At 52.6% G+C, this 56774-nt stretch carries 56 protein-coding genes, 10 tRNA genes, 1 riboswitch and 1 other annotated feature (1 of these 68 running past the window's edge); of the genes, 19 read left to right on the forward strand and 47 right to left on the reverse strand.

Going from position 1 to position 56774, the window contains the following annotated elements; genetic code table 11:
- Positions 1-126: 126 nt before the first annotated feature.
- From KNP86_RS13805 to acpS, 18 genes are all read right to left on the reverse strand, one after another.
- Positions 127-203 (reverse strand) — tRNA-Ile (locus KNP86_RS13805).
- A gap of 10 nt (positions 204-213) precedes the next feature.
- Positions 214-290: transfer RNA gene (locus tag KNP86_RS13810), tRNA-Arg, on the reverse strand.
- A 4-nt stretch (positions 291-294) separates the two neighbouring features.
- Positions 295-382 (reverse strand) — tRNA-Leu (locus tag KNP86_RS13815).
- Positions 383-413: 31 nt separating this feature from the next.
- Positions 414-489, reverse strand: a tRNA-Lys gene (locus tag KNP86_RS13820).
- 9 nt (positions 490-498) lie between these two features.
- A tRNA-Gln gene (locus KNP86_RS13825) sits at positions 499-570 on the reverse strand.
- Between the two features lie 7 nt (positions 571-577).
- Positions 578-653 (reverse strand) — tRNA-Asp (locus tag KNP86_RS13830).
- Positions 654-676: 23 nt separating this feature from the next.
- Positions 677-752: transfer RNA gene (locus KNP86_RS13835), tRNA-Val, on the reverse strand.
- Positions 753-758: 6 nt separating this feature from the next.
- Positions 759-833 (reverse strand) — tRNA-Glu (locus tag KNP86_RS13840).
- 26 nt (positions 834-859) lie between these two features.
- Positions 860-951 (reverse strand) — tRNA-Ser (locus KNP86_RS13845).
- Positions 952-960: 9 nt separating this feature from the next.
- Positions 961-1035 (reverse strand) — tRNA-Asn (locus KNP86_RS13850).
- A 209-nt stretch (positions 1036-1244) separates the two neighbouring features.
- Positions 1245-3371 (reverse strand): Tex family protein, encoded by a 2127-nt coding sequence (locus KNP86_RS13855; protein WP_214755009.1) that lies wholly within the window; start codon positions 3369-3371, stop codon positions 1245-1247.
- Positions 3372-3446: 75 nt separating this feature from the next.
- On the reverse strand, positions 3447-4247 hold the full coding sequence (sigB, locus tag KNP86_RS13860; RefSeq protein ID WP_021068185.1) for an RNA polymerase sigma factor SigB: 801 nt from the start codon (positions 4245-4247) through the stop codon (positions 3447-3449).
- A complete protein-coding gene (gene rsbW / locus KNP86_RS13865) occupies positions 4213-4689 on the reverse strand; it encodes an anti-sigma B factor RsbW (RefSeq protein WP_021068184.1) in 477 nt (158 codons plus the stop codon). The genes sigB and rsbW overlap by 35 nt, the downstream gene beginning before the upstream one ends.
- Positions 4686-5012 carry an STAS domain-containing protein gene (locus KNP86_RS13870; RefSeq protein ID WP_128123185.1) on the reverse strand — a complete coding sequence of 109 codons (327 nt, stop codon included), beginning with the start codon at positions 5010-5012 and terminating at the stop codon, positions 4686-4688. The genes rsbW and KNP86_RS13870 overlap by 4 nt, the downstream gene beginning before the upstream one ends.
- Before the next feature lie 140 nt (positions 5013-5152).
- The gene (locus KNP86_RS13875) at positions 5153-5503 is read right to left on the reverse strand and encodes a type II toxin-antitoxin system PemK/MazF family toxin (RefSeq protein ID WP_029596222.1); all 351 of its coding nucleotides are present in this window, start codon (positions 5501-5503) and stop codon (positions 5153-5155) included.
- A gap of 5 nt (positions 5504-5508) precedes the next feature.
- Complete coding sequence (locus KNP86_RS13880; protein WP_021068181.1) at positions 5509-5787, reverse strand: hypothetical protein; 279 nt, start codon at positions 5785-5787, stop codon at positions 5509-5511.
- Positions 5788-5916: 129 nt separating this feature from the next.
- The gene (gene alr, locus KNP86_RS13885; protein ID WP_214754983.1) at positions 5917-6993 is read right to left on the reverse strand and encodes an alanine racemase; all 1077 of its coding nucleotides are present in this window, start codon (positions 6991-6993) and stop codon (positions 5917-5919) included.
- Positions 6971-7348, reverse strand: coding sequence for a holo-ACP synthase (acpS, locus tag KNP86_RS13890; RefSeq protein WP_034780870.1), 378 nt, complete (start codon positions 7346-7348; stop codon positions 6971-6973). The genes alr and acpS overlap by 23 nt, the downstream gene beginning before the upstream one ends.
- Before the next feature lie 63 nt (positions 7349-7411).
- On the opposite strand from acpS, the gene KNP86_RS13895 reads away from it, so the two are divergent.
- Positions 7412-8137 (forward strand): rhomboid family intramembrane serine protease, encoded by a 726-nt coding sequence (locus KNP86_RS13895; protein ID WP_034780868.1) that lies wholly within the window; start codon positions 7412-7414, stop codon positions 8135-8137.
- 47 nt (positions 8138-8184) lie between these two features.
- On the opposite strand, the gene argF is transcribed toward KNP86_RS13895, so the two are convergent.
- The 10 genes from argF to KNP86_RS13945 form a co-directional block, all read right to left on the reverse strand.
- Positions 8185-9111 carry an ornithine carbamoyltransferase gene (gene argF / locus KNP86_RS13900; protein ID WP_214754985.1) on the reverse strand — a complete coding sequence of 309 codons (927 nt, stop codon included), beginning with the start codon at positions 9109-9111 and terminating at the stop codon, positions 8185-8187.
- Entirely contained in the window at positions 9108-12128 is a 3021-nt protein-coding gene (gene carB, locus KNP86_RS13905) for a carbamoyl-phosphate synthase (glutamine-hydrolyzing) large subunit (protein ID WP_214754987.1), read from the reverse strand. Before carB ends, argF begins: the two co-directional genes overlap by 4 nt.
- The gene (locus KNP86_RS13910) at positions 12121-13170 is read right to left on the reverse strand and encodes a carbamoyl phosphate synthase small subunit (RefSeq protein WP_214754989.1); all 1050 of its coding nucleotides are present in this window, start codon (positions 13168-13170) and stop codon (positions 12121-12123) included. The genes carB and KNP86_RS13910 overlap by 8 nt, the downstream gene beginning before the upstream one ends.
- Positions 13167-14312: an aspartate aminotransferase family protein gene (locus tag KNP86_RS13915; protein WP_034780865.1), complete on the reverse strand. Its 1146-nt coding sequence runs from the start codon at positions 14310-14312 to the stop codon at positions 13167-13169. The genes KNP86_RS13910 and KNP86_RS13915 overlap by 4 nt, the downstream gene beginning before the upstream one ends.
- Entirely contained in the window at positions 14272-15051 is a 780-nt protein-coding gene (gene argB, locus KNP86_RS13920) for an acetylglutamate kinase (protein WP_214754991.1), read from the reverse strand. Before argB ends, KNP86_RS13915 begins: the two co-directional genes overlap by 41 nt.
- Positions 15048-16265, reverse strand: a complete 1218-nt coding sequence (argJ, locus tag KNP86_RS13925) for a bifunctional glutamate N-acetyltransferase/amino-acid acetyltransferase ArgJ (protein ID WP_214754993.1) — start codon at positions 16263-16265, stop codon at positions 15048-15050. The genes argB and argJ overlap by 4 nt, the downstream gene beginning before the upstream one ends.
- A 14-nt stretch (positions 16266-16279) precedes the next feature.
- Positions 16280-17305 carry an N-acetyl-gamma-glutamyl-phosphate reductase gene (gene argC, locus KNP86_RS13930; protein ID WP_214754995.1) on the reverse strand — a complete coding sequence of 342 codons (1026 nt, stop codon included), beginning with the start codon at positions 17303-17305 and terminating at the stop codon, positions 16280-16282.
- A 147-nt stretch (positions 17306-17452) separates the two neighbouring features.
- A complete protein-coding gene (locus KNP86_RS13935; RefSeq protein ID WP_034780861.1) occupies positions 17453-17770 on the reverse strand; it encodes a hypothetical protein in 318 nt (105 codons plus the stop codon).
- A gap of 33 nt (positions 17771-17803) precedes the next feature.
- Complete coding sequence (locus tag KNP86_RS13940) at positions 17804-18286, reverse strand: hypothetical protein (RefSeq protein WP_251128479.1); 483 nt, start codon at positions 18284-18286, stop codon at positions 17804-17806.
- The gene (locus tag KNP86_RS13945; RefSeq protein ID WP_034780860.1) at positions 18279-18554 is read right to left on the reverse strand and encodes a 4a-hydroxytetrahydrobiopterin dehydratase; all 276 of its coding nucleotides are present in this window, start codon (positions 18552-18554) and stop codon (positions 18279-18281) included. Before KNP86_RS13945 ends, KNP86_RS13940 begins: the two co-directional genes overlap by 8 nt.
- A gap of 142 nt (positions 18555-18696) precedes the next feature.
- Between KNP86_RS13945 and KNP86_RS13950 the strand changes: the two genes are divergently transcribed.
- Both KNP86_RS13950 and KNP86_RS13955 read left to right on the forward strand, forming a co-directional pair.
- The gene (locus tag KNP86_RS13950) at positions 18697-19230 is read left to right on the forward strand and encodes a cysteine hydrolase family protein (protein ID WP_034780859.1); all 534 of its coding nucleotides are present in this window, start codon (positions 18697-18699) and stop codon (positions 19228-19230) included.
- A gap of 22 nt (positions 19231-19252) precedes the next feature.
- Positions 19253-20698, forward strand: coding sequence for a nicotinate phosphoribosyltransferase (locus KNP86_RS13955; protein WP_034780858.1), 1446 nt, complete (start codon positions 19253-19255; stop codon positions 20696-20698).
- Between the two features lie 41 nt (positions 20699-20739).
- On the opposite strand, the gene KNP86_RS13960 is transcribed toward KNP86_RS13955, so the two are convergent.
- Entirely contained in the window at positions 20740-21042 is a 303-nt protein-coding gene (locus tag KNP86_RS13960) for a hypothetical protein (RefSeq protein ID WP_034780857.1), read from the reverse strand.
- Positions 21043-21157: 115 nt separating this feature from the next.
- On the opposite strand from KNP86_RS13960, the gene KNP86_RS13965 reads away from it, so the two are divergent.
- Positions 21158-21631: a YwpF family protein gene (locus tag KNP86_RS13965; protein ID WP_034780942.1), complete on the forward strand. Its 474-nt coding sequence runs from the start codon at positions 21158-21160 to the stop codon at positions 21629-21631.
- Between the two features lie 74 nt (positions 21632-21705).
- Here KNP86_RS13965 and KNP86_RS13970 read toward each other — a convergent pair whose 3' ends face one another.
- The 3 genes from KNP86_RS13970 to KNP86_RS13980 all read right to left on the reverse strand — a co-directional run bounded on the left by KNP86_RS13970 (position 21706) and on the right by KNP86_RS13980 (position 23794).
- Positions 21706-22182 carry a DUF456 domain-containing protein gene (locus KNP86_RS13970; RefSeq protein WP_034780856.1) on the reverse strand — a complete coding sequence of 159 codons (477 nt, stop codon included), beginning with the start codon at positions 22180-22182 and terminating at the stop codon, positions 21706-21708.
- Between the two features lie 10 nt (positions 22183-22192).
- Positions 22193-22792, reverse strand: coding sequence for a histidine phosphatase family protein (locus KNP86_RS13975; protein ID WP_034780855.1), 600 nt, complete (start codon positions 22790-22792; stop codon positions 22193-22195).
- Between the two features lie 66 nt (positions 22793-22858).
- Positions 22859-23794 (reverse strand): alpha/beta hydrolase, encoded by a 936-nt coding sequence (locus KNP86_RS13980; protein ID WP_034780854.1) that lies wholly within the window; start codon positions 23792-23794, stop codon positions 22859-22861.
- 173 nt (positions 23795-23967) lie between these two features.
- On the opposite strand from KNP86_RS13980, the gene KNP86_RS13985 reads away from it, so the two are divergent.
- On the forward strand, positions 23968-24978 hold the full coding sequence (locus KNP86_RS13985) for a metal ABC transporter solute-binding protein, Zn/Mn family (RefSeq protein WP_034780853.1): 1011 nt from the start codon (positions 23968-23970) through the stop codon (positions 24976-24978).
- A gap of 433 nt (positions 24979-25411) precedes the next feature.
- Here the strand turns inward: KNP86_RS13985 and KNP86_RS13990 are convergent, their stop codons facing one another.
- The 4 genes from KNP86_RS13990 to KNP86_RS14005 all read right to left on the reverse strand — a co-directional run bounded on the left by KNP86_RS13990 (position 25412) and on the right by KNP86_RS14005 (position 30354).
- A complete protein-coding gene (locus tag KNP86_RS13990) occupies positions 25412-25867 on the reverse strand; it encodes a DUF1877 family protein (protein ID WP_034780851.1) in 456 nt (151 codons plus the stop codon).
- 84 nt (positions 25868-25951) lie between these two features.
- On the reverse strand, positions 25952-27400 hold the full coding sequence (locus KNP86_RS13995) for an alanine/glycine:cation symporter family protein (RefSeq protein ID WP_034780850.1): 1449 nt from the start codon (positions 27398-27400) through the stop codon (positions 25952-25954).
- 183 nt (positions 27401-27583) lie between these two features.
- Complete coding sequence (locus KNP86_RS14000) at positions 27584-30052, reverse strand: CoA-disulfide reductase (protein WP_214754997.1); 2469 nt, start codon at positions 30050-30052, stop codon at positions 27584-27586.
- Positions 30049-30354, reverse strand: coding sequence for a rhodanese-like domain-containing protein (locus tag KNP86_RS14005; RefSeq protein ID WP_034780848.1), 306 nt, complete (start codon positions 30352-30354; stop codon positions 30049-30051). The genes KNP86_RS14000 and KNP86_RS14005 overlap by 4 nt, the downstream gene beginning before the upstream one ends.
- Positions 30355-30639: 285 nt before the next feature.
- Here KNP86_RS14005 and KNP86_RS14010 point away from each other — a divergent pair, with 285 nt between their 5' ends.
- The 3 genes from KNP86_RS14010 to KNP86_RS14020 all read left to right on the forward strand — a co-directional run bounded on the left by KNP86_RS14010 (position 30640) and on the right by KNP86_RS14020 (position 32439).
- Positions 30640-30906 carry a metal-sensitive transcriptional regulator gene (locus KNP86_RS14010; protein ID WP_021068154.1) on the forward strand — a complete coding sequence of 89 codons (267 nt, stop codon included), beginning with the start codon at positions 30640-30642 and terminating at the stop codon, positions 30904-30906.
- Between the two features lie 66 nt (positions 30907-30972).
- The gene (locus KNP86_RS14015) at positions 30973-31404 is read left to right on the forward strand and encodes a type III secretion system chaperone family protein (RefSeq protein ID WP_214754998.1); all 432 of its coding nucleotides are present in this window, start codon (positions 30973-30975) and stop codon (positions 31402-31404) included.
- A 90-nt stretch (positions 31405-31494) separates the two neighbouring features.
- Positions 31495-32439 (forward strand): DUF4003 family protein, encoded by a 945-nt coding sequence (locus KNP86_RS14020; protein ID WP_235420247.1) that lies wholly within the window; start codon positions 31495-31497, stop codon positions 32437-32439.
- 21 nt (positions 32440-32460) lie between these two features.
- Here the strand turns inward: KNP86_RS14020 and KNP86_RS14025 are convergent, their stop codons facing one another.
- The 4 genes from KNP86_RS14025 to KNP86_RS14040 form a co-directional block, all read right to left on the reverse strand.
- Positions 32461-33183 carry a YwiC-like family protein gene (locus KNP86_RS14025; RefSeq protein ID WP_034780846.1) on the reverse strand — a complete coding sequence of 241 codons (723 nt, stop codon included), beginning with the start codon at positions 33181-33183 and terminating at the stop codon, positions 32461-32463.
- An 80-nt stretch (positions 33184-33263) separates the two neighbouring features.
- Positions 33264-33899 (reverse strand): YitT family protein, encoded by a 636-nt coding sequence (locus KNP86_RS14030; protein WP_034780845.1) that lies wholly within the window; start codon positions 33897-33899, stop codon positions 33264-33266.
- 253 nt (positions 33900-34152) lie between these two features.
- Positions 34153-36276: an MMPL family transporter gene (locus tag KNP86_RS14035; protein ID WP_034780843.1), complete on the reverse strand. Its 2124-nt coding sequence runs from the start codon at positions 36274-36276 to the stop codon at positions 34153-34155.
- A 101-nt stretch (positions 36277-36377) separates the two neighbouring features.
- On the reverse strand, positions 36378-37169 hold the full coding sequence (locus tag KNP86_RS14040; RefSeq protein WP_034780841.1) for a hypothetical protein: 792 nt from the start codon (positions 37167-37169) through the stop codon (positions 36378-36380).
- 140 nt (positions 37170-37309) lie between these two features.
- Here KNP86_RS14040 and KNP86_RS14045 point away from each other — a divergent pair, with 140 nt between their 5' ends.
- Positions 37310-37474, forward strand: coding sequence for a YycC family protein (locus tag KNP86_RS14045; protein ID WP_021068148.1), 165 nt, complete (start codon positions 37310-37312; stop codon positions 37472-37474).
- Positions 37475-37491: 17 nt separating this feature from the next.
- On the opposite strand, the gene pulA is transcribed toward KNP86_RS14045, so the two are convergent.
- Positions 37492-39486, reverse strand: coding sequence for a type I pullulanase (gene pulA, locus KNP86_RS14050; RefSeq protein WP_034780839.1), 1995 nt, complete (start codon positions 39484-39486; stop codon positions 37492-37494).
- Positions 39487-39556: 70 nt separating this feature from the next.
- Here pulA and KNP86_RS14055 point away from each other — a divergent pair, with 70 nt between their 5' ends.
- Both KNP86_RS14055 and KNP86_RS14060 read left to right on the forward strand, forming a co-directional pair.
- Entirely contained in the window at positions 39557-40048 is a 492-nt protein-coding gene (locus tag KNP86_RS14055; protein WP_034780837.1) for a YajQ family cyclic di-GMP-binding protein, read from the forward strand.
- Positions 40045-40623 carry a metallophosphoesterase family protein gene (locus tag KNP86_RS14060; protein ID WP_034780835.1) on the forward strand — a complete coding sequence of 193 codons (579 nt, stop codon included), beginning with the start codon at positions 40045-40047 and terminating at the stop codon, positions 40621-40623. Before KNP86_RS14055 ends, KNP86_RS14060 begins: the two co-directional genes overlap by 4 nt.
- Positions 40624-40660: 37 nt before the next feature.
- Here KNP86_RS14060 and argS read toward each other — a convergent pair whose 3' ends face one another.
- Positions 40661-42343: an arginine--tRNA ligase gene (argS, locus tag KNP86_RS14065; protein WP_034780833.1), complete on the reverse strand. Its 1683-nt coding sequence runs from the start codon at positions 42341-42343 to the stop codon at positions 40661-40663.
- 52 nt (positions 42344-42395) lie between these two features.
- Positions 42396-42608 (reverse strand) — a binding site (T-box leader).
- 152 nt (positions 42609-42760) lie between these two features.
- On the opposite strand from argS, the gene KNP86_RS14070 reads away from it, so the two are divergent.
- A complete protein-coding gene (locus KNP86_RS14070) occupies positions 42761-44440 on the forward strand; it encodes a GGDEF domain-containing protein (RefSeq protein WP_034780831.1) in 1680 nt (559 codons plus the stop codon).
- A 95-nt stretch (positions 44441-44535) separates the two neighbouring features.
- Positions 44536-44631, forward strand: a riboswitch (SAM riboswitch).
- 52 nt (positions 44632-44683) lie between these two features.
- Positions 44684-45985, forward strand: coding sequence for a Na+/H+ antiporter NhaC family protein (locus KNP86_RS14075; RefSeq protein WP_034780829.1), 1302 nt, complete (start codon positions 44684-44686; stop codon positions 45983-45985).
- A gap of 21 nt (positions 45986-46006) precedes the next feature.
- Here KNP86_RS14075 and KNP86_RS14080 read toward each other — a convergent pair whose 3' ends face one another.
- The gene (locus KNP86_RS14080; protein WP_034780827.1) at positions 46007-46657 is read right to left on the reverse strand and encodes a TVP38/TMEM64 family protein; all 651 of its coding nucleotides are present in this window, start codon (positions 46655-46657) and stop codon (positions 46007-46009) included.
- Positions 46658-46879: 222 nt separating this feature from the next.
- On the opposite strand from KNP86_RS14080, the gene trhO reads away from it, so the two are divergent.
- The 4 genes from trhO to ald all read left to right on the forward strand — a co-directional run bounded on the left by trhO (position 46880) and on the right by ald (position 50952).
- Positions 46880-47821 (forward strand): oxygen-dependent tRNA uridine(34) hydroxylase TrhO, encoded by a 942-nt coding sequence (gene trhO, locus KNP86_RS14085; RefSeq protein ID WP_034780826.1) that lies wholly within the window; start codon positions 46880-46882, stop codon positions 47819-47821.
- Positions 47822-47939: 118 nt separating this feature from the next.
- A complete protein-coding gene (locus KNP86_RS14090; protein ID WP_131434844.1) occupies positions 47940-48365 on the forward strand; it encodes a divergent PAP2 family protein in 426 nt (141 codons plus the stop codon).
- A 101-nt stretch (positions 48366-48466) separates the two neighbouring features.
- On the forward strand, positions 48467-49690 hold the full coding sequence (locus tag KNP86_RS14095) for a PucR family transcriptional regulator (RefSeq protein ID WP_214755000.1): 1224 nt from the start codon (positions 48467-48469) through the stop codon (positions 49688-49690).
- A gap of 131 nt (positions 49691-49821) precedes the next feature.
- Positions 49822-50952 (forward strand): alanine dehydrogenase, encoded by a 1131-nt coding sequence (gene ald, locus KNP86_RS14100; protein ID WP_034780820.1) that lies wholly within the window; start codon positions 49822-49824, stop codon positions 50950-50952.
- 89 nt (positions 50953-51041) lie between these two features.
- Here the strand turns inward: ald and murB are convergent, their stop codons facing one another.
- Together murB and KNP86_RS14110 are read right to left on the reverse strand one after the other, a co-directional pair.
- Positions 51042-51962 (reverse strand): UDP-N-acetylmuramate dehydrogenase, encoded by a 921-nt coding sequence (gene murB, locus KNP86_RS14105; RefSeq protein WP_034780819.1) that lies wholly within the window; start codon positions 51960-51962, stop codon positions 51042-51044.
- Between the two features lie 154 nt (positions 51963-52116).
- Positions 52117-52767, reverse strand: a complete 651-nt coding sequence (locus tag KNP86_RS14110; protein WP_214755002.1) for a diacylglycerol/polyprenol kinase family protein — start codon at positions 52765-52767, stop codon at positions 52117-52119.
- Positions 52768-52916: 149 nt separating this feature from the next.
- Between KNP86_RS14110 and KNP86_RS14115 the strand changes: the two genes are divergently transcribed.
- Complete coding sequence (locus tag KNP86_RS14115) at positions 52917-53540, forward strand: DUF1836 domain-containing protein (protein WP_214755004.1); 624 nt, start codon at positions 52917-52919, stop codon at positions 53538-53540.
- A 69-nt stretch (positions 53541-53609) separates the two neighbouring features.
- On the opposite strand, the gene KNP86_RS14120 is transcribed toward KNP86_RS14115, so the two are convergent.
- Together KNP86_RS14120 and KNP86_RS14125 are read right to left on the reverse strand one after the other, a co-directional pair.
- Positions 53610-54089: an LURP-one-related family protein gene (locus KNP86_RS14120; RefSeq protein ID WP_034780813.1), complete on the reverse strand. Its 480-nt coding sequence runs from the start codon at positions 54087-54089 to the stop codon at positions 53610-53612.
- 217 nt (positions 54090-54306) lie between these two features.
- The gene (locus KNP86_RS14125; RefSeq protein WP_233005248.1) at positions 54307-54807 is read right to left on the reverse strand and encodes a restriction endonuclease; all 501 of its coding nucleotides are present in this window, start codon (positions 54805-54807) and stop codon (positions 54307-54309) included.
- A gap of 119 nt (positions 54808-54926) precedes the next feature.
- Here KNP86_RS14125 and KNP86_RS14130 point away from each other — a divergent pair, with 119 nt between their 5' ends.
- Positions 54927-56774: the 5' portion of a PAS domain-containing sensor histidine kinase gene (locus KNP86_RS14130; protein WP_034780811.1), read on the forward strand. The gene runs 327 nt beyond the window's last position; 1848 of the gene's 2175 nt are visible here — the first part of the coding sequence; its start codon is at positions 54927-54929; the stop codon falls past the right edge of the window.

Below are 56774 nucleotides of genomic sequence, written 5' to 3' on the forward strand. Positions count from 1 at the left end.
GAGCCAGGATCAAACTCTCCAAAGAATTTGATATAGCTCTTTAAAAATGACGAAGCTTGCGCTTCATTCAAAAATTGTAAAACTTTTTTGCCTCATCGTTCAGTTTTCAAAGTTCGTCAGTTAAAATGGTGGGCCTAAGTGGACTCGAACCACCGACCTCACGCTTATCAGGCGTGCGCTCTAACCGGCTGAGCTATAGGCCCATAATAAAAATGGTGCACCCTGAGAGATTCGAACTCCCGGCCTTTAGATTCGTAGTCTAACGCTCTATCCAGCTGAGCTAAGGGTGCATATTGGTGCGGTCGAGAGGACTTGAACCTCCACGGTGTTAACCACCACTAGGCCCTCAACCTAGCGCGTCTACCGATTCCGCCACGACCGCAGCGTATTAAGGTGTTACGAGGGATAAAAAATGGTGAGTCATGCAGGGCTCGAACCTGCGACCCTCTGATTAAAAGTCAGATGCTCTACCAACTGAGCTAATGACTCAAATATAAGCTGGGCCGGAAGGGATCGAACCTTCGCATGTCGGAATCAAAATCCGATGCCTTACCACTTGGCTACGGCCCAACGTAAATGGCGGTCTTGACGGGATTTGAACCCGCGATCTCCTGCGTGACAGGCAGGCATGTTAACCCCTACACCACAAGACCGTTATACGTGCTTAAATTTGAAATGGTGGAGGATGACGGGATCGAACCGCCGACCCCCTGCTTGTAAGGCAGGTGCTCTCCCAGCTGAGCTAATCCTCCGTATGATGGTGACCCGTACGGGATTCGAACCCGTGTTACCGCCGTGAAAGGGCGGTGTCTTAACCGCTTGACCAACGGGCCAGATGTATGTGTTTTCTAAAAATAAGTGGCGGAGACGGAGGGATTCGAACCCTCGCACCGGTTTCCCAGCCTACTCCCTTAGCAGGGGAGCCCCTTATAGCCTCTTGGGTACGTCTCCAAAATAAAATGGCTCCGCAAGTAGGATTTGAACCTACGACCTACCGGTTAACAGCCGGTTGCTCTACCACTGAGCTATTGCGGAACGTTGCTTGAATTTATCGAAGTAACGATTTAAATTGTAACCGCAAACCAGAAACCTGTCAATCACTTTTTTAGAAAAGCTTTAATATTCCATGTCGTCTCTCGGCGACTTCTATAAGATAGCACGGGCAGAAAAGACCGTCAACACTTTTTTATAAAAAAACCCGAGCAAAATGAAAAACATTTTGCCCGGTACTAGTTCCTTCTTATTTAACGCTTCGGCTCCAACATCGTGAGACTGATTCGCCCACGATTGGCGTCCACTTGTTCGATCCATACGGTGACGATATCACCGACTGCGACGACATCAAGCGGATGCTTGACGTAGCGATTCGACAATTTCGAAATATGGACGAGTCCATCTTGCTTCACCCCGATATCAACGAACGCCCCAAAGTCGATGACGTTTCGCACCGTTCCTTGGAACTCCATACCGACCTGGAGATCTTCCAAGTTCATAACGTCTGTCCGAAGTAACGGCTTCTGAATGTCTTCGCGTGGATCACGTCCTGGTTTCGCGAGCGACTTCAAGATATCTTCAACCGTCGGCAATCCGGCATCTAGCTTCTCACTCAGCACTTTGGCGTCAACCGTCTTCAATCGATCTCGCAGTTCAGCCGTACCGACCGCTTGCTTCGAAACACCGAGTTCCTTCAATAGAGAGAGCGTCAACTTATAGCTCTCCGGATGAATCTCCGTTTGATCGAGCACATCGCTTCCGTTCGTGATCCGTAAAAAACCGGCTGCTTGTTCATACGCCTTCGCTCCAAGACGAGGCACTTTCTTGATTTCTTTCCGCGTATCAAAGCGCCCGAACTCATCCCGATACGCGACAATATTTTTAGCCGTCGTCTTGTTCAATCCAGATACATATGTGAGCAGCGATTCCGAGGCTCGGTTCACATCCACACCGACCATGTTGACGACACTCTCGACGACAAACTCGAGCGACCCCTTCAGCTTGTTTTGACTGACGTCGTGTTGATACTGTCCAACCCCCACCGATTGCGGGTCGACTTTAACGAGTTCGGCCATCGCGTCTTGGATACGTCGGGCGATCGAGACAGCCGAGCGTTCTTCTACTTTCAATTCCGGGAACTCAGACCGTGCAATCTCTGACGCCGAATAGACACTCGCCCCCGCCTCATTGACGATGGCGTAAGCAATCTCGCGTTCAGCTTTCTTCAGCCAGCTCGATACGAATTGCTCCGTTTCACGGGATGCGGTCCCATTCCCGATGACGATGACCGAAATCGGATAACGTTTCACGAGCGACGATAGCACTTTTTCCGATCCCGCGACATCGTGTTTCGGTGCCGTCGGATAGAAGACACCGACTTCTTCGACTTTCCCGATCTCATTGACGACGGCCCATTTACAACCTGTGCGATAGGCCGGGTCAATCCCTAGGACGATGACCTCACGAAGCGGCGGTTGCATGTAGAGTTGCTTCAAGTTTTTCGAGAACACGTCGATCGCCTGTTCTTCGGCCGTCTCGGTCAATTCGCTACGAATCTCACGTTCGATGGCCGGAAATACCGACTTCTTGAACGCGTCCTTCACGGCGAGCGTGACGAGTTCGCGTTTCTCTGTCGGCAAACGGTCAAACTTGCCGAGCGCTTGTCGCATGAAGCCGGCTTCGTCGAAGACAACCTTCACTTGCAACACGTCCGTGCGCTCTCCCCGGTTCAAAGCGAGAATCCGGTGCGGGACGATTCCTGCGATTTTTTCTTCATATTCATAATACTGGGCGAACACTTCTTTCTCGTCTTCCGCTTGTTTTTTCTTCTGCGAACGAAGGAGCGCCTCTTTCCGGACTCGTGTTCGAAGTGATTGTCGAAGCGTCGCCACTTCGCCCCACTCCTCCCCAATGATTGATTGGACGAACGGAAGTGCTTCTTCAAGCGAAAGATCACCCGCTAACGACTGCGCTTCTTTCAGCGAATAGGGTGTCGGTTGACGATACCAGTCAGCGAGGGCTTGTAGTCCTTTCTCCCGCCCTTGTTCGGCTTTCGTCCGTCGCTTCGGACGATAAGGGAGATAAATGTCATCGACTTGTTGCAGGCTCGTCGCCGCTTCAAGCGCCCGTGTCAATTCCGGCGTCGCCTTCTCGAGTTCTTCAAGTTTGGCGAGGACGTCCGTCTTACGCTTGTGCAAACTCTCTTCATATTGTAAGGCGTCGAGAATCGCTTTGATTTCGACTTCATCGAGATTACCGGTCATTTCTTTACGGTACCGGGCCATGAACGGAATCGTCGCTCCGTCCGCGGCAAGTTGTTGCACCGTCTCGACTTGACTCGTCTTCAACTTCAACTCTTTTGCGACTTTCGTAATCAATCGAATCACTTCCTTTTCTCTTCTCTCTAGAAGTGTAGCAAACTCACGCCTAGACGACAAAAAAACGATGACCATTTAGTCATCGTTTGAGAATACTTCGTTGAGCGGGACTTTGATGGCCTCACGTAACTTCTCAAGCGCGCGTCGCTGCAAGCGCGATACGTGCATCTGCGAAATCCCGAGGAGTTCACCCGTCTCTTTTTGGCTCATGTTTTTATAATAAGCACATTCTAAAATCGCCTGTTCCCGTTCGTTCAGCACACTGAACGCTTTTTCAAGGATGAGGCGCTGGTCGACCGATTCGTAGCCACGTTCTTGGCTTCCGACAAGGTCGAGGAGCGTGACGGTCGAACCTTCGTTGTCCGCTTCGATTGAGCTGTCGACGGAAAGGGCTTGGTAGCTCTTGCCCATCTCGAGCGTCTCGAGAATCTCTTCATCGGAAACGCCGAGGTGATCGGCAATCTCATCGATGCGCGGTGAACGTTGCAACTCGGTCGTCAATTCCTCGACCGTCTTCTTGATTTTCGGTCCAAGCTCTTTAATCCGGCGCGGAACGTGGACGCTCCACGTCTTGTCACGGATGAAACGCTTGATTTCACCGATAATCGTCGGAACGGCAAACGATTCGAAACTGCGTCCGAACTCAGGGTCGAAACGACGAAGGGCAGCGAGAAGTCCGATCATCCCGACTTGAACGAGGTCATCGTGGATAGCCCGGCCGCGTGAAAACTTTCGTGCAAGTGCCTCAACGAGGTCCGAGTATCGGTTAATGAGGAGCATCTGGACTTCTTCATTTTGATCGTCCTGTTGATAACGCTCAATCCACTCTAATACTTCATCATCACTGTGATGGCGTTGTTGAGATTTTGCTGGCACTCTGATCCACCTCGTCCCTGTTAAGGAGTTTCGTCATCGTCACCTTGACACCATTGTCCTTGTTGATCGAGACGTCATCCATTAAGGCTTCAATGAGGAAAAGACCGAGTCCTCCTTCGTGAAGCGATTCAATTTCAGCCGTCTCTTCGACTGGCGCCGCTTGGCGTTTCACGTCGTCGGCAAACGTTTTGCCCGAGTCCTCGATCGTCATCTCGAGACGATCTTGATGGACGCCACACGTGAGTTTCACTTCACCCTCTTGATCTTCATAGGCATGTTGAACGGCATTGCCACAGGCTTCCGAGACCGCGATTTTAATATCTTCGATCTCGTCGTACGTATATCCCATACGGTTAGCGATTCCTGAGACGACTAAACGGACCACACCGACATACTCCGGTTTGGCCGGGAACGTCATCACCGTCTGTTCGATGTTACTCATTGCGTGCCACCTCTTACGTTTGTATTGATCGAAAGCAACTTGTGCAGTCCTGTCAATTCAAAGAGACGATTGACGCGGTCAGTGACGCCGACGAGCGACAACTCTTTCTCATTACGTTTGGCTATTTTAAGGGCACCGACAAATACGCCGAGACCAGTTGAATCCATATAGTCCACTTCATCCAAATGAACGGTGACGTCTTGGTCCGTGATTGCCGGGTGCAAGACTTCCTTCAATTTTGGTGCGGTATATGTATCCACTTCTCCGGATACGTAAAGGTGTAATTGTTCTCCAATGACTTGCTCGCGAATCGCTAAATCCATCGTATATTCCCTCCTAATGTGCGTACAGAAAAATTGAGTACGATTAAACTAAATTCCCGTTTTACAGAATTCTAAACTATTTTTCAAAGGTTTTTTTGAAAAAAAACCGATACCCATGTATCGGTTTCTTTATATGTAAGCTAGAGAGGGATTAATCCCAGACTAATCTCTAGCGCTCGGTCAACTTTGTGCATCGTCTCATCATCAAGATGAGTGACTTTATCCGTCAGACGACGCTTATCAATCGTTCGAATCTGTTCAAGTAAAATCACGGAATCTCGTTCGAGACCATGTTTGACTTGATATACCTCTACATGAGTCGGCAGTTTTGCTTTCTGGATCTGAGCCGTAATCGCAGCGACAATGACGGTCGGGCTAAAGCGATTGCCGATATCGTTTTGAATGACGAGAACCGGACGAACTCCACCTTGCTCTGAACCGACTACGGGCGACAGATTCGCATAAAACACGTCACCACGCTTTACGATCACTCCGCTCACACCCCGCTTACTTGACGTAAGAGAGCATGTTCGGCTTCCGTCTCAATCATCAGCATCTCTTCTGCCATATTCAAATTAAACGCGGCCATCTCTTGATAGCCTCTCGCCAATTCTTCGCGCAGTGTTTGTTGTCGATCAGCAATTTCTTTGGACAAGTACGTCACTACATCGTTCAATGACAATGATTCACGGTCTTTCATCGAAATCGGACCCACATGTTGCGAGAACCGATCTGGAACGGACGCTAAAGCACCCGCAGTTCGCTGTTTCAACATCTTACACCTCCAGAATCGTTTCAATGACTGGCGGAAATATTCCCGCGTTCTTTACCAATATAACACGCGAGTTTGGGAAAATATAGAGAATTCCCGAAAGAATTCAGATAATTTCACACGTTTTCCGCTTTACACATAACGTCGCGGGAGGCGATTCGTTAATTGACAGACGACCTCATAGTTGATTGTCTCGAGATGCGTGGCCAGTTCGTCAATCGCGACTGGTCCGCCGATGAGCGTGACCACAGTTCCGACCGGCAGCTCTTTAGGAAGCCTCACCATGAAGCGATCCATGCAGACACGACCGATAATGGGACAGCGCTCTCCATTGACGTCTACTTCGAAGCCGCTCGCTTTACGAATCCAGCCGTCGGCATATCCTACCGGCACGGTACCGATCCACTCGTCCCCTGCCGTCGTGTATGTCGCCCCGTAGCTGATCGTCTGTCCAGCTTCGAGTTGCTTCACTTGCATGAGCTTGCTCTTCAACGTGAAGGCCGGTCGTAAAAATGAATAGAAGGAAGCCATCTCAGCTGACGGGTAGAGCCCATAAATCGCAATTCCGACCCGCACCACGTTGTACGGCACGTCTTGTCCAGCCATGCGGATCGCCCCGGCCGAGTTTGACGTATGAATGTAGCGGAATCGCGAGTGGAGTCCATCTATCAACTGACCAAATCGCTCCTGCTGCTCATAGTAAAGCTCACTGTCCGGCTCATCCGCTGTCGCAAAGTGCGTATAAATCCCTTCGACGATAAAACGGTCATCTGCCGCATCTAAAAGGGCATCAAGTTCGGCGCGGGTCCGCAAACCGAGGCGCCCCATCCCGGTGTCGACTTTCACATGAACGGTGAGTGGACGGTCAGATAGACGTGTGCGCGCCTCACGCAACCAGTCGGCCGAAAAGACGGACAACGTCACACCGTGTTCGGCTGCGACGCCCGCATATTCTGGGAACTGGGCCTCCATGACGAGAATCGGCGCTTTAATCCCGGCCTCTCGGAGCTCGATGGCTTCCTCGAGCAAAGCCACACCGAGCATCGTCGCTCCGTTATCAAGCGCAATCTTTGCCACTTCGACGGCACCATGCCCGTAAGCGTTCGCTTTGACGACGGCCATGAGCGCTTGCGGGATCCGTTTTTTAATTTCGATTACGTTATGTTTGATCGCCGCCCGATCGATTTCAATCCAACTTGGACGAAACATCGTGATCCCCCTCTTCAATGATGACTTGTGCCACGGCATATTGCTCGCTGTGGCTGATACTCATATGAATCCGGCCTGAGTACGGCGCCGTCATATGCGGCCGTCCGGTCTCATCCGGTAAAATTTCGATTTGTTGCCACGACAGGCCCCGGGCAATGCCGGTCCCGACCGCTTTGGCATACGCTTCTTTCGCCGCAAATCGTCCAGCGACGAATTCGATGCGCCGTTGTTCTGGATAGGCGTCCGCAAGCGCCCGCTCGGCTGTGGTCAACAGACGTGCGACGAAACGGTCATTTTTGAGCGAGCGAGCAATCCGCTCGAGCTCGACGATATCGATTCCGATCCCCACAATCACAGGACACTCGCTCCTTTCCTTTTTCACTCGTTTCCTTATACAATTAAGGAAAGAGGTGATGCTATGTTTAGTCGTACTGAGAATGTTCAAACGTTCGTCCGGGCGTATCCGCTCGTAACGCTGTTCATTGTAATCCAACTGCTCGTGTTTGTCATCGATTCTTTGGTCCCCGACCTCCGGATTGTCGCACTCGGCGGGTCATTCCATCTCGCACTCGCCCAAGGGGAATGGTACCGTCTCTTGACGGCCAACTTCATCCATTTAGGGCTCGGTCATTTGCTGTTCAACTCGTTCGCTTTGATTATCTTCGGACCTGCCATGGAACGCATGGTCGGTCACATCAAGTTCGCCGTGTTCTATATCGTGGCCGGTGTGCTTGCCAACTTGCTCACGTTCTTCACGGTGAGTGAACTGTTCTACCTGCAAGCCGGTGCTTCAGGTGCGATTTTAGCGATTCTCGGCTTTTATGTGTACATCGGTCGGTTCCGCCGGACGCTCATCTACAGCCAGGACGCTCGACTCGTCTATATCTTCGTCGCCATCAGCGCCGTGTTCACGCTCATCGGCGCGAACGTATCACTTTGGGGACATGTGTATGGTTTCCTGGCCGGGTTCTTGCTCGCGATCCCGCTCTCCCGGTTCGCGGTGCCGTATTCGCGCCCGCTCCGTTACGGGAAGTACAAGCCACGCAAGTATTCCCCGCCCATCATTCATACGGGTGAAGGCAAATGGATTTTCTACGTGATCGTCGGATTGGCCGTGTTCGGCCTGTTCGCCCGCTTTTTATGACAGTAAAAAGAGAGGATTCGCCCGAGCGGCGAATCCTCTCTTTTCGTTTAGCCGAGCAAGGTGAGCATGAGCGCCTTTTGCGCGTGCAATCGATTCTCGGCTTGATCGAACACGACCGATTGCGGACCGTCGATGACGTCGGCCGTCACTTCTTCGCCGCGATGGGCCGGGAGACAGTGCAGGAAAATCGCATCTGACTTCGCTTGCTGCATGAGCGAAGCATCGACTTGGAACGTCGCAAACTGCGTCAACCGTTCCGCCGCTTCCGCTTCTTGCCCCATGCTCGCGAACACATCCGTGTAAATGACGTCCGCACCCGCTGCCGCAGCGACCGGGTCTTGCCACAACGTAACGCTGCCTCCAGTAGTCGCCGCGAGTTCGTTCGCCCGTTCGAAAATCTCGGTCTCGACCGTATATGCTTCCGGCGAGGCGATGCGGATGTGCATCCCGCTGAGCGCGCCCCCGATCATGAGCGAGTGGGCCATATTGTTCCCGTCGCCGATGTACGTCAACGTCTTACCTGTTCTCGTGCCGAACACTTCCTCGACCGTCAACAAGTCGGCGAGTACTTGGCATGGGTGATGGGAATCGGTCAATCCGTTGATGATTGGAATCGAACCTGCCGAAGCGAGCGTCTCGACCGTCGCGTGGGCATACGTCCGAATCATGAGCGCATCGACATAACGGCTCATGACTTGAATCGTATCCGTCAGCGGTTCCCCACGCCCGATTTGTAAATCACTGCTGCTCAAGAACAGCGGATAACCGCCGAGTTCGACGACACCGACCTCGAACGACATCCGGGTCCGAGTCGAGGCCTTCTCGAACAAGAGCGCCACTTTCTTGCCGGCGAGCGCCGTCTGGAACGCTTCCGGCTGTCGTTTCACTTCGGCCGCGAGTCCAAGCAAGTCGTCGAGTGCGGACGGAGTCAGTTCCTCGAGTGTCAGTAGATGATTGATTGTTTTCGTCGTCATAATGGTAGTCCCTCTCCTGTCTGCATCGTTTGAAGTGAACGGACCGGCATCGGTTCCGCTTGCATCGCTTGTTGATAGTACTCGGCAAGATGTGTCTCCGAGATGACGTGGACGCCGTTGCGGACGGCCGTCTCACGTGCCGCTTGTTCTTCTGGTGCGTTTGAGAATAAGACCGACACGTTTTGGAACTCGGTCGTCTCATCGAGCGCTTGATCACTATATGACGACCAGCCTTGGCCGGCTACGGTCTCAGTCCGATTCATGACGCGCGTCGTCGTCGCATCGTAACAGAACCGTTCGGACACGTAAGGGGTCATGCTGAATTGAAGCGTTTCCCCGGTCGAACGCATGACGGGTCCGGTGAGCGGGTCGACGCCCGGCAATTTCAAACTCGAGAACACCGGTGTCTTGATGGCATAGCCGCTCCATACCGGACGTGCCTCTGGGACGACGGTTGCCAACTCATGGCCGAACGCCGCGAGCGTCGCCCATTCGATGAGTGGTTCCCCGGTCACTTTACTGACGATCGGGACCGTCCGAGATGCACGCGGATTGATTTCGAGCACGTAGATGACGTCGCCCTTCAAAACGAATTGGATATTGAGCGCACCCTTATATGCGAGCGCTTGACCAATCGTTTGAACGATGGCTTCAATCTCGGCTTGTTGCGCGCGTGACGTTTTGACCGGCGGCAGAATCATCGTCGAATCGCCCGAATGGACACCGGCTGCCTCAATCTGTTCGAGCAAGGCCGGAATGTAGACGGTCTTCCCGTCAGTGACACAGTCGACTTCGAGTTCACGTCCATCGACATACGCATCGACGAGGAGCGGATAGGTCAAGTGTGATTCGACTTGGTGCAAATCCGCCGCGGTCCGGATGATATACATGCCTTTTCCACCGATGACGTAGGAAGGACGGACGACACATGGATAGCCGAGACGATCGATCGCGGACGTCAAATCGTCAACCGATCCGACCTCTTCGCCAGGGATGTGGGCCACCCCGATCTCGTCGAGGAATTGATAGAACCGATCCCGGTCCTCCATTTGATCGATGACGTCTGCCGTCGCCCCGAGCAAGTGATAGCCTTTGGCTTCTAGTGCATGGGCGAGTGAAATGCCGGTCTGCCCGCCGAACTGGATGAGGACGTCCTGACAGCCTTCTGCCTCCAATACGTGCACAACATCTTCAATCGTCAACGGTTCGACGTACAGTTTGTCAGCGACCGTGAAATCGGTCGACACCGTCTCCGGGTTATTGTTGATCATGATCGTCTCGACCCCGAGTTTTTGAAGCGCCCAGACGGCATGCACCGAACTATAATCGAACTCGATGCCTTGCCCGATGCGAATCGGTCCAGACCCGATGATGGCGACTTTCGGACGCTCGCTCGGTACGACTTCAGACGTCCCGTGCCACGACCCGTAAAAGTACGGTGTGCGGCTCTCGAACTCGGCGGCACACGTATCAATCATCTGATAGACCGGATGGATGTCGTGTTCGAGCCGCATCGCTGCGACTGCGTCCGCCGTGACGTTCATCTGCTGCGCAATCTGGGCGTCGGTGAAACCGAACCGTTTCGCCTGCAACATGTTCGCTTTCGTGGACAGGTCCAGATGGATTGTCGACACGAGTCGATTGAACGTCATCATGAAGTGCGGGGCGATACCCGTCAGCGCTTCAAGCTGTGACGCCGTGGCGATTCCCCGATCGAGTAGTGCGAGGCACGCCAGGAGACGACGATCAGTCGGAGCCGAAATTTCAGCGTATAGCGCGTCAGGATCAGCTGTCGCCATCCAACTCGGATAGAGCGGACTCTGCTCGACACCGGCACCACGCCACGCTTTCTGTAGCGCTTCCTCAAGTGTTTTGCCCATCGCCATGCTCTCCCCGGTCGCTTTCATCTGCGGTCCGAGCGTCCGGTCCGTCCCATTGAACAAATCGAACGGGAACGTCGGCACTTTCGCCGTCACATAATCGAGGGCCGGTTCGAAGCTCGCCATCGTCCCGTTCGTGACGGGATTGATGCAATCGTCGAGTCGTTCCCCGAGGGCAAGACGGGTGGCGATCTTCGCGATCGGATACCCGGTCGCTTTCGAGGCGAGCGCCGAGCTACGCGACACGCGCGGGTTCACTTCAATCACGTAATAGGCGTCTTCCGTCGGATGGACGGCGAACTGGATGTTACACCCGCCGACGACACCGAGGGCCGAGACGATTCGGAACGCGGCGCTCCGTAACGTCTGATGCATGACATCCGATAACGTCTGGGCCGGGGCGAACACAACCGAATCGCCCGTATGGACGCCGACCGGGTCGATGTTTTCCATATTGCAGACGATGATGCACGTCCCGTTGGCGTCACGCATGACTTCGTATTCAAACTCTTTATAGCCGGCAATGCTCTGCTCAATCAAACACTGCGAGATTGGACTCGCCTCAAGACCACGTTTCGCGAGCGTGTAGGCGGCATCAATCGTCTCCGCAATCCCGCCGCCGGTGCCGCCGAGCGTGAACGCCGGACGGACGATGAGCGGGACGCCTGTCTCGGCGATAAAGCGATCAAGTCCATCGATCGATTCAATCGTCGTGCTGACTGGGAGCGGTTCCCCGAGCTCGTTCATCTTCTGTTTGAACCGTTCGCGGTCCTCCCCGTCGCGAATCGTCTCGAGTGACGTCCCAAGGAGGGCGATACCGTATCGTTCGAGCACGCCGGCCTCGTCCAAGGCGAGCGCCAAGTTGAGGGCGGTCTGCCCGCCGACCGTGGCGAGCAAGTGGGTCGGACGTTCTGTCTCGATAATCAATTCGGCCTTCTCTAACGTCATCGCCTCGATGTACGTGTGGTCGGCCAAACCGGGATCGGTCATGATCGTGGCCGGGTTCGAGTTAAAGAGTACGACCTCACAACCTGCTTCCCGGAGCGCTTGGCACGCCTGTGTGCCCGAATAGTCAAACTCGGCCGCCTGTCCGATGATAATCGGACCCGAGCCGATGACGAGTACTTTTTTATGCATAGACGTTCACCCCTTGTTGAATCATTTCGTCGAAGCGATCAAAGATGGCTTGTGCTTCCTTCGGTCCCGGACTGGCCTCTGGATGGAACTGAGCCGTTAGAATCGGGGCCGTCCGGTGCAACGTCCCTTCGACCGACAAATCGTTCACGTTCTCAAATAGCAGTTCGAGCGGCGTCGCTTCCAAACTGTCCCGTGTGACGACGTACCCATGATTTTGCGACGTCATCCACACTTCACCCGTCTGGACGTTCCGGACCGGATGATTGGATCCGCGGTGTCCGTAAGCCTGTTTTTCAATCTCACACCCGAAGGCGAGCGCGAGCAGTTGATGGCCCATACAAATGCCGAGTGTCGGATACGACAGTGCCACGTCACGCACATTGTCGAGGTAGTCGACCAAATCACGTGGGTCTCCCGGACCGTTCGACACGAGAATCCCGGTCGGTGCGAGCGCGTGGACTTGGGCGGCCGTCGTATCGAACGGAACGACCGTTACCGCGTACCCTCGCTCCACCATCGCTTGAACCATCGACGCCTTCACGCCGAAATCAAGACAGACGATGTGTCCGTTCGCCCCGTCGCCGTGACGCACATGACTTGGCGTCGAAACGGTCTCCGTAATCTGATGTAGGTCCCCATCGAACGACACATCTGATTCAGACGTCATCACACCCCACTGATCGCCGTGTTCACGGAGCGCATGGACGAGCGAGCGCGTGTCGACGTCAGACAGTACCGGCACACCGGACTGCTCCAGCCAATCCTTCAAGTCGGTCGCCGCCCCGTTTCCGGCTAACGTCTGGACGAGCACGCCCGCCACTTGAATGTCCGCACTTTCCGATGCTGCGTCGGTCAACCCATATTGCCCGATGAGCGGATATGTGAACGCGACGATTTGACCGGCGTACGACGGATCGGTCAACACTTCTTGATAACCGGTCATCCCTGTGAAGAAGACGACCTCTCCTTTCGCCAAGCACGCACTCGTCTCCCACGTCCCGTTGAACTGTTCACCGCTTTGTAACGTCACTGTCCCCGTCATGACACCATCTCCTTTGTAATCACCTGTCCAATGATTGCGAGCGCCTCATCCACTTCGGCTTCCGTAAGCAGCAAAGACGGTAAGACGCGAATCACGTCCGGACCTGCCGCAACGACCAGGAGGCCCGCGTCTCGCAACTGTTCGATCCATGGCGCGACCGGTTGCGTCGCGACGAGCCCGAGCATCAAGCCGAGTCCACGGACCTCGATGAACGTCTCTCCGTCGACAAATTGTTCCAAGCCCGCTCGTAATCGTGCCCCCATCGCATTGACGTGGGCGAGTGCGTCCGCCTCGAACAAAATGTCGAGCGTCGCTTCCGCCGCTGCCATCGCGAGCGGATTGCCGCCGAACGTCGAACCGTGACTGCCAGCCGTGAAGACGTGCTCCGCACCTGCTGCTGTCAAAATCGCTCCGACAGGGAAACCGCTGCCGAGCCCTTTCGCGAGCGTGACGACGTCCGGTTTAAGCGGTGTCTGTTCGAACGCGAAGCGGGTACCTGTGCGGGCAATCCCGGTCTGCACCTCATCGACGACGATTTTGACCCCGTGCTCCGTCGCTTTCGCTTGAAGCGCTTCGAGCCATACCGAGTCAGCGACGACGACCCCGCCCTCGCCTTGGACGATTTCAAGCCAGACCGCAGCCGTATCGGCATCGATCATGTCGAGTGCGTCCATGTCGTTGAACGGTGCGTGTACAAAATCAGCCACCATCGGGCCGAATCCGGCTTTGACCTTGTCTTGCCCCGTGGCCCCAAGCATGGCGAACGAGCGACCGTGGAACGATTTCGTGAACGTCACGATTTTCGTCTTGTTCGTCCATTTCCGAATCAATTTGAACGCCCCTTCGTTCGCCTCGGTCCCACTGTTACAGAAGAACGCATGCGTCAAATGAGTCCCGGAGACGAGCATCTCGGCGACGCGAGTTTGTCCGCTGATGTTGTAAAGGTTCGACGTGTGCCACACTTTTTGAAGCTGCGCCTCTAGCATTTGGCTTACGTGTGGATGACGATGGCCCGTGCCGCAGACGGCGATACCCATGACGAAATCGAGGTACCGTTTCCCCGTGGTGTCGGTCACATACGATCCGTTCGCCTGCTCAATCTCAATATGTCGTTGTCCGTAGGTCGGTAGTAGTGAATGCATGGTGCACCTCCTGTAGTGTTGTCCCGGGATGAACCGGGTCCTTGCCGTCACGGATGACGGCGATATCAATCCCTCCTGTTAGAGCAGCCAACAGCGCCTCGGTTTTCGGGATCATCCCCCCATAGATATCCCCTGTGGCGATGGCCGTCTGGATGTCCTCACGTGTCAGCGTTTGACGGAACGTCCCATCAATCCGGATACCTGGTACGTCGGTGATCATTTCGAAGCAGTCGGCCTGCAGAGCGACCGCGACTGCGATCGCACAATCGTCCCCATTACAGTTCAACGTGCCTTCCGTACCGTGTAATAATGATGTCACGACGGGCACGTAGCGACCCCCGAGCAATAGCTCGAACAAGTCTGTCTCGACCCGGTCGACTTCGCCGACCTCCCCGAGTTCCACCAACTGCTTTCCTGTCAGCGTCTGTCCGTCCACACCCGAGAGACCGACCGCTTGAATATGATGACGTCCGAGGGCAGCGACGATTTCGGTCTGCATCTCCCCCGCGAGCACACGCTCGGCACCGGTCAACACGTCCGCTGTCGTGACACGACGTCCGTCTTGAAACACCGGTTCGATTTGTTGGTGCTCGCAATAAGCGGACAACGCAGGTCCACCCCCATGAACGATCACAAGTTCATGCCCCGCCTCGAGCCACGCCTGCCATTCTTTGAAATAGTCCGGATGAAGCGTGTCCCAAACGCTTCCGCCGAGTTTGACGATTTTCCGTTGTTTCATGTCCGATAACTCGCGTTGATTTTGACGTAGTCGTAAGTCAAATCGCAGCCATACGCCTGACCTTGTCCGGTGCCGTCTTGCAACCGGATCTGGATCGGCACGATGTCTTGGCCCATCTCTTCTGTCGCGAGCGTTTCATCGAACCAGACCGGCGAACTTTCCAAAAGTACGTGCTGTGACCCGATGCGGATGTCGACGTGGTTCACGTCAATCGGTTGCTCTGATGCACCGATGGCGGCGATGATGCGTCCCCAGTTCGCATCTTGTCCATAGACGGCCGTCTTCACGAGCGACGAGCCGACGACTTGTTTCGCAATCATCCGAGCCGCTGCGTCCGTTTTCGCCCCGACAACCTCGACCTCAATCAATTTCGTCGCCCCTTCTCCGTCCCGGGCAATCGCTTTGGCGAGATTCGTGCATACGTCCGTCAACGCTTGAAGGAAGCGGTCATAGGCCGGTGTCCCTTCGATGATTTCATCCATCTCGGTCAGTCCGCTCGCCAAAGCGAGCACCATATCGTTCGTCGAGCTGTCCCCGTCGACGGTGATACTGTTAAACGAGGCGTCCACGCTCTGTTTCAGCGCCCGTTGCAAGACGTCGGGTGCGATGACGGCATCGGTCGTAATGAAGCCAAGCATCGTCGCCATGTTCGGATGAATCATCCCCGAGCCTTTGGCCACGCCCGCAATCGTCACGGCGGCATCGCCTTCGGTGTACTCGATGCCCGTGCATTTCGTTCCCGTATCGGTCGTCAAAATCGCTTCCGCGAACGACTCCGCCCCCGTCTCCTCATGGATCGGTTCAAGCAAATCGATCCCGGTCAAGAGCGTCTCCATCGGCAACAGTTGACCGATGACACCTGTCGAGGCGATCGCTACTTCTTCCGGCTTGACCCCGATATGTTCGGCCGCCTTATCGCGCATCGTATACGCGTCCTCGAGCCCTTGCGGACCGGTGCAGGCGTTGGCGTTCCCGCTGTTGATCAAGACGGCACGAATCTTTCCGTTCGACGCTTGTAGCGTCTCTTTTGTCACTTGAATCGGGGCCGCTTGAAACTGGTTCGTCGTATAGACCGCGGCGGCACTGGCCAACTGTTCGCAGACGAGCAGAGCCAAATCCTTACGCTTCCGCTTCAGTCCGACGTGAACTCCGCACGCTTGAAACCCTTTCGGCGTGACGACGTGGACGACAGGGCTGATTGCTGTTTCAATCATTCGTTTCTACCTCCTCATATGTATTGGGGCTGTTCATTCAACCCGGCTGTCTCGTTTAATCCAAAGCGGACGTTGGCGTTTTGAATCGCTTGTCCGGCCGCACCTTTTTGCATATTGTCGATGACCGAGATGATGGTCAATCGATTCGTTCGTTGGTCGAGATACACCCACAAGTCACAGTAGTTCGACCCGACGGCCGTCCGAATCTCCGGTTCGCCTTGTTGCACCCGGATGAACGGTTCGTTCGCGTATGCCTGTCGCAATACGTTCACCCAAGCTGCTTCGCTCTGCTCGATTGTCGGGACAACGCTCATCGTTGCCATAATGCCTCGATTGATGGGCAACAGATGAGTCGAGAGCGACACGGTCGCTTGCCTCCCACTCACTGCATAAAGCGTCTGTTCAATCTCCGGGATGTGTTGATGCGTATGAATTTTATAAAGTTGCACGTTTTCGTTGGAGCGGGCATGGTGCGTCTTGGCGCTGAGCCCTTTCCCAGCACCCGTGATGCCGGAGCAGGCCGAGACGATGATTTCGTTCGGATCGATCCAGCCTCCGTTCACGAACGGGAGCAAACCAAGGGCGATCGCCGTGGCGTAACACCCGGGATTGGCAATCCAGTCGGCCGACCTTACAGCGTCTCGATTCCATTCCGTCAATCCGTACACGGCCTGCGCTTGAAGTGATACCGGTACGGCCGGTTTGCCGTACCATGTCTCGTAACTCGATGCCGGCAGACGTAAGTCTCCGCTCAAATCGATGACGACTCCTTCATACTCCGTCAACTGCGCCACATATTGTGCCGACACCCCGCTCGGCGTCGCTAAAAAAATGACGTCGATGTCGTTCAATGCGCCCACCTGGAACGGCTCGAGCGTCAAATCCTCAATCTCTAACCATGGATACAGTTGCGCGAGCGTCAATCCGGCGCTCGAATCGCTCATTGCCCGGACGAGCGTGAACTCGGGATGTTTCCCGATGAGCTTCAACAGCTCCATCCCGGCGTACCCCGTGACGCCGACGATTCCACAAGTGATCATCTGTCGAACCCCCTTAAAAGAATAAATCGATTAAAACATACGTATATTTATACTGTCAATTGTATTTTTATACAATTTGAACAGAGAAGTGTTTGCCAGACCATAAAAAAACGGCCCGGCGCAAGAGCGCCAGACCGTGATAGATGATTAAATTTGATTTTTGTGACGAGCGTCTTGGAGCGCGTCGACCAAGTCTTTCACATCTTCGACGAGATTTTGAATCGTATCTTGGTTCTCTTCGTAGAGCGCCTTCAAATCCATGACGCGATCTTTCAAGCTCCCTTTCGATGAGGCTTGAAGGCCGACCGAATGGCTTTGTGTTGACGCATCCTTCGACTTGAGTCGTGATTTCATATGTTTGAGCTGGCTGACTTGTTGTTCGCGCGTCTCTCTGTGGAGAAGCGATGCCCCGGCTCCGATGACGGCACCTGCGGCCATTCCCATCCAGAAGTAGTTCTTGTTCATAAAAAATCCTCCCCTAACATGACGTTATGTTTATTATAGGTCATCCGCTTCATCGACGACATAGTGTTTTATGATTGGACCGGCTCCTTTTTGTTCGACGGCTTCTTTCAGCCATTCTTGGAACAAGACATAGTCGGTCGAATCACGGAAACGATTTCCGCCCTCGGTGAATTGGATGAAGATAATCCCGTGGTGATCGTCCGGGTCGACACCGAGCCGATAGGCGGCAAAACCGCTATGGCCAGACCCAAGACGTGATTTGTCTTTCAACAAGCGATGGAACAAGAGCGACCGGGCGTTCGAATCGACCGGAATGTTCGCATAGACAATATTCCCTCTCGAGGCGAATTGTCCTTCCGCTTCTTCGATTTGAAACGTCTTCCCGCTTTGGAAGGGAGACTTGTCGCCTTCTGCGAGCAAAATCGTCTCGGTCCCGTTGGCGACAAGGATACCGGGTTGTTGACGCAATCGTTCAGCGACAGTTCCTGAGGCAAACGTCATGAACAGTTTAGACAAGCCCCTCACACCCTTTCGCGAGCATGATGTCTTTCTCCGTGATTCCACCTTCGTCATGCGTGGACACGGTCAATGTGACGTTCCGATACTCGATCAAGATGTTCGGATGATGATTGAGCTCCTCCGCCAAATCAGCGACGAGATGGACGAACTGAATCGCCTCTGGAAACGTCTCGAGCCGATACGTCTTTTGTAATTCCCCTTCAACAACATCCCAGCCATTTAAGCGGGATAGTTGCTCTGACAGTTCGGTTGATGACAGCAGCATGTGCTGATTCCCCTTTCGCAAACGGTTCTTCTTACACCTAGTACCCGACCGCGATCAAAAATAATCTTTTTCGCTTCACGCAAAATGATTTAGAATAAGAAGGATAGCCAACTATTCTTTACATGAGAGAGGAGAGCTCCCCATGCGAGCATTGATTGTGATCGACTACACGTTTGATTTTATCGCAGATACGGGTCGTTTGACTTGTGGAAAACCAGGGCAAGACATAGAAGAACGAATCGTCCAGTTGATCGAGGAGTTTGCGGACGAGGATTATGTCGTCATCGCGAACGATGTCCACGACGCCGGCGACACGTATCATCCTGAGACGACGCTCTTCCCGCCCCACAACATCCGCGGCACGGAAGGCCGTGAACTGTATGGAACCGTCAAAGCGGCAGCAGCGCGGGCCGATTATTGGATCGATAAGACACGCTATAGCGCCTTTGCCGGCACAGACCTCGACTTGCGCTTGCGCGAACGGGCCATCACAGAGATTCATCTCGTCGGTGTGTGCACAGACATTTGTGTGCTTCATACCGCTGTCGACGCTTACAACCTCGGCTATACAATCGTCGTCCACGCCGACGCCGTCCAAAGCTTCAACCCAGTCGGCCACGATTGGGCGCTCGAACATTTTGTCACGACCCTCGGAGCAACGGTGACCGGGAAGTGACGTAAAACAGAAAGGATCGATTATGTTACATCGCAACTTAGCACTTCACACAGACTTATACCTCCCACGTTGGATGTATATCTATTGGAAACAAGGCCGTCACAACGAACGAGTCGTGTTTGACCTATACTATCGCTCAAACCCGTTCAGCGGAGGTTACGTCGTCTTCGCCGGCCTCCAAAATATCGTGCATTATTTAGAGAACGTCTCATTCACGGAAGAAGATATCCGCTACTTGAAACAGCAACTCGACTTTGAGGACGAGTTCGCGGATGTACTCCGTAACTTCAAGTTCACGGGCTCGCTCTACAGTGTCCGTGAAGGAGAAGTCATCTTCCCGAACGAACAAGTCGTCCGCATCGAATCGACGATCTTTGAGGCGAAGCTGTTCCAGACGGCGCTCTTGAACATCGCCAACCACGAATCACTCATCGCGACGAAATACGCGCGCATCCGCCAAGCTGCGCCGAACGAGACGCTACTCGAAGGCGGTGCTCGTCGCGCCCAAGGCGTCGATGCTGCGTACTACGGAACACGGGCCGCCTATATCGCCGGTTTCGACGTCACGAGCTTGGTTTCGGCCGGACGTGATTTTGACGTCCCGACCGGTGGAACGATGGAGCACGCCGATATCCAGTTCCACGATGACGAACTCGAGGCATTCCGCTCGTTCGCCTCGATGTACCCGGACAATACGAGCCTGTTGATCGACACGTACGATACGCTCAAGTCAGGTCTCCCGAACGCGATCACGGTCGCCAAAGAACTTGAAGCGAAAGGCTACCGCTTGAAGTCGGTCCGACTCGACTCGGGTGACTTGGCCTACTTGTCGAAACGGGCCCGAAAAGCATTGAACGCGGCCGGACTCGATTACGTCAAAATCGTCGTCTCGGGCGACCTCGATGAGTACGTCATTCAAGACTTGCGGATGCAAGGAGCTGAAGCCGATACGTTCCTCGTCGGGACGCGCGGTATCACGGCCTATGAGCAACCTGCACTCGGTATGGTGTACAAACTCGTCGCCCGCGAAGGCGCCGACGGGAAGCTGAAGCCGGTCATCAAAGTGTCGTCTTCGAAAGTGAAAACGACGACTCCGCACAAGAAAGAATTGTATCGCATCATCGATAACGAGACCGGGAAGTTCAAAGGTGACTATATCGCCCTTGCCGACGAACCAGTCGAGTCGTATAACGAGATTGACTTGATTGACGTGCGCGACCCCGCGTTCCGCATCAAGACACGTAACTTTAGCGTCAAACGTTTGCTCGTCCCGATTTTCCAAGACGGCGAACGCGTCTATGAGTTACCGAACGCGACAGAAATCCGCACGTATCATCACGAGCAGATGAACGGTCTGTGGGAAGAGTACAAACGCCTCCGCTTGCCGGAAGTGTACTCGGTCACATTCAGTAAACCGCTCTGGGACTTGAAGCTCGAAATGATTCGTCAAACTCGGATTCCGAAATAAAAACAAGAGGCTACGGATTTTTTTCCGTTAGCCTCTTGTTTTTATGCCGTCGTCATCTCATTCGCATGGATTTTATCTTCTTTTCTCCGAAAGTAAAGGGCGATCGAAAGAGAGATCAAAATCAATATGAAGTAAACGGTCCGTTGCCAAAACGTCGCTTCCGTATCCCCTCGGAACAACGCGATGATATAGTCACTCCCGCTCACGAAGAACAAGCCCGCGAGCAAGAGGAAGATTCGATATCCGGCCCGACTCCGCTCCTGCTTTACTTTGAAGAAAAGGACACCATAATAACCGATTGCTAGAATCGCGATATACCCGATTATGCCAACAACCCAACTCATCTTGATGCCTCCTTGTCCTCTATTTTTTTTACGTCGCTTCCCCGCTATCGTAACACAATCTTCGAATCAGACTGTGTTAAGATGAGTTAAAGAAAATGTGGAAGGGATCGATACGATGAAAACGTTCCGCCTAGTCCAAGTTCGCCTCGTCCAAGACGAGTACGGCAACGAGTTGAACCTGCCCGTCGAACTGCTCGATGGGTTGATCATCTCAAAAGAGCACGACAACGAATGGCTCCTCGAGATGCTCGTACCGACTGAATTTGCCGTCACGCTTCATCATTACTTGAATAAACGAATCCTGCTTCTCGCCGAGGCCGTCATCACGTCTCCATCGAACCGGCCGGCCGCCCTCGCCTTGACGTTCACGAGTGAACGGTCGCTAAGCGACCATCACACGTTCGTCGCCGAAGGGCTCATGTTGTTGCCGAAACAAGACACGACGAAGCAAGTACTCGATTCGTTGATTTCCGAAGGCGTGGCGAACGCCGAGCTCAAACCGTCCTTCTTCGAAAAACAAATGGAGCAACAGCAGTCGTTCAGCCGCTCCGCCTTCACTCAGCTCGTTAAGACAGGATCGTTCGAATAAGTCGAACGGTCTTGTTTTTCTTTCCCCGTTTTTTCAAATATCTCAACCCAAAAAGGCGAAGAAATTTCTCCGCCTCAAATGTAGATGAAAAACAAGATGACCATCATCGTCATTCCGACGACTTTGAGCATCGTACTTCCAAGGAAAGCAAGTACCGTCCCGACACCGATACTCCACGCCTCACGCGTCGATTTACCGAGCGTGAGCTCCGCTAGAAACGCGAAGATGAACGGGAAGATGAGCACGCCGACGAGCGGGAAGATGAACGGACCTGCGATCAATCCGATCGTCGCTCCCCACTTCGCCCGTTCGGAACCGCCTCGTTTATCAACCGTCGCCCGAGTGACGATATAGTCGACTACGAACAAGAAGATCAAAAATACGGTTTGCCAAAGCCAGAACGTCCATGTGAGCGGCTCGAACGAGAATCCAAAACCGTAAATCATATAACCGATGAATAAGAACAAGACGCTCGGGATGACCGGATAGATCAGACCCGCGAACGCGACAACAAATGATGCGATGATGAAAATCCAGAGCAATGTCGTCATGAACTTCTCCTCACTTCGCGACGATCACATTCGTAATATGGTCGGCGACATTGACCGCCTTGACCACGAACTGACCCTCTTGATATTCGATATAATTCGAGCAGGCGTTGCGCATGGCGTGGCGGAACGTATACGTGTCGTCAATCGCCGATAAGGCGGCTTTAATTGCATGTGAATGACAGACGACGATGATACGTTTTCCAGCATGTGCCTCGACGATGTCTTCCATGCCGCTCAAGACCCGGGCCCGCATCTCATCTTCTGACTCGAGACCCGGGACGCGACCTTGATCATCGGCTTGGACAGCTTCGTAAATGCCAGGCACCGGTTTTCCCGACGCATGACCGAACTCACGCTCAATGAACCGTTCGTCCTGAATAATCACGCCTGGGTCGATGCCGCACGCCTCTGCGATGTAGCGGGCCGTATCCATCGCTCGCGAAAGCGGGCTCGCGACGATCACGTCCCATGATTCTTGGCTTAAAAAGGCCGCACTCTCTTCGGCCTGCCGATGTCCGAGTGCGTTGAGCGGGATATCTTCCCGCCCCTGAATGATTTCTTGAAAATTCCAATCGGTCTGACCATGTCGGACCAAACAAAGTTCTGTCACACGAGTCACTCCTTTTTGATTCCTAAATCCTACCCCATCGTACCATCTTTGAAAAAAAGCGCAACGTCACATCATCGCGTCATCGATGAAACGATCGATCCGGGCCATGAGTTGTGTTTCTTTGATCGGGTTATCGGATTGGAGGAAACTCGCTAACGAATGGGTGCCGTTCGGAAAAGAAATCAATTGCACGTTCGCGCCGACCTCGCTCGCATGCTCCACGAAATGGAGCGCTTGTCCGAACGGAACGATGGGGTCTTTTTTCCCGTGCAAAAGGAGAATCGGCGGGGCATCATCGTACAGATGCGTGACCGGAGAACACTTCACCATCAATTCGCGCCACGCCTCACGACTGCCTTCGTAAAACTTCAAATGGGCGAGCCACGTCTGGATGAACTTGAACAACAAGAAGTTCGTCGGCGGATAAAGGGCGATGACACCTTTCACCGGCGGCACGTCATCGCCGAGTTCTCCTATAAACTGCTTGCTTCGGTCGAGTGCTGTCGCAAGGACAAGGGCCGCGCCTGCCGAGTCGCCCCAGACAATCAATTTGTCGATGTCAAGATTGAGTAGACCGTCGTGTTGTTTGAGATAGCAAAGCGCATCGGAGACGTCGATGATGTTGTCCGGGAAATAGACCCCGTCCTCGAACAGACGATAATCGATGCTGATGACCGCGAATCCTTTGGCGAGGAAGTGGTCGAGCAATGGATGGAACAACGTCACCATGCCTCGATTCCCTCGAACGAATGCCCCGCCGTGTGCATAGACAGCTACCGGGAACGGTCCTTCGCCGGGCGGGTAGTACACATCAAATTGGAGCGGACGGTCATTGACAATCTTGTACGTGTGAGTCCGGCGTTTACGGGTCGAGGGACGCACCGGCAACTCGGGCTCTTGCCAACGCACGAGCGATCCGTATTGGTTCCATACGCTTGCCCCGGCTGCGGTGGCGGCCGCGAGCGCCGCACCACCGACGAACCAGGCGGTCTCCTTTCTCATATACATCCACTCCTCGTTCTTTTTTTAATCATATTCCCTTTTTCTCGAAAAACCATCCATCTGAAGTCGGACTTGACGTGTTCGCATTCGCCCCCTATAATATAAAACGCAGTCTCAGAACGTAACGGTTACGATTTAAAGGTTTTATATAGAGAGGACAGGTGGAGAGGGTTATGAACAAAAAACTGTTAGGTGTCGCCGCTGCCGGGACACTTTTATTAGGTGGTTGCGCAAGCAATGAAGAGGGCGGTGCCACAGAGGAAGCCAACGACCAGTTGACCGTATATGCGTCGACGTTCGCGTTGAAATCATTCGCCGAGGAGATTGGCGGCGACCGCGTCCGCGTCGAGATGGTCATCCCGCCTGGTGCCGACCCGCACACGTACGAGCCGACCTCAAAGCAAATGACAGACATCGCTGAAGCGGACTTGTTCTTGACGGTCGGCCATGACCTCGAGCCATACGTCGAGTCGATGGAGAAAAGCTTGGCCAATGAGAACGTCACGTTCGTGAAGACGGCCGAAGACATCACCCTTTTATCGGCTGATGACACGGTCCACGTCCACGGCGAGGACGAGCATAGTGAAGAAGACGAGCACGGACATGAGGACGATGACCATGCCGAGGAAGAAGCCGGTCATAGTGAAGATGATGGCCATAACCACGGTCAATACGACCCACACGTCTGGCTCGACCCAATGAATGCCGTCTCGATGGCCGAAGCGGTCGAAGCGGCCTTCAGCGAACAGTCCCCTGACTATAAAGATGAGTTTGCGGATCGCTTGAGCGTCTTCAAAGAAGAAGCCGACACGCTCGACGCCGAGCTGAAAGCGGCAGTCGAGGGCGGTTCGAAGTCAGAGCTACTCGTGACGCACGCCGCCTATGGCTACCTAGCGGAGCGCTACGGATTCGACCAACTCCCAATCGCAGGTCTCACACCTTCGGAAGAACCGTCACAACAGGCGTTGAAGCGCGTCATCGAAGAGGCTCAACTTCATGATTTGAAATACATCGCCTTCGAGGACACGGTTACCCCGAAAGTCGCCCAGGTCGTTCAAAATGAGATCGGCGCGGAGACGGTGACGATCTATAACTTGGAATCGGTCACGAAAGAACAGATGGACAAGAGTTACTTTGATCTCATGCGCGAGAACGTCAAAGCGCTTGAGACGGCATTGAAATAAGACAAAAACTCGGCGCTGCGGCGTCGAGTTTTTTTGTCTAAATGGTATGACTAGCGTTTGGCGTTGTCCTGTAGAAGTCGTTCCGCGACCATGACGTAGACTACAGAAACCAAAACGCCTACGGTACCTGGTAGAACGGCGACAATTGGGTCGGCCAAATATGAGGCCGGGATTAGGTAAGTGAATAAGGACTTCACACCATAAAGTGCGATTAAAGCCGTAAGTAGAATTAAAGTAATCGTTTTTTTCTTCACATTCGCGAAAAACTGACGTTCAGTTTGATTTGTCTCATCTGCATTCGTTATACCTAACCAAGATAACATTCAGCGAACCTCCATGATCATCACACTTGTAGCACTTCTCCCCCATTAGTTTACGTGAATCGAGACTAGAAGTGACTGACATCTTTCCTAATTATACCATTTAGACGATCTTACTCATAATAAATCAATACGAGCTCATCCCGTTCAATCGCTTCTTCGCAGAATCGTTTCAGCAACGTCCATTTGAGCCATACATCATCGAGGCCTTCATGGTCGACGAACGCCATGTCGGCGACATCCTCTTTCGTGAACGCGTTCATCGCGTCTTTGACGATGTGGAGCAGTTGCGGCGTCAAAATCCCGACGACGACCGCCTGCTTCTCGTTGACGATCAACTCTTCCCCAATGACCGCCATCTCCAAGTTATACGTGTCATCCCCATCGATATAGACTTCGATTTGCCCGAGAATTTTTTGGAACCGTTCAATGTTCGGGAGCGTCAACGTCTCATACGTGTCACGCTGTTGAGCGTGAACGTGCAACAGCCAATCTAAAATCATTTCCGGGTCTTGCCCGAATGAGACCCATACTTCTGGGGAAATGCGTATATAATGTGTCGTCTCCATGATTGAACGCCCCCCTTTTCTTCAGTTTACCCATCTTTTAGGCGCAAAAAAACCGCCTACGTGTTTTCGTAGACGGTTTGTCGTTTATGAACGAATCGTGCCTGTCTTGACTTCTTCCTCTTCTGCCGTCTCCCAAGCCTCGATGTACTCGCGGCCTGGCAAGTTGTCGATCGAATCGGCGTAAAATACCGGGTCATCACCTTGACGGCGTTGCTCCAAGTAATCGTCGAGGACGAGACGAGCGACTTTCGCGAGACGGAAAATCGCATACAAGTTGACGAGCGCCATGAGACCCATGAACACGTCCGCAATCGACCAGACGAGACCGGCCGAACGGACGGCTCCGAAGAGGACCATGCCGACGACACCGATGCGGTAGAGCGTGACGTAAATCTTTTTATCCGAGATGAACTGGATGTTCGTCTCGCCGTAGTAGTAGTTTCCAAGAATCGAGCTGAACGCGAACAAGAAAATCGCGATCGTGAGGAACGATGTCGCCATCGGACCAATCTCAGCCGTAAGCGCCGCTTGTGTCAATTCAACACCTGCGAACGACTCCGATCCGGCTACACCTGACAACAAGATGATCATCGCTGTCGACGTACAGACGAGAAGCGTATCAACGAAGACGCTGAACGATTGAATCAAGCCTTGCTTGACCGGGTGCGATACTTCCGCTGTCGCCGCCGCGTTCGGGGCAGAACCCATTCCGGCTTCGTTCGAGAAGAGACCGCGACGAATTCCTTGGAGCACCATCGCTCCGATGGCACCGCCAAACAGTTGCTGCAGACCGAACACGCCTTCTGAGAAGATCAAACCGAACACTTCCGGCAACAATGATGCATTTGAAATCATGACCCATCCTGCAAGCAAGATATAGCCACCGGCCATGACCGGGACGATGATACTCGAGAGCACGGCGATCGACTGAATCCCACCGAAGATGACGATTGCTGTGACGACGGCCAAGACGAGACCGACTGTCGTCGTGCTCACGCCGAACTGATTGCTCATCGAGAGCGAGATTGTGTTCGACTGTACCGAGTTGAAGGCGAATCCGAACGAGAACGTGATGAGAATTGCGAACAAGATCCCGAGCCAACGTTGACCGAGGGCGCGCTCCATATAGTACGCCGGGCCTCCACGCCATGTGCGTCCGTCCCGAATCTTGTAGACTTGTGCGAGCGTGCTTTCTACGAACGCCGAAGCCGATCCGATGAGGGCGATGAGCCACATCCAAAAGACGGCTCCTGGACCTCCGAGCGCGATTGCTGTCGCGACACCGGCGATGTTACCCGTTCCGACGCGGGCTGCTGTCCCGATCGCGAACGCTTGGAATGACGAGACTTGGCCTTTTTCACGTTTCATGCCGTCTTTGAACAAGAGGCGGAACATTTCAGGCAACATCCGGAACTGGACGAACCCCATCCGGACGGTGAAGTACAAACCTAAGGCGACAAGGACAACGATTAGCACTGACGACCAAAGCAAGTCGTTGGCTGATGAAACGAGACCTTCTACGAATTTCTCCATCTTTAAATCCTCCGTGTATGTATGAGTTATAAGAAAAAGTTATGTCAACTTTCTTTACATGAGTAGAATTATAGGAAAAACGTCTAAGAATTGCAATCTTTTTTCGACAAATTTTACATGGACTGTCGAACAACAGAAAAAGCGACCGGTCAAGTGACCGATCGCCCATCCTACATCATTTGATTAGATGAAGAGGTTCAAGTTGCCGCCTTCAGCCGCCCCGAGGTATGCTGCCACACCACCGAGATCGATGCCGTCGATCAACTCTTCTTCTTTGATTCCCATGACGTCCATCGACATCGTACAAGCGACCATTTTGACGCCTGCTTCTTGAGCCGATTTGATCATTTCGTCAAGTGATGGCACATTTTTGTCGCTCATCACTTTTTTCATCATCTTTTGACCAACTCCACCGAAGTTCATGTTCGAGAGTGGAAGTTCACCCGCATGCGATGGCATCATCATGCCGAACATCTTCTCGAGACCTTGTTTCTTCACTTCCGGTGCATCTGGCTTACGGATGACGTTGAGTCCCCAGAATGTGAAGAACATCGTCACGTCTTTGCCCATCGCCGCCGCACCTTGGGCGATGATGAACGAAGCGAGCGCGCGGTCGAGATCTCCGCTGAAGACGACCATCGATGCGCCGTCTGTCGCTGGTGCCCCTGCTTGTACAGCCGCAGGACCATTACCTTTTTGAAGAATTGCTTCCACGCGACCGTTCACGAACTGTTTCGAGACGAGCTTGTTGCCGGTTTTCTTCGCCCATGCTTCGATGTCTGCAAAGAAACCAGGGTCACTCGCGAGGACACGAAGCGTCTCGCCTTCGCCGAGCTCGGCTACTTTTTTATTTACCTCTAAAATTGGTCCCGGGCATTGCAGACCGCACGTATCTAAGAAAATCGGTTCCCCGACTGGTTCATTCGTCATTGCTGGTGGTGCCTCCTCCGTTACTGTTGCGGCAGTCTCACTCTCTGCCTTCGTGCCTGCCTCAATGGCATCAAAATCACGTTTTACTTGTGACCATGTTTTGTAACCACCGCTCAAGTTTTTCACCTTGAAGCCGTTTTGACGCAAGATACGGGATGCGAGATATCCGCGAAGCCCGACTTGGCACGTCACATAAATCGTTTCGTCTTTGCTGTAGTTGTCCAAGTGATCGCGTAGCGAGTTGAGCGGAACGTTGATTGAACCAGGAATTTTGCCAAGTTCATGTTCTGACTCGTCACGGACGTCGAGCAATGTCGCGCCGTTTTGGACCAACTCGTCAATCTCATTCCAGTGCACGACTTCGTTATCGCCGAGGACGACGTTCGACGCGACGTAACCGATCATGTTGACGGGATCTTTCGCTGAGCTGAACGGTGGTGCGTAGCTGAGTTCAAGGTCTGGAAGGTCAAGGACCGTCAAGCCACCTTTCATCGCTGTCGCAATCACATCGATTCGTTTATCGACGCCGTTCATCCCCACGCCTTGCGCGCCGTAGATTTCACCTGTCGTCGGATGGAACAAGAGTTTGAGTGATACTGGTGTCGATCCTGGGTAATAACCCGCATGTGAACCCGGGTGCACGTGAACGGCTTCGAATTCTTTACCAGCTGCTGTTAAACGTTTTTCGTTCCAACCTGTCGAAGCAACTGTCATATCGAATACTTTGGCGATCCCAGTCCCCATCGTTCCGTTGTATTTAACGTCACGACCGTTGATGATATCGGCGACAAGACGGCCTTGGCGGTTGGCCGGCCATGCAAGCGGAACGACCGTCGGCTCTTGGAAGACATAATCGAGTACTTCAACAGCATCTCCGATCGCGTAGATGTTCGGGTCTGACGTGAGCATCTTCTCGTTGACGCGGATGGCGCCGCGGATGCCTGTTTCAAGTCCTGCTTCCGTTGCGATTGACGATTCTGGCACGACGCCGATTGACAAGACGACCATATCGGTATCGATGACGCGACCGCTCTTCAAGTGGACACGTTTCCCTTTCTCAGAGAACGAATCGACACCGTCAGAAAGCTGAAGGTCGACGCCATGGAGACGCATGTGTTCGTGAACAGGTGATACCATTTCACGATCGAGCGGTGTCATAACTTGGTCGGCCATCTCGACGAGCGTGACCTCGACGCCGCGCTCACGTAAGTTTTCAGCCATTTCGATCCCGATGAAACCGCCACCGATGACTGTCGCGTGTTTCGGTGCTTTGTCGTCAACGTAGCTGCGGATTTTATCCGTATCCGGAATGTTGCGGAGCGTGAAGATATCTTCTGCTTCTTCAATTCCAGGGATATTCGGACGAATTGGTTTCGCTCCTGGTGACAAGACGAGTACATCGTACGACTCATCGTATGTTTCGCCCGTCTTAACGTTTTTCACCGATACCGTCTTCTCGGCACGGTTGATTTTTGTCACTTCCGTCAAGTTGCGGATGTCGAGTTGGAAACGTTTATTCATGCCCTCGACCGTTTGGACGAGCAATTTTTGACGATCTTGAATCACGTCACCAATGTAATATGGAAGACCACAGTTCGCGAACGAAATGTATTCGCCCCGGTCGAACATGACGATTTGGCTCTCTTCGTTTAAGCGACGAAGGCGTGCGGCTGCTGAAGCGCCACCGGCGACTCCACCGACGATTACGATTTTTTTACTCATTGCTCATTTCCTCCTTTGACGACTTCACCAGGCCAGCTCATCAAGCCATCTTCTATATTGACCACTTTATAACCTTTCGCTTCCATTTTCCAAGTTGCTTGCGTGCTGCGAGCACCTGAACGGCAGAGAACGATGTATTCTTCTTCAGGGTCGAGTGTCTCGATCCATTCCGAAATTTCAGATAGCGGATAATTGCTCGCGCCAGCAATGTGCGCTTCTTGGAACTCGTCACGTTCACGAACGTCGACGATGTTCACTGGTACTTCAAAATCCATTTGACGTTTTAAAGCAGATGCTTTCATGTTATTTACCCATCCTTTTAATCTATGATGTTTCACTTATTTATTCGTCATCTTGGTAGCGGGCGTCCGACGAAAGTTTGTGATTCGTTGAACATATCGCTTCCACGTCATTAATATACCCCCTATGGTATTCGATTGCAAGGGATTTGTTTGACGAAATGGTAAACTTTCAAAAAATCTTTATCTCAAACGTTGTGGCTCGACACATACTCCCCCACGTATTAAGATGAGACTACACAATAAATAGTTGGGTTACTGAACGATTTGAATATAGAGGTGAATCTAATGGAACAGTATCAATACGATGCGAAAGTATTGAACCGGATGAAACGAGTCGAAGGACAAATCCGGGCCATCATCCGTATGATGGAAGAAGGGAAAGAGTGCCGCGACGTCGTGACGCAGTTGAGCGCGGCTCGTTCGGCACTCGACCGTGCTTCGACCATCATCGTCGCGAAGAACTTGGAGCAGTGCATCATCACCGCCCAACAAGATGGCGAAGATACGTCAGAAACCGTCGAAGAAGCCATCAAAATGTTGATGAAACGCTAGTTCCCCTTGCTTTCCCTCCGCAAATGGGAGAAAGTTAGAGTAACGACTTTTAAGGGGGACTTGTTTGTGAACTTCGAAGAAAAAGTAGAATCATTTAAAGCGCTCGTCGCTGAACGCAATATGACGTTCAAAGAGAGCGAGACTGAAACGCACGTCACATTCTTGACGCGTGAAACGACTAAATCCGGGGCTCAGCCCGTTATGATTATCGCCTTCAATAAAAAGACGACGGATGCGGAACTTTATGCCGCGACAGTCACACACGTGCCAGACTACGTGGAAGACCTGCCGATTCTTAACGCCTTGAACGAGTTCAACCAAGAGTTCAAATACTTCCGTTGCGTACTCGATAGCGACCGTGATGTCACGCTCGCCTCGACGCTCGACCTCGACCTCGGCTTCTTGCCAGAGATCATCTTGCAACATTCATTCATGATGTTCCAAGCGGCCGATGAAGTGAACGAGTACATGCAGAAGTTGTATACGCAAGTCCAATAACAAACAGCCGCTCCGGACGAATCCAGGGCGGCTGTTTTTGAATCATTCTTTCGATTGTACTCGTATAAGGAGCAAAAGGAGGAATTGCTGATGATGACACGTTACACCCGTTACCTCGAAGCACTCGAAGGAATCAGGGGAGCGACAAAGTGGTTCACTGACGATTTCCGACGTTTGATGGCCATCAACTACGCCATGCACGATACCCCGTTCGATTCGGAACGGTTCGAACACGCTCAAGCGGTTCTGAAACAGAAGACCGGCATGTTCTCGAAATTTCGCGGCAGTAATAATTTTGTCTGGTTGTCGTTTCTCGATGCCAAGTATGAAGACATCGAACCAGCCATCGACGAGGCACTCCGGCTCGATACGTTACTCGACCGGAAGCACTTCCGCTTCAGTATGTTACGGCCCTTTATCGCGAGCCAACTGATCAACGTCGATGAGCCCGAGCGCCGGCTCGATGAGGCAAGCACACTCTATCAAACGTTCAAACGAAACCATCCTTGGCTGACGAGCGAAGAAGATCTCTTGTCTGCCCTCGTCCTCGTTCAAGCGTTCGATGACCACGATACGTTGAGTCAACGGATTGAGACGTATTACGAAGCGTTGAAAGGTCAACTGCCTCGTTCGAACGAACTGCAACTCGTCTCCCATCTACTTGCTTTTAGCGACTTGCCTTCAGACGAGGTCATCAACCGCCTGCTCGAGTGGCGCACGCGGCTCCAAGGACAAACAATCGCTGTCAAAAACGAGCATCTGCCAGCGCTCGCCCTCTTGGCCATCGTCGCGGCTCCGAACGACAACGACGAGCGCGACCTGATTGACATCACGAACGCCGAGAAGGAAAAGCATCGCTGGTTCCACACCCACGCGTTGACGGTCGCCCTGCAACTCGTCGCGGCGAACAACATCAAGGAAGACGCGAGCGATTTACTGTTACACGGGACGTTCGCCCACCTGCTCGCCATGCAACAGGCAGCAACGGCCGCGACGACTGTCGCCATCATCTCTAGCAGCGCTTCAAGCGATTAAAAAAAGAAGGGTCGCCCCTTCTTAAGAAAATAAATACCAGCTGAGACAACCGAGCACGAACACCGAGTTGGCGATTTCGACGATCCCGATCTTCATGATGGGGATCTTTTTGCCGTAGAACGCGACCGCCCGGACGAGACTTGGCGCGTAAGCGAGTGCCAAAACCGGATAGCCGAACGCGATGAAGATGGCGACAAGCAAAAAGTGATACCCCCATGATACGTTCCGATAAAATAGGCTCTTTTTCTCCCGAATCATCGTCTTGACGAAAAAGATACTTCCGAGGAAATATAAGTACGGCAAAGCGAACATCCACACCATCGTCCCGTCCAAGACCCGTGCTCCGAGGTAATAGCTCGCCATCCCGCCGATACAAAATGAGGTGACGGCGCTGACGTCGTTCCAGACGTTGCGCTCGTCTTTGATTTTGGCGAAATAGGCGTTGACGAGTCCGAACGGGATCATGGCAAGGACGAACCAAATGAGACGCCACTCGAACAGAAACACCGGGACGGCGGCGACGGTGGCGATCGTCAAATACGTCACGACCGTGCGCAACAGCTCTTGTGACTTTTTTCGTTGCTTAATGTATTGGAACAAGAAAAATGTGCCCATATAAACGAACAACCAGGCGATGGCGAACGGGATGTGCGCGAACGTCCACCCTCCGACAATGCCGCCAAGTAAGAATGGTAAAATCAGCATCGACCAAGCGCCGTGCTGTTTTGGAATCATCCATTTCATGTGACTCCCTCCTTCTATGTTTAGTGTAGAAGAAAGATGACTGTAAAACTGTGATAAATTTTACAAAACAAAAAACGATCTCACGCGAGATCGTTTTTTGTTTTTAGTTTGGTCACACTTGGTACGGTTACTTCGACCACATCGTCCGTCAACATCTTCGTGACGACACGACCCGCGATCGAGACCGCGAGAAGCGTATAAAGCGCGTTCGACAGCGGCAAATAGATGAGCGAAATCGCCAAAACGATGACATCAAATATGATGAGAATCGTCCCGACCGATACGCCGGTCCATTTTGATAGGCCGAGGGCGAATAAATCGTCGCCTCCGGTCGCCCCGCCTGACTTCAAGACGAGACCGAGACCGTAACCGGTCACAATCCCGCTCGCGATAGCGGCGAACAACGTTGCCGGCCAGACTTGAATGTCAAATGTGAGTAAATCCAATCGGTCCCACATCGCATAACTGAGCGATAACGACGCGGCGGCAAGCACGGCTTGTCCGACGAAGCGCCAGCCCTTCCACCAAAGGGCAATTAAAAAGAAGGGGATATCGAGCACGATCATCGAGATCGCTGGATCGATATCAAATAAATAGCGGCCGAGCAATGCTAGCCCGACGAAGCCCCCTTCTGCCAAACCAAACTGTTCATTCAAATAATAATAACCGAACGCCATGATTAGCGTTCCGAGCACTATGGTAGCAACTCGTTTCATTCCGATTGTCCTCCCCGTTTTCAACGGAGAGGAGGATCCTCAGTCGTAGCCGCGGTTCCATCTGTTCCATCTCCGATCTTCCGTTTGTTGATTTTTACATTGATGTCGCTTGTAAAAACTCAACGCTAGAAGTCCGGCAATTGAAACAGAGGCCATGTCCTCTCGGTATCCATAAAGACCTTCCTTTCCCAAATTGCGCGTAATCATGAAACTATTTTAACACATTTTCACGACTATTTCATTAAATGTATATTTAGTGTAGATTACGTTTCGGTAAATCTTTCTTCCCGAACCACCACCAGTTCCAGTCCCCGAACATTTTCATCAAAGATGGTACGAGCAAGATGCGGATGATTGTCGCGTCGATGAAGATGGCGAGCGCGATCCCGACCCCGAGCTGTTTGATCGGACTGACGCCGGTGAAGGCGAACGCTCCCGTGACGACGATCATGATCACAGCGGCCGACGTGATGATTTTACTCGTCTTGGCGAGTCCCATCTCCGTCGCATAGTCGTTATCCCCGGTCTCCCGATAATATTCTTCGATCCGTGAGACGAGGAACACTTCGTAGTCCATCGACAGGCCAAATACGAGCGAGAAGATAAATACAGGGGTCAAAATACTGATCGTCTCGGCGTCATACACGTAACCCGATTCGAAGATGATGACGAGCAGACCGAACGTCGCCCCGAGACCGAGCACGTTCATGATAATCGCCTTAATTGGAATCAAGACGGAACGGAACGCCCACATGAGGATGACCATCGTCGCCAAGATCACGGTCACGACCGCATACGGGATGCTATCGTAAATCTCTTCATAGATTTCTTCGTTGAACGCGGCTGGTCCCCCGACGTCAAAACCGTTCTCGCGCCAATCACGGACGAACGCCTGCGCGTCCTTATCACTCGGCGGGACGTCGAAGCTGACGTTGACGAGGGCGAGGTCGGTATTCCCTTCGAGCGTGATGAGACGATCGAACGCTTCAAGTTGCTCTGGTGCCGCTTCAGCGAGTTGTTGGAACTCGGCTGGTTCGAGACCGGATGCCGTCAAGAACGTCGTGACGTTGTCGACAATCGGATCCTCGGATAGCTCATCAGTGAGCGCCGTCAATTCGTCGAGAATCATCGAATCGGTCAAGTCATTCGTCTCAAACAAGAGCACCGCGTCGGTCGACGTCTCTCCGAACACGTCGTCCCAGCGCTCAAGGGCGGCCCGTGACTCGTACGAGGTCGGGAGCGCATCGGCGTCCGGGATGTTCAGTTCGAGGTCACGAACGAACCAGAGGCTTGGCAGTAGCAGCAAGAGCGCGACGAGCGTCATCGTGACGGGACGTCTCATGACGAAGCGGGCCAACTTCTGCCACCGCACTTCCGAGCGCGTCTCATTCGTCTTGACGAGCCGTCCTCTATTGATCGTGTCTCCGACGATGTACAGGGCAGACGGCAACAACGTGAGCGCGGACAAGACCGCACCGGCGACGGCAATCAACGCACCGAGGGCAATCGCTTGGAACACATCGACTTGGATGAACAACAACCCAGCCAGTCCGACGAAGACGCAAAGTCCTGAGAATAGAATCGATCGTCCAGCCGTCGCGACCGTTCGGACGATGGCCGCCTCACGTGACTTCCCTTTCGCGAGCTCTTCCCGGTACCGGTTGACGAGCAATAAGGAGAAATCAATGCCGAGCGCGATGGCAATCATCGCGACCGCATTCAACACGAAAATAGACAGTTCCATCGTTTGGGCAAAGAAGAATAGCGAGCCCGCTGCCACGATGAACGTGATTAAACCGACGAATAATGGCATAAATGCGGCGAGCGGCGTCCCGAAGACGAGCAAGAGCACGAGCAACGCGACCGGAATCCCAATCAGCTCGGCCCGAATCAAGTCATTCTTTGACGCCTCGTTCAAGTCATCCGCGAAGACCGGCTCTCCGGTCAATCGCACGTCTGTGTCCGTGTCGCGAATCAAGGCGCTGCGGACGTCTTCAATCGACGCCTCGGCCGTATCGTAGTCCTCGAACTCGAGCAATAAATAGGCGACGTCTCCATCGCGTGCCTCCGGATTCTCGGCTGGCGTGATCACGCCATCGATCCCATCGACTTCAGCGAGTCGATCGCGTTGCTGCTCGATGACCGTATCAAGGTCCCCACCTTCCAACAAGACGATCATCGAGGCACCGGCCCGGTCGAACCGGTCGTTCAACTTGTCTTCCACTTGGGCGAAACGCCCGTCTTGGATTGCGAACCCGTTGCCGCGCAGTTCACTTGGCAACTGTAATCCGAAATATACCGATACCGCGAGCAACACCGTCCAAATCAACACGACAGCGTAGCGCCATCGGACTAACGCTTGTCCTAATCGTTCCATCCCTGTCCACTCCTCTCCATCTAAGAAGACTGTTCCCGTTTTTTTCGGGATTCACCAAGTCTTCGTAAAAAAATCCTGAACCATGGTCTGGTCCAGGAGCGTCAACGCTCGAACACTTGAAGCCAACTATGGCAAAAGCGGCGTGGCGTTGACAAGACGACAAGTCGGTCGCCCGGTTCGTCCAATAAGACGACTTTCAGTAATTCAGTTTCAGCACACACTTCAGACGAGAACACTTCGCGATCGCGTTCAAACAGTTGGAACGACGTCATCGATGTGATCGCGGTCGTCTCGCCGATTTGATCGACGATGGCCAGATCGCGGTCACCTCCGTATGGAATCATCCAAGACGCACTCGACGCAACATTCTCGACCACGAACTGTTGATTCGGTTCGTCGTACAGCGTCACGAGGCCCGGTGCCGTGAATCGTTCGAAATCATAGGTCGGCTGATAGGCAAGTTCGATGATACTCCCGAACTCGGGGACCTCTTCGTAGCGGCTATACCGGAACGTGTGGTCGTTCAAGTTCAAAGCGACAATGTCTGATTCGGCCGAGTAAAGAAACAGGTCGTCTCCTGACCAGTGGTGCAGGTTACTGAACCAATCGTCATGAAACGTCCGTGGGATCGGATGACGTTCCATCGTCCCGTTTGTTAAATCCATGACTCCGTATGTCTGTAAATCCCGAAACAGCGCGACGGCTCGTCTGCCATGAGGCTCAATATATAGTGCGCACGGTGCCCATTTCCACTCGAGTTCCCATCGGATTTGGAACGTCTCGTCAAAAAACAGAAAACCGGTTTGCGCCAAATACAACATCCATCCTCCACCAACGCGCTCCAACCATTCAACCGTTTGATGAAATTGATAGTCTGCTACTTGTTTGTACATTTGATCACTTCCTAGTTTCAGCTTAGCAACGCCCCACGCATTTTTCGATTTTGAATGTGTTCACAGAACACATTCTCCATGCGCCTGATTTTCCTGTATACTGGCATTAGCATACCCTGAATGTGAAAGGAGGAACCTCAATGCGCCCACTTCAACTCTCTCCCGAGACGGCGGTCGAGCTTGCTAAAAAGCTGAACGTTCCGCTCGAGGAGCTCATGCATATGCCAAAACACATCATCGTGAAGAAGATGATGGAACTGGAGGCAGCCAAAACTGAAACGAACGAGGAAAAGGAGACGGAATGACGTCTCCTTTTTTTTGGTTACTGCTGTTTGTTCTTGCGTTTTTTCGCGACGTACCAGAGACCAAGGATCGCAAGGGCAGCCCCGCCGGCGACCGCATATTTGCTGTAATCCGGGCGGCGTTCCGTCACGACGAGCGTCGAGAGCGGTGCCACAGTGACATGTCGTTCTTCAAGGAGTCGCGGCGCTGTCAAATTGACGGTATGGTCTTCAACGTGGACCTCGAACTTACCGGCTGGCAGCTTCACCTCGACCGCTTCCTCGAGCCCGTTATGGTAGACGAGGTGACGTTCGACATACCCTTCGACGTGGCGACTCAGTTCAAAGGCGATCACCCCTTCTTCTTCATCGAAGAAGCGCAAATGTTTGCGAATCTGCTCCGTGTTCTCGAGACGGAACAACGGATATTGTTTCCGCAGACTGATCAATCCTTTCACGTATTCGACGCTCGGTGTCTCCTGCTCGGCCCGTGTCCAGTCCAAACGGTTGACGACCTCACCCGAGTTGAAGCTGTTCTCGTCCCCATCTTTTGTTCGGAAGAACTCTTGACCGCTATGCAAGAATGGGATGCCTTGACCGAGCATGACGATCGTTGTCGCGAGGCGATGCCGGCGACGACGTGTCGTCTCGTCATCGTCCGGGTTCGTAACGGCGAGCTTGTCCCAAAGCGTCAAATTGTCATGACACTCAACGTAGTTCACGACTTGGTTCGGTTCATCGGCAAAACTCTGACTTGTCACCGCGCCGGCAATGCCGCGCTTGACGTCCGCCGTCATATCCGCGTTACCGCTGATCCAGCCTGGCAAGTCCTCGATGAACACGTCCCCACGGACGCCGTCGCGAATCGCGTCGTTGAACTGGGCGATACGTGGCATCTTATGGGCGTTATGCTGGTTCGCTTTCTTGCGGACCGAGAGCGGCGTGTCGAGATCCCATCCTTCTCCGGTGACGAGAATCGATGGGTCGATGCGATCGAGTGCTTTCCGGACTTGGTTCATCGTCTTGACGTCATGGAGCCCCATCAAATCGAAGCGGAAGCCATCGATCATGAACTCTTTCGCCCAGTATGAGACACATTCGACGATCAACTTCCGCATCATCGCGCGCTCTGAAGCCGTATCGTTCCCACACGCCGAGCCGTCGGCGAGCGTTCCATCCTCGTTCAAGCGGTAATAGTAATCGGGCACAAACTGACCGAGCGGTGTCGTCAATGCGTCATACGTATGGTTGAACACGACGTCCATGATGACACGGATCCCACGGTCGTGCAGTGCCTGGATCATCGCCTTCACCTCGATGATGCGAGCGGCCGGGTCATCGGCAGACGAGGCGTACGAACCTTCGACGGCGAAATAATGGACCGGGTCATAGCCCCAGTTATAATTCGCCTCGCTCTCACGCGACTCGTTCACCGAACCGTAATCGAAGAACGGCATGAGTTGGAGGTGTGTGACGCCGAGCGCGGTGATATAGTCGAGCGCGGTCGGATAACCGTTCGGCGTTTTCGTGCCGACCTCGGTCATCCCAAGGAATTTGCCACGATGCATGACGCCGCTGTCGGGATGGCTCGTCAAATCACGGACGTGCGCTTCATAAATGACCGCCTCTTGTGAAGAGTGGAAGAGCGGACGTTCTTTGACCCAATGGTCCGGGTTGAGCGCTGACGGGTCGAGCAGACACCCGCGCTTCCCATTGACACCGACGACTTTCGCATACGGATCGAGCGACTCGACACGTTTGCCTTCGACGGTAGCTTCAAACACGTAAAAATATCCTTCGAATGAAGCGCGGTCGAGTTCAAGGACCCACGTCCCTTTCTCGGCCCGTTCGAGCTCAATCCGTTCGAACTTTCGTGCCCGCGGCGTCCGGTATAGTTTTACGGTCATCTCTTCGGCGACTGGCGACCAGACCCGCAACCGGATGATATCACCTTTAAACGTCACCCCGAGGTCTTTGCCGTGATACGCCATATGGTCTAAATCTACATTTGTCTGTTGATCGATAGTATGTTCCATCTCTTTCACTCCTTCACTACTTCAAATCTGCTATCATTATAACAAAACCCTTGTAAAGGATGGATGAAACATGGCAAAAGACAATTCTTTTGATATTGTGTCAGAAATGAACCTCGAAGAAGTGAAGAACGCGATCCAAATCGCCGAGAAAGAAATTTTAAACCGTTACGACTTTAAAGGATCGAAGAGTGAGATGTCACTCGACAACGGCGACCTCGTCCTCGTATCGGATGACGACTACAAGCTCGAGCAATTGAAGGACGTCATGATCTCGAAATTGATCAAGCGCGGCGTGCCGACGAAAAACCTCGACTACCAAAAAATCGAGCGCGCCCTCGGTGGCACCGTCCGTCAGCGCGTCAAGTTGAAGAGCGGCATCGATAAAGACGATGCGAAAAAAATCAACAACGCCATTAAAGAATCAAAATTGAAAGTGAAGTCGCAAATCCAAGACGATCAAATCCGTGTGACGGCCAAGTCACGCGATGACCTCCAAGCCGTCATGCAGCTCGTCCGTGAGCTCGAATTGTCTGTCGATGCCCAATTTACGAACTACCGATGAAGCTCGCCATCATCAGTGACCCGCACGGTTCGTTTGATGATTTGAAGGCCGTCCTCGAGTCGGTCCGGCGTGAGACGGAGCATATCCTCTGCCTCGGCGATTTATATGAATGCCACATTGGCAAAAAGCGACGGAACGAACGGTTCCACGAAGTGTCCGACGTCGTGACGTACGATCCGGATTACGAGGCGCTGCTCACGTTCCCGAGCCTGCGTGGCAATCAAGAAGAACGGATTGACGAGGTGCTCGTCGTGTCGCATCCAGTTAAGACGCGGATTTCATTATTACCGGAACAGACGACGCTCGATGAGGCGTTGTTCTTGCATGGCCATCAAGTGAATTGGAGTCCGGACTGGGAACCGATTGTCGAGAAAGGCAAGTATCCGCTCGTCTTTATCGGCCACAGCCATATCCCGGGGATTTACCGGAAAGGCCGTTCGATTCCCTGGGAAATCGGGAAACCGTTCACATTGAAGAAAAAACGGTACGTCATCAACGTCGGCGCTGTCATCTTCGACCGGGAATGGTGTTTGTACGATACAAAAACCCGGACAGTCACACGAATGAAGGCATAGGAAAAGGGACCCCCTCAAAAGGGTCCCTTATTTGTGCTTACATTTCTTCTGGAGCTTGAACACCGATCAGACGGAGTCCTTCTGTCAATACGATCGTCACCGCTTTGACGAGGGCGAGACGCGACTGTTTACCAGCATCTTCTTCGAGTACACGGACATGGCCGTAATACTTGTTGAACGATTGCGCCAAGTCGAGGACGTAACGGCTGATGATCGACGGTTCACGGCGCTCATGGGCACGTGTGATCACGTGTGGGAACGCGTTGAGCATCGTCACGACGCCCCACGTGTGGTCGTCATCCGCACCCGTGAATGTCGAGCCGTCGTAGTTGCCCTTACGGAGGAGCGAGTTCGCACGCGCGTTCGTGTACTGCACGTACGGGCCTGTCTCGCCTTCAAACTTGAGCATGCTGTCGAGGTCGAACTCGATGTTGTTGATGCGCTCGTTCTTCAAGTCGTGGAAGATGACCGCGCCGACACCGACCATACGTGCCACGTCGTCCGCGTTCGCAAGTTCTGGGTTCTTCTGGGCGATGTTGCCTTGCGCTTTCTCGATTGCTTCTTTCAGCACTTCCTCGAGCAAGACGATGCGACCTTTTCGTGTCGACATCTTTTTCCCTTCTTGCAAAATCAAACCGAACGGCACGTGATGCATGCCATCGACGAAGTCGTAGCCGAGTTTACGGAGGACCGAGAACAACTGCTTGAAGTGAAGCGCCTGTTCGCCGCCGACGACGTAGTTCGCTTGGACGAAGTTATACGTCTCATGACGATAAACGGCCGCTGCCAAGTCACGTGTTGCGTAAAGCGTCGCGCCATCTTTCTTTTTAATCAAGCATGGCGGCAAGTTCTCGTCTTCGAGTGAGACGACCATCGCCCCTTCACTTTCGACGAGAAGGTTCTTCTCTTCGAGCATGGCGACGATGCGGTCCATCTTGTCGTTGTAGAACGCCTCACCGTGGAAGCTGTCGAACTCGACGCCGAGCAAGTCGTATACTTTTTGGAACTCTTTGAGCGACTCGTCACGGAACCATGTCCATAGCTCAGTCGCTTCTTCGTTGCCGTCTTCAAGTTTCTTGAACCAAGCACGGCCTTCGTCCTCAAGTTCCGGTTGCGTCTTCGCCTCTTCATGGAAGTGAACGTAAAGCTTCAACAATTCGGCAATCGGATGCTCACGTACCGCTTCCTCGTTGCCCCATTTTTTATAGGCGACCATCAGTTTTCCAAACTGTGTCCCCCAGTCCCCAAGGTGGTTGACCCCAACGACGTCGTAGCCGTTTTTACGGGCGATCTGGTTAATGGCGTTCCCGATTACCGTTGAACGGAGGTGTCCCATCGAGAACGGTTTGGCGATGTTCGGTGACGAGAAGTCGGTCACGATTGTCTCGTTGCGGGTTGCGTGCGTCGCATAGTCCGCTTTTTCGTCGAGCACCATGTTGATGATTTCTTGTGACACGACGTCACGGCTCAAGAAGACGTTCACGTATGGTCCAGCCGCCTCGACTTTTGTGAACAATTCATCGTTCAAATCGTTCGCGATATCAGTCGCGATCATGACCGGCGCTTTCCGGTAGGCTTTCGCGAGTTGGAAACAAGGGAAAGCAAGGTCCCCGTGTGCCTCATGTTTTGGTTTTTCAATTAGAGCTTCAATTTGGTCGAGCGTCAACTCGTCCCCGATGACACGGGACAAGGCTTCCGCATATTTGCGTTCATAACTCATTACAATTCCTCCTTATAAAATTTTCATAAAAAAAACGCCCTTTGCACAGATGCAAAGAGACGGGATGGCCCGCGGTACCACTCTTCTTGCCTGCTTGACGCAGACCGCTTTATCGGTGATAACGGGGGTCCCCCGGCTACGCCTACTAAGGTTCGGGCAGCATCTCAAAAGTGCGTTTCGCGATGTTTGTCAGCCTAGGCTCTCACCAATCCCTAGGTCGCTTTGTTGACGGAACGATCGTTACTCTCTTTTTCATCGACTTTCGTCTATGTGGTTGAAAAGCAATTTCATTATAGAGGATATTTCATATAGACTCAATGCTAGAATTCCGCCATTATGATGAATAGGCAGGACTCGGGCATGATTGTGCCGAATCTCCTACCATACATATCGAATTTTCCCACATAGGAGGGAACCATGAACCATTTTCGCAAGATGTCCGTCCTTGGTTGGAGCATATGGAGTGTTTTACTCATATCGACGATCACCTTGTTCGCCACAGGCGTATTGAACATACCCGCCATCGAGCCGTTGCCGTTCATCTTGATCGCGCTCCTTGTCATCATTTTTCAAATGGACTCCATCGAACGGAAAGGCGTCTACTTCACGTTTTCGGAAAGTATCGTCCTCATCATTTTCTTGTTTTTTGATTTCGAGACGGCGCTTTTCGTCAATCAGATTGGTCTCCTCGTCTTCCAGTTCGTAAACTTGAAACCGCGCGTCGCGCTTCGACGCTTCCGCTTCACGTATCCTTGGAACGCCATCACGTCTTTCTTGGAGATTGCCATCCCAGCCGGTGTTTACTTGGCACTTGGTGGTGTGACCGGTCTCGGCTTCTATTCTCAAGACTCGTTCCTGCCGCTCGCCGGTTTGATTCTGGCCATCATCTTGAACACGATCGTGCAAAAGTATCAAGTCGGTTGGTGGTTCCGCGTCGACATCCCGGTCCGCGATTTTCTGAGCATCGCGTTTTATACGTATATCGTCAGTCTCGTCTTCATTTTGGCGGCCTCGTTGTTCCGGGAGACGAATTTACTCGTCGTCAGCAGCATCGCTGCCGCGTTGACGTTCTTCATCAAGCGGCTCATCATCCAAAAAGGCCGGCAAGACGCCTTTAAATCGTTGATTGAACAGTATGACGAGGCAAAAGAAGCCGTGTCGTTATCGCAGAGCGAGGCGCAAGCCATCGAAGTGTTTCTCAGTCAATGTGAGCGGCTCAATCACTATGACGAAGGGTTCGTCGAGTTTAAACTGTTCGACCGTACCCTGTACTTTGATTTGAAGACGCGTCAGCCGATTGACCGTCACATCGTGTTCGATTTGCTCGATCACGCTTATCCGAACGAAGCCTCGGTCGAATATGAGATGCGCTTCGAATGGGACGCACCACTGTCGAACGAATTTGACGACGACTATCATAGTTTCATCTCGGTTCGGTCCGAGGAGATCGAAGGGATTCGCACGTGGCTCGTCATGACGGGTGAACACGTCTATGGGTATCCCTCGACCATCCAACGTGAAATCGTCAAACTTCTCAAGTCGTTCAACCGGACGATCAGCCGTTGCCATGAGCGCGACCGTCTTTACACGGAAAGTCGGACCGACAGCTTGACGCTGCTCGCGAATGCACGCGCGTTTTACGAATACGGGATTCAACAAATCTCGGACGGTTCGATGTATCCGATTTCGGTCGCGATGCTCGACATCGACTTTTTCAAAAAAATCAACGATTTGCACGGACATCAAGTCGGGGACAGTGTGCTCCAAGAGTTTGGACGGCGGATTCGCCAGGCACTCCGCACCGAAGATTTTGCCGCCCGTTACGGCGGTGAAGAGTTCATCTTGCTATTGAATCGTTGCGATGTCGAACAGGCAATCGAGATCGCCGAACGGATCCGGCAACAAATCGAGAACAAACCGTTCCACGTCGACGGAATCGATATCCCCGTCACCGCTTCGATCGGTGTCGACACGATTCAGGCGTTCGGTGACAAACGCCTCGACGATACGATCCGGAACGCTGACCGGGCCCTCTACGTCGGCGGGAAGTACGCCGGACGCAACCGCGTCGCCCATTACAATTTCTTAACGACTTGACTCACCCCCACGTTCACCGCGTGGGGTTTGCTATTGACAAGCGGATTTGAAACAGGTACGTTAGGGAACGTGTCTTATAACTAAATATCACAACTTTTTTATCAAGAGAGACTGAGGGACTGGCCCAGTGACGTCTCGGCAGCGGGTAACCTGTGCCAAATCCAGCGAGCAGTCTGCTCGAAAGATGAAAAAAGTGTTTTCTTGTAGAGAGAGCCTTTTTTCAGAAGGCTCTCTTTTTATTTTATGAATGAGGTGAATCGATTGGAACAACCGACAGCTAACAAATGGGCACTATTGCCTTTGCTCGTCTTCCTCGTCTTCTTTATCGGGGCAGGCATCTACTATAACGACTTTTATAAATTCCCGGTCCTGATCGCGGCGTTGATCGCGGTCATCGTCGCGGCGATGATGACGAAAGGCAGCGTCACTCAGACGGTCGAGCGTGTCGCCCAAGGCGCGGGGAACCCCGGCATTTTGATCATGGTCTTCATCTTCTTGCTCGCCGGAGCGTTCTCGAGTGTCGCCGAAGCAATCGGCGCAATCGACGCGACCGTCAATGCGGCGCTGACATTTTTACCGTCCTCGCTTCTACTGAGCGGTTTATTCGTCATCGCGGCTTTCATCTCGATGGCGATGGGAACGTCGACGGGCACGATTGCCGCCCTCGCCCCGATCGCGCTCGGTATCCACGAAGAAAGTGGCGTCAATATCGCCATCGCGGCGGCTGCCGTCGTCGGTGGTGCCATGTTCGGGGACAACTTGTCGTTCATCTCGGACACGACAATCGCTGCCGTCCGGACCCAGCGTACCAATATGCGTGACAAATTCCGAACCAACTTTTGGATTGTCCTCCCGGCCGCCATTATCACAATCGTCCTCTTATCGGTGTTATCGAGTGGAGAATCGACTGTCGATGCAGCCACGTTCGAATGGTATAAACTCATTCCATACCTCGCCGTCATCGCTCTCGCCTTGACCGGGTTGAACGTCATTCTCGTTTTGCTTGGCGGGATTGCCTTGACCGGCATCATCGGTTTGATCGATGGGAGTTTGGCTGTCACTTCATACGTCACGGCTATGGCAGACGGGATGATGGGTATGGCCGAGATTTCGCTCTTGACGCTCCTCATGGGCGGACTCGTCGGACTCATCTCGCATAACGGCGGGCTCACTTACTTGCGTGACGCGCTCACGTCGCGGATTCAAAAACGTGCCGGTGCCGAATGGAGCATCGCCGGGCTCGTCAGCGCGACGAACGTCGCGACGGCGAACAACACGATTTCGATTCTCGTGGCCGGTCCGCTCGCCGCCAATATCGCCGACACGTATGACATCGAGCGAAAGAAATCAGCGAGTGTGCTCGACATCTTCTCGTGTGGCGTCCAAGGCCTGTTGCCTTATGGGGCACAGCTGCTCATCGCCGCCGAATTGACGAATACGGCGTCACCAGCGCTCGTCCCGTATATGTTCTATCCATTCCTGCTCTTCATTTGCGGAGGGCTGGCCATCGTCTTTAACTTCCCGCGTTTCAAAAAGCGCGCCTGACCAAAACGACCCTTTGAAGCACTAGCTTCGAAGGGTCGTTTGACGTTTCGTTTCACGTTCACGTTGAAGTTGTTCGTTGCGTTTTTTGAAGGCGCGCCGCTTGAGCAATTCCTCGAGGCCACGGCTGATCGCCCAAAGAACAAACAGTAACAGTCCAAGCATCGATAAGCGGAACGGACTTTGAATAAACTCTTCCCACTGGTCACCAATGACCGAAAAAATCAAGACGACAAGCAGTTTCCCGAACCCCGCCGCCATGATGAATGTCCGAAGCGGCATTTGAATGAGGGCAAGTAAGTATGTGATCAAACTGACCGGGATGAACGGGAGCGAATATAAAAACCCAAGCGAGATCGGGCTCATATGGTTGATGCGTTCCAGCCAATATACCCCTTGTTTATGTTTTTCGAGCCACCGTGTCATCGGTTTACGGAATACGTAACGGACGGCTGTAAAGACAAGAATCGTCCCTAGTAAACTACCGACCCAAGACAATAACGTCCCGAGCAAGAACCCATACGTGGCCGCGTTCGCCGAAATGATGAGGACGAGCGGAAGAAATGGAAAGATCGCCTCAAGGAACGGCGCCCCTAGTCCTGCCCATGGGCCTCCCGGAAGCTCTTGCAGCCATTCAATCAGTTGGATAATCCATTGTTGGAGTGATGTGAGCATATCAGTTTCCACCTTCGACTTTCATTAATACCTTTTACCCGATTTCGCTCAGGAAGACGCATCCCCCTGCACGCCAGTAAAAAAAATAAAAAGTATTTGCGAAATTTCGCTGTGATATCTATCATATAATATGGACTTGTGGTTGCAGGCAAGTCCGCTCGTCGAACGACACAACCCAACGTTCGTTTTCCTGCAAAAAACTGAACACAGGGGAGTAATAACATGGAAACAAAACCAATGCGGGTCTTGCTGTACTATAAGTACGTCAACATCGAAGACCCAGAAACGCTCACACAAGAGCACCTCAAGTATTGTAAGGACCTTGGCATCAAAGGACGGATCTTGATTTCTTCCGAAGGAATCAACGGAACGTGCTCTGGGACTTGGGAACAGACCGAGCAATACATGAACGACTTGAAAGCGAACCCGCTTTTCAGCGATATCGAGTTCAAAATCGATGAAGTCGAAGAGCATGCGTTCAAAAAAATCTTTGTCCGTCATAAGAAAGAGCTTGTGACGTGGCGCTTTGATGGTGAGTTCGACGTTCCTAAACAGCACGGTGCGTACCTCGAACCGGCAGAATGGAAAGAGATGATGAATCGCGACGATGTCGTCATCCTCGATGTTCGTAACAACTACGAGTACGATCTTGGTCACTTTAAAAATGCGATCAAAATCGATGTAGAGGCTTCTCGTTACATGCCAGATTGGCTCGAAGAGAACAAGGACCTCTACGAAGGGAAAACCTTACTCACGTACTGTACCGGAGGCGTCCGTTGCGAGAAATTTACCGCATATATGCGTGACCAAGGTCACGACAACATTTTCCACCTAAAAGGCGGCGTCGCCATGTACGGCAAAGACGACGCCACGAAAGGCGAAAATTGGGAAGGCGAGCTCTACGTCTTTGACGAGCGCATCAACGTCCCAGTCAACACGGTCAATCCGTCGGTTGTTTCCGAATGCATGCACTGTGGGACGAAGACGGTCCGTTACGTTAATTGTGCCAACCCGGTGTGTAATGCTCAACACTTCTGTTGTGAAGAGTGTGAACCGAAACAAATGCGTTCATGCTCGAAAGAGTGCCAGGAGCATCCACGTAACCGCTATATCATCGAGAATATCGCGGACAAACTTCAGGAGACTGAAGGCGTCGTCGGGTAACAAAAATCGACCGAGAAGCACTTCGAGCCTAAGCTCGAGGTGCTTTTTTTTGACAAAAACTTTACGTCTAGTGCCTGAGAGAATCGGGTATAGTGTAGATACCATTGTCAGACAGGAAGTGAATCGATTGCTCTTTAACGAACCTTTACTCGCCGCCTTGCTCGCGTGGTTCATCGCTCAAGCGGCCAAGCTCGTAACCGAACTCATTAAAACACGAGATTTTGAACTTGAAATCATGTTTGCCTCAGGTGGGATGCCAAGTTCCCACTCCTCGACCGTCGTCGCATTGACGACCGTGATCGGGCGTATCGAAGGACTCGACTCCAGCATGTTCGCGCTCGCCCTGATTTTCGCGACGATCGTCATGTACGATGCGACCGGTGTCCGACAAGCGGTCGGGTTCCAAGCCCGTTTGTTGAACGACTATTTCAAAGGTATCAAACATGAGACACCGATTTTAAATGAGTTGGTCGGTCACACCCCGTTCCAAGTCATCGTCGGTGCCCTGCTCGGTCTCGTCATCGGATTGTTTTTCCCGATTTAAGCTGAATTTTAGAGGCATGTCGCCCCTTCTTCTCAAAACACTCCATCTTTTTGTGAACTTTCACAACAGAGACGGTATAGTGAGAGAGAGGAGGAATCGACATGCCTTTTTTGCAGAAATCTTATGAATCGCTCGATACGCTCGCCGAAGCAATCGGACAAGCGATTCGGGCCCCGATCACGATTGAAAATCGCCACCATCAGTTGCTCGCCTACAGCACCCACCCCGACTCGACCGACCCGGCCCGCATCGCGACCATCATCGGCCGTCGTGTGCCGGAAGCGGTCATCGAGGACTTATGGGAAAGTGGAATCCTGCAAGAAGTGATCGACCGAGACGAACCGGTCGTCATCCCAGCCCGGGTGGCTGTCGGTTTAGGCGAACGTGCCGCTGTCGTTATCAAACAACAGGACGATGTGCTCGGTTATATTTGGAGCCTCGCCCGAACGACCCCGTTCTCGGAACAAGAGCTCACTGTGTTAAAAGAAGGCGCGAGCATCGCTAAAAAATTGCTCATGACCATCGCCATGCATGAGCGGCGCATCGATGCCGAGCTCGAGCGTTTCTTTTTAGAAGTGTTGGCCAGCCCCAATTTGTCGCCCGCTCATCGCGATCGTTTGAACGAACTCGCCCCGATTGCTGTCGCCAGCCGACTCACCATCATCGAGTGCAGCCAACCGATCACCCCACAGCTGGCGGAGCGATTGTTTTATGTTCTCGCGACCCAACAAGCGATCGAGGTCGTGCTGCACGCCATCGATGGTCAACAGCTCCTCGTCTGGCATTATATGAAATCGGAGTTAGCCGAGGAAGAGACGGCACTTTTGCAGTGGGCCAATCGCTTCGAGACACAGCTCCGAGAGAAATTCACGGAAGTCGATCCACGTTTAGGCGTCAGCCGTCGTTTCTTTGAGAGCGACATGCTGTATGCCGCGATGGAAGAAGCACGACAGGTCACGTCGCTTCGTCGGAAGTTCCCCTATGAGCTTGCCGCGACGCACACGTTCGAACAAATCGGGATTTATCAGCTCGTCCCAGATCTCGCTCGCCGAATCGGGCTTCGGCTCGAAACGCATCCGACCATCGAGCGTTTGCAGGCATATGATGTCGCCCATCATACCGAGCTCGTCACGACGCTCGAGTGGTATTTCTATTTTGATGGGAACGTCAAACGCGTCGCCGCCCATCTTCACATCCACCCGAACACCGTGCTCTATCGGATTCGCCGCATCGAGGAACTGACGAATATTACGCAAGTCTCACTGCCCGAACGAGCCGCTGTTTACCTCGCCATCAAGGCAGGCCAATACCGACAAGATGATTGATGCCCGCTTTGTGATTTTTCACAAAGTGGGCATTGTCATTTTTAGAATCCATGCTAAAGACAGCGTTTTCGGATGGGTCTATACTAGAGGTGTGAACAAATTGTGTCAGTAGAGAGAAAGGGGAACTTTACATGAAAATCGGGGTATTGAAAGAAATCAAAAACAATGAAAACCGCGTCGCCTTGACGCCGATGGGTGCAGCCGTATTAACTGAGCTTGGACACGAGGTTCTCGTCGAGACGGAAGCCGGTGTCGGGAGCGGCTTCACGAACATGGAGTATGTCGATGCAGGGGCGACAATCGTCGACACAGCCGCAGACGTTTGGGGAAACGTCGAATTAGCGTTGAAAGTAAAAGAACCGCAACCGTCTGAATATCGTTATTTCCGTCCGGACTTGACGCTCTTCACCTACTTGCACTTGGCAGCCGAACCAGAACTCACGAAAGCACTCGTCGATTCAGGCGTGACGGCGATTGCTTACGAGACGGTTGAAATCGACCGCACGTTGCCGCTCCTCACACCGATGAGCGAAGTGGCTGGACGAATGGCCGCTCAAATCGGGGCCCAAATCCTTGAAAAACCGCACGGTGGAAAAGGGATTCTCTTGTCAGGCTTGCCTGGCGTACCACGTGCGAACGTCACCGTCATCGGGGGAGGTGTCGTCGGGATGAACGCAGCCCGCATCGCCATCGGCCTCGGTGCCAACGTCACAATCATGGACATCAGCCCAGCCCGTCTTCGCCAAATCGACGACCAATTCGGCAACACGATCAATACGCTCATCTCAAATAGCTACAATATCGCCAAACAAGTGGCTGACAGTGACCTCGTCATCGGTGCCGTCCTCATTCCAGGCGCGAAAGCACCGAAACTCGTCACAAAAGAAATGGTGCAACAGATGTCACCTGGGTCGGTCATCGTCGACGTCGCCATCGACCAAGGCGGGATTTGCGAGACGATCGACCATATTACGACGCATGACGCACCGACGTATGAGCGCTACGGCGTCCAGCACTATGCCGTAGCCAACATGCCAGGTGCTGTCCCACGTACGTCGACGCTCGGTTTGACGAACGCGACGATGCCGTATATCGTCGAGTGCGCTCAAAAAGGGATTTTCCCGGCGCTTCGTGAAAACGCGGCGTTACTCAAAGGCTTGAACGTCATCGACGGGACAGTCACGTATGAGGCTGTCGCGCGTGACCTCGGCTACACGTTCGTGGCGCCTGCTGAAGCGGTCACAAAACAATTACAAGCGTAAGGACCAAACCGACAGAACTATTCTGTCGGTTTTTATGTCGTCACATCATCAAAAAACGCTCGAACCGGTTGGTTCGAGCGTTTTCGTGCTTATGCGTTTTCGACGGCGATATCCTCACCAATGATTTTGACTTCTGGTTCAAGCTCAATCTCGAACTTCGCCTTCACCGTCGCTTGGACGTGACGGATGAGCGAGATATATTCAGTCGCCGTCGCTTCATCGATATTGACGATGAATCCGGCGTGCTTGAGCGAGACCTCCGCCCCGCCAATCCGCTTCCCTTGTAGGCCGCAGTCTTGAATCAATTTACCGGCAAAGTAACCAGGCGGTCGTTTAAAGACGCTACCACACGATGGGTATTCAAGCGGTTGTTTCGACTCGCGCTTGTGCGTCAAGTCATCCATCACTTCTTTGATCGCCTCATAGCCGAGCGGCTCGAGTTCGAACGTCGCTTCGAGGACAATCAGCCCGTCTTTAGAAACTCGGCTCGTCCGATAATCGAGGTCGAGCTCTTCTTTCGTGAGCGTCATGAGTTCGCCTTCTGGTGACAAGACGACCGCGCTCGCGATGACGTCTTTCGTCTCTCCACCGTAGGCGCCTGCGTTCATGTAGACTGCGCCACCGACCGTCCCCGGGATGCCACAGGCGAATTCTAAGCCTGATAGTTCCTCGGTGAGCGCTTGGCGTGACACATCGATGATGGCCGCGCCGGCTTGGGCGATCAATTGATTCCCATCGCGACGAATCGTTTTCAACTCGTTCAAGTTCAAGACGATTCCGCGAAGGCCGCCGTCACGGACAATCAAGTTTGATCCAAACCCGAGAATCATGAACGGGACGCTCTCGCGATGAGCAAGTTCAAGCACGGCTTGTACTTCCTCGTACGTGTGCGGGGCCACGAAATAATCGGCCTTCCCGCCTAATTTTGTATACGTGTGTGCCGACAGTGGTTCGTCTTGGTTGACGCGATCGGCCGGAATGATAGTAAGTAGTTGGTCTAAAAAGCTCATGCGTTGCCTCAATCCTTTACGTTCTATTTTAAGCATGCCTCGGTTCGTCAAGAGAGAGGCAAACACGTCACTGAATGATTTCAGTACGAAACACAGTATACAAATCTTTGACAGGGGTGACAAGCAACGTTTTCTTTACAATGAAGCAATTAGTTTATAGCAATAATGATGTAGCCACTGCCACTACGATAGGAATTGTGAAATTATCCCAGTCCCGATACGAAATCGCTTCTGTCAACGTAGCGATAATGGAAATAATGAATCCATATGTTACCACTTGCCAAAGTGGAACATCATTCCACAAAAACAATAAAAAGAGGACAGCGTACGAACTGAGGAACATGGCCATGCTCCCTTGAAACGAGCGTTTCTGTCCGTATAAGTCGTACGTCACTGTACCATATTTACGTCCAATCAGAGCGGCCAACCCATCTCCCCACGCCAAAACGAGCGATCCGGCCAAAAAAGCGAGCGGCTCCGATTCGAAGAAAAAGTACAGGATGACGAGCAAGGCGATCGGATAATAGACGGTACCGAGTGATTTGCGCTCCGTCTGGTGGACCGGTGACGGACTCTTATAAAGAAGCAACGCGTTCGCAAACGTGAAGAAGACGAGCGGGACGGCTGCGACGTACCAAGTCTCCATTAACCAGACTGCAAGCAGCGACCAATGGCCGACCGCGATATGTACACTCTTTCGAATTGTCTCATCCGTCCAGCCGAGGCGTTTGCCAATCTGTTCAAGACCGACGAGAAACACCAGGACAATGACGATGGACAGGATGGAACTGACCCATTCATTCATCGTTGGACCACCTTTATCTACATTTTTTTATACGTTTCCATTATACCTTAATCAGGCGATAGCCTAGCTTCCTTTTCAAACATTTGGTAGAATGAGGTCAAATGACTGTATAGCCAACGGACGTAGGTGGCTATAGAAAGGATGCCTGTATGCGCGACGCAATTTCGATTCAAACTTTGGCTGATTGCCTTCATTATATGCGGGTTGGCGACGTAGACCGGGCCATCTCTCTCTTCCCAGAGGACGTGCGTGAGCATTTCCCGAAAGAACTTCGCAAAATTCATTTGTTTCATATTGAAAAGAACGGATTGTCGATCAATCAAATCGTTGCTTTGGCGAACACGTTGACGGGGGAACACTTATCCGCCACCACGATCCAAAACTGGACGAAACGAGAGGTCCGGAAAATCATCGGAGTGCCCCGGGTCGGTAAAAAATACTCGCTCCAACAAGCGGCCATCATTTATTTACTCGATGATTTGAAGCACCTGTTCTCGCTAGAAGAGACGAGTTCGCTCCTGGCGCTCATCTTCAACAACCCTGACCGTGATGAAGACGACCTCATCTCACCGATCGACTTTTATCGTCTCTACGCCGAGTACGCCAAATCGACGAGCCCGATCGAGCTCCTCGACACCCGTGCGAAGCGTTCGATCGAGAAGATGGGCTATACCCATCCGAACATCTTGCACGTCCTTAAACTCTGTTTATACGCGCACCGCGTGACGACCCTCGAGATCGAGGCCAAACATTATTTGAAGCGCTTCATTTGACCACGTCGAATGGAGCTTTTTTTCATAAAAAAAAACACCAGTCGCCGTGACTGGTGTTCGTCATATTGGTCACACCGATACCGCGATGGGCATCCGTGATTTTACTGTCAACGTTTTAAGGACAGACAACAACTCGAACATCGAGAGTTGGTCGGCCTCTTTCGTCAAACAGAAGCAGTCATCCTCTTGTTTGCGGAGTTCCGCCACAAGCTTGCCTGCTTTGTCTCGAACGCTGAACTTATAGCGCTCGACATCGTATTGAATCGTATAGAGACCGCGTTCATAGACGTTGTACTCACACTTTTTCCCGAATAACGAGAATTTGTCCTTCAACTGACCAATCGCCTGCCCGTCGTGGTTCATGACGACCCACTTTTGACAGTTCGGGATGTACTTCCCGTGAGCGATTTGACGGCCTGACAAGTTGTGCACTTGAACACTGCCCTCCGCGTCGCGGTGAACAGATCCGATCGCATCATTTGTCTCGTCATAAATGGTTGCTTCGCCTTGCGTAAAGACGCAACCTTTTACATAAATTAATTTGCGCACCGCTTTTCCTCCTAATACGTTCCAACCTTGGATTTGTGTGTGTTTGGTTGGTCTTTCTATGAAACCCCCAAATTGGTACTGCTAGCCGCCTTTTCTCGTTTCAGCGACTACATATTTCATATGACGAAGATGATTATTGCATCGATTCATGAAAAAGACAACCCCTTTTTCTTCGACACAATCCGCCATTCTGTCAAAGTTGTGAACACGCCTGATTTTATCGCTTAAAACCGGCCTCTTTTAGCAACTGTTCGAGCTCCATTCTTGCAATCAGACGAACTTGATTCGGTTCCGCCAATTCGTACGCACTATCGGTATACGATGAGTTCGTCACGACCCAGCCCTCGTTCACGCCATAGTATGGAACAGACGCCGCGACTTGCTGGACGGCTTCGAGTCCGACCGCCTTTTCATAGCGTTTCGCTTGGACCGCGATCGACCATCCATCTTCTGCTTCAAGGAGCAAATCCGCCCCGAAATCACGTGACGCCGGGGTCACCGTCACGGTATACCCGAGCGCGGTGAACACTTCCTCTAAAAATAGTTCAAATTCTCGGCCGTCCATCCGGTCGATGCGGTGGATCGTCGAGAGACGCATCCGCCAAATGAGCCAAAGCAGGCCGACTGCCACGCAAGCGATGATGCTCCAAATCGGTGCATCCCACCACCATAACCCGAGGGCAATCATTAAGCTGAGCCCCATTCCTTTCACGTCCATCGTCCTCTCTATGTGTTCTTATCTTCACTTTACCGTTTGAAGGCAGGAAAACAAAGGGGGAGCTGTCGAATGTATTGAAGATGTACCCGTTTGATATAGAGAAGGAGGGATCATCGTTAATGGAGAACCGAGGACATCTCCAAAGCGAACTGCTACACGCCTTACCTTACGGTGTAGCGTTAATCACGACGGATGGGACAATCGTCCAAGCAAACCGTCCGTTTTTAGAGCAATTCCCTGAAGACTTACAAACGCGATCAAACATCTTTCATATGGTCAACCAGTCACCGATCACGATGGAGCTGTCACGACGGATGGAGCAAGGACTATCTTGGACGTATGAGATGCCGACGATCCGGATTCACGCCATCCCCAATGGTGACGTCTACATCCTCTCAATCGAGCCGCTCCCGCTCGATACACGGGTGACGGTACAACATAACGCGTTCGAAGCCATGATGCACACTGAGCTTGATATGGCGATGATCATGACCGATGCCAATCTGTTGATCAATCGCTTCAATAAAGGGGCGACCGAACTGTTCGGATATGCGCCGCACGAAGTACTCTATGAAATGACCCCGTTCGGTCTGTTCGAGTCAAGAGAACTGAGCGAGAAGCGGACCCACTATCAAGACGAAACGGAGCGGCTCTTGTCATTCGAACAGATGCTTCGTGTGGCGTTAGACCGAGGCGACCGTGAATGGAAGTTCCAACGAAAAGACCGGACCCATTTCGTCGGAAAACTGTTCATGCACCCTGTCTATGAGCAGGCACGCGTCATCGGCTTTTTCTTTTTCGTGTTCGATGTCAGTCCTGAGATCGCCTTGAAAGGCGAATTGCTTCATAAAGAACAACGCTATCGCATGTTTGCCGAATCAGTCATCGAAGCTGTGCTATTCCATGAAGGCGGGACGATTTTAGACGCGAACAAGGCGGCCGAGACGATTTTTCGCATCCCAGCCGAACAGATGGTCGGCCGTCAAACGATTGAGTTCATCGCCGAAGGCTACCGGGCCGATGTGTTGCGACGCATTCGCAATCATATCCAGACACCGTATGAAGTCATCGGCCGTCGCGAGGACGGGACGTTCCTCGAGATGGAAGTGTACCCGAAAGAAGTGACGTTCCAAGGTCAGACGCTTCGTGTCGCCGTCATGCGCGACATCAGCGACCGAAAGAAAGTCGAGCGCATGCTCGAGCGGGAGAAGAACGCCATCGCCCGGCAACGGGATATCATCCAATCGATTTTACAGGCGTCCAATGAAGCGTTCGTCTTGACCGAATCGAACGGCAGCGTCCTCTTCATGAACGTGCACGCCCGTCGTCTGCTCGATTTGCCGGGTATCGCCCCGAACAAGATGCAAGAGCGAATTCCGCTCCTGACGACGTTCCGAGCGCGTGACCGCACCGAGATGTTGAAAAAAATCGATTTGTTGCTCGACGGATCGGCGCGAGAAGTGTCAATGCGCTTCTCGATTCCGCAACCGAATGATCGGGACGAGCAATATTACGAGATGTATGGGACTGGTATGGATACGAAACGCCAAATCGGAATGGACAGTGGGTTCTTGTTTGTGTTTCGCAACCGGACCGAAGAAGAACGGATGGACCAAATCAAAAACGAATTGGTCAGCACCGTGTCCCACGAACTGAGAACCCCGCTCTCGTCACTGTCGGGATATATCGAATTGATGCTCACTCGCGACTTGAACCCCGAAAAGCGTGAGCGCTACTTAAAGACGATGGCGAAGGAAGCGAAGCGTTTGACCGACCTGTTGAACGATTTTCTCGATATTCAACGAATGGAAGACGGCAATCAAGAGTATAAAAAAGACCACTTCATCTTGAACGAACTCGTCCGCGATGTTGTCGAACGCTTCCGCGAGACGAGCAATCACTCGATTCATTTCGATGACGCCGATGAATCGCTTCACCTCATCGCCGACAAAGACCGCATCGAGCAA

The sequence above is a fragment of the Exiguobacterium sp. s16 genome (assembly GCF_018618115.1).
Taxonomy (GTDB): Bacteria; Bacillota; Bacilli; order Exiguobacteriales; family Exiguobacteriaceae; genus Exiguobacterium; species Exiguobacterium mexicanum_A.

Excerpts from the sequence above, each read along its gene's own strand:
- rsbW (WP_021068184.1), bottom strand. The coding sequence starts at position 4,689 with ATGAGTAACATCGAACAGACGGTGATGACGTTCCCGGCCAAACCGGAG.
- KNP86_RS13870 (WP_128123185.1), bottom strand. The coding sequence starts at position 5,012 with ATGGATTTAGCGATTCGCGAGCAAGTCATTGGAGAACAATTACACCTT.
- KNP86_RS13880 (WP_021068181.1), bottom strand. The coding sequence starts at position 5,787 with ATGTTGAAACAGCGAACTGCGGGTGCTTTAGCGTCCGTTCCAGATCGG.
- alr (WP_214754983.1), bottom strand. The coding sequence starts at position 6,993 with ATGTTTCGTCCAAGTTGGATTGAAATCGATCGGGCGGCGATCAAACAT.
- KNP86_RS13895 (WP_034780868.1), top strand. The coding sequence starts at position 7,412 with ATGTTTAGTCGTACTGAGAATGTTCAAACGTTCGTCCGGGCGTATCCG.
- argF (WP_214754985.1), bottom strand. The coding sequence starts at position 9,111 with ATGACGACGAAAACAATCAATCATCTACTGACACTCGAGGAACTGACT.
- carB (WP_214754987.1), bottom strand. The coding sequence starts at position 12,128 with ATGCATAAAAAAGTACTCGTCATCGGCTCGGGTCCGATTATCATCGGA.
- KNP86_RS13910 (WP_214754989.1), bottom strand. The coding sequence starts at position 13,170 with ATGACGGGGACAGTGACGTTACAAAGCGGTGAACAGTTCAACGGGACG.
- KNP86_RS13915 (WP_034780865.1), bottom strand. The coding sequence starts at position 14,312 with ATGCATTCACTACTACCGACCTACGGACAACGACATATTGAGATTGAG.
- argB (WP_214754991.1), bottom strand. The coding sequence starts at position 15,051 with ATGAAACAACGGAAAATCGTCAAACTCGGCGGAAGCGTTTGGGACACG.
- argJ (WP_214754993.1), bottom strand. The coding sequence starts at position 16,265 with ATGATTGAAACAGCAATCAGCCCTGTCGTCCACGTCGTCACGCCGAAA.
- argC (WP_214754995.1), bottom strand. The coding sequence starts at position 17,305 with ATGATCACTTGTGGAATCGTCGGCGTCACGGGGTACGCCGGGATGGAG.
- KNP86_RS13935 (WP_034780861.1), bottom strand. The coding sequence starts at position 17,770 with ATGAACAAGAACTACTTCTGGATGGGAATGGCCGCAGGTGCCGTCATC.
- KNP86_RS13945 (WP_034780860.1), bottom strand. The coding sequence starts at position 18,554 with ATGCTGCTGTCATCAACCGAACTGTCAGAGCAACTATCCCGCTTAAAT.
- KNP86_RS13950 (WP_034780859.1), top strand. The coding sequence starts at position 18,697 with ATGCGAGCATTGATTGTGATCGACTACACGTTTGATTTTATCGCAGAT.
- KNP86_RS13955 (WP_034780858.1), top strand. The coding sequence starts at position 19,253 with ATGTTACATCGCAACTTAGCACTTCACACAGACTTATACCTCCCACGT.
- KNP86_RS13960 (WP_034780857.1), bottom strand. The coding sequence starts at position 21,042 with ATGAGTTGGGTTGTTGGCATAATCGGGTATATCGCGATTCTAGCAATC.
- KNP86_RS13965 (WP_034780942.1), top strand. The coding sequence starts at position 21,158 with ATGAAAACGTTCCGCCTAGTCCAAGTTCGCCTCGTCCAAGACGAGTAC.
- KNP86_RS13970 (WP_034780856.1), bottom strand. The coding sequence starts at position 22,182 with ATGACGACATTGCTCTGGATTTTCATCATCGCATCATTTGTTGTCGCG.
- KNP86_RS13980 (WP_034780854.1), bottom strand. The coding sequence starts at position 23,794 with ATGAGAAAGGAGACCGCCTGGTTCGTCGGTGGTGCGGCGCTCGCGGCC.
- KNP86_RS13985 (WP_034780853.1), top strand. The coding sequence starts at position 23,968 with ATGAACAAAAAACTGTTAGGTGTCGCCGCTGCCGGGACACTTTTATTA.
- KNP86_RS13990 (WP_034780851.1), bottom strand. The coding sequence starts at position 25,867 with ATGGAGACGACACATTATATACGCATTTCCCCAGAAGTATGGGTCTCA.
- KNP86_RS13995 (WP_034780850.1), bottom strand. The coding sequence starts at position 27,400 with ATGGAGAAATTCGTAGAAGGTCTCGTTTCATCAGCCAACGACTTGCTT.
- KNP86_RS14000 (WP_214754997.1), bottom strand. The coding sequence starts at position 30,052 with ATGAGTAAAAAAATCGTAATCGTCGGTGGAGTCGCCGGTGGCGCTTCA.
- KNP86_RS14005 (WP_034780848.1), bottom strand. The coding sequence starts at position 30,354 with ATGAAAGCATCTGCTTTAAAACGTCAAATGGATTTTGAAGTACCAGTG.
- KNP86_RS14010 (WP_021068154.1), top strand. The coding sequence starts at position 30,640 with ATGGAACAGTATCAATACGATGCGAAAGTATTGAACCGGATGAAACGA.
- KNP86_RS14020 (WP_235420247.1), top strand. The coding sequence starts at position 31,495 with ATGATGACACGTTACACCCGTTACCTCGAAGCACTCGAAGGAATCAGG.
- KNP86_RS14025 (WP_034780846.1), bottom strand. The coding sequence starts at position 33,183 with ATGAAATGGATGATTCCAAAACAGCACGGCGCTTGGTCGATGCTGATT.
- KNP86_RS14030 (WP_034780845.1), bottom strand. The coding sequence starts at position 33,899 with ATGAAACGAGTTGCTACCATAGTGCTCGGAACGCTAATCATGGCGTTC.
- KNP86_RS14035 (WP_034780843.1), bottom strand. The coding sequence starts at position 36,276 with ATGGAACGATTAGGACAAGCGTTAGTCCGATGGCGCTACGCTGTCGTG.
- KNP86_RS14040 (WP_034780841.1), bottom strand. The coding sequence starts at position 37,169 with ATGTACAAACAAGTAGCAGACTATCAATTTCATCAAACGGTTGAATGG.
- KNP86_RS14045 (WP_021068148.1), top strand. The coding sequence starts at position 37,310 with ATGCGCCCACTTCAACTCTCTCCCGAGACGGCGGTCGAGCTTGCTAAA.
- pulA (WP_034780839.1), bottom strand. The coding sequence starts at position 39,486 with ATGGAACATACTATCGATCAACAGACAAATGTAGATTTAGACCATATG.
- KNP86_RS14055 (WP_034780837.1), top strand. The coding sequence starts at position 39,557 with ATGGCAAAAGACAATTCTTTTGATATTGTGTCAGAAATGAACCTCGAA.
- KNP86_RS14060 (WP_034780835.1), top strand. The coding sequence starts at position 40,045 with ATGAAGCTCGCCATCATCAGTGACCCGCACGGTTCGTTTGATGATTTG.
- argS (WP_034780833.1), bottom strand. The coding sequence starts at position 42,343 with ATGAGTTATGAACGCAAATATGCGGAAGCCTTGTCCCGTGTCATCGGG.
- KNP86_RS14070 (WP_034780831.1), top strand. The coding sequence starts at position 42,761 with ATGAACCATTTTCGCAAGATGTCCGTCCTTGGTTGGAGCATATGGAGT.
- KNP86_RS14075 (WP_034780829.1), top strand. The coding sequence starts at position 44,684 with ATGAATGAGGTGAATCGATTGGAACAACCGACAGCTAACAAATGGGCA.
- KNP86_RS14080 (WP_034780827.1), bottom strand. The coding sequence starts at position 46,657 with ATGCTCACATCACTCCAACAATGGATTATCCAACTGATTGAATGGCTG.
- trhO (WP_034780826.1), top strand. The coding sequence starts at position 46,880 with ATGGAAACAAAACCAATGCGGGTCTTGCTGTACTATAAGTACGTCAAC.
- KNP86_RS14095 (WP_214755000.1), top strand. The coding sequence starts at position 48,467 with ATGCCTTTTTTGCAGAAATCTTATGAATCGCTCGATACGCTCGCCGAA.
- ald (WP_034780820.1), top strand. The coding sequence starts at position 49,822 with ATGAAAATCGGGGTATTGAAAGAAATCAAAAACAATGAAAACCGCGTC.
- murB (WP_034780819.1), bottom strand. The coding sequence starts at position 51,962 with ATGAGCTTTTTAGACCAACTACTTACTATCATTCCGGCCGATCGCGTC.
- KNP86_RS14110 (WP_214755002.1), bottom strand. The coding sequence starts at position 52,767 with ATGAATGAATGGGTCAGTTCCATCCTGTCCATCGTCATTGTCCTGGTG.
- KNP86_RS14115 (WP_214755004.1), top strand. The coding sequence starts at position 52,917 with ATGCGCGACGCAATTTCGATTCAAACTTTGGCTGATTGCCTTCATTAT.
- KNP86_RS14125 (WP_233005248.1), bottom strand. The coding sequence starts at position 54,807 with ATGGACGTGAAAGGAATGGGGCTCAGCTTAATGATTGCCCTCGGGTTA.